This window comes from Bradyrhizobium sp. HKCCYLS3013, from assembly GCF_051167615.1.
In the GTDB taxonomy this organism is placed as follows: Bacteria; Pseudomonadota; Alphaproteobacteria; order Rhizobiales; family Xanthobacteraceae; genus Bradyrhizobium.
Window position 1 is genome coordinate 115344 of sequence record NZ_JBNPTK010000002.1, and the last position, 56346, is coordinate 171689.

Below are 56346 nucleotides of genomic sequence, written 5' to 3' on the forward strand. Positions count from 1 at the left end.
TCGCCGCCATCTTCATCCTGCGCGACGTCAACAAGCGGGGGAACGAGTCCTGATGAGCACCATGACCGTCGACAAGGCCGGCCCGACCCGCACCGTCAAATACGGCTCGATGAGCCGCGACCGCGCCTGGGCGCTGCGCTGGTCGTATTTCTTCCTGACGCTGTTCGCGATCTTCTCGCTGGTGCCGCCGCTCTACATGCTGATCACCTCGCTGAAGGGCAGCGCGGAGATCTCGGCGGCGACCAACCCCTGGTGGGTTTTCCACCCGACGCTGGAGAACTATGTCGGGCTGCTCACCTCGAACCAGTTCCTGCGCTTCTTCTTCAACTCCGCCATGGTCTCGATCATCGTCGTGATCATCACGATGCTGATCAGCATTCCGGCCGCGTTCGCACTGTCGCGGATGAAGTTCTGGGGCTCGGCGACGCTGGCGACCGGCGTGTTCCTGACCTACCTGATCCCGGACAGCCTGCTGTTTATTCCGCTGTTCAAGATGTTCGCGCTGGTCGGCGACGTCACCGGCATCCAGTTGATCAATCGCTGGTACGTGCTGCTTTTCATCTATCCGACGCTCACCGTGCCGTTCTGCACCTGGATCATGATCGGCTATTTCGCCTCGATCCCCAAGGAGCTCGACGAGGCCGCCATCATCGACGGCGCCTCCTGGTTGCAGACCTTGACGCGGATCTTCATCCCCGTCGCCCTGCCCGGCCTGATCGCCGCGACGATCTTCGCCTTCACCGTCTCCTGGGCGCAGTTCCTGTATCCGCTGGTGTTCACGACCTCGACCGACCAGCTGGTGCTGCCGGTCGGCATCGTCACCACCCTGATCAAGGGCGACGTCTTCAACTGGGGACAGATCATGACCGGGGCGCTGCTGGGCGCGGCGCCGCCGCTGATCATCTACGCGTTCCTGATGGACTACTACATTGCCGGGCTCACGGCCGGCGCGACCAAGGGCTGAGGACGGGAGTTGATCTGACATGGCTGAAGTGAGCTTGCGCAAGGTCGTGAAACGCTACGATGACGTCGAGGCCGTCCGTGGCATCGATCTCGACATCGCCGATCACGAGTTCGTCGTGCTGGTCGGCCCGTCCGGCTGCGGCAAGTCGACGACATTGCGGATGATCGCAGGGCTCGAGGACATCTCCGACGGCGACATCACGATCGGCGGCGACGTCGTCAACGACGTGCCGCCGAAGGACCGCGACATCGCCATGGTGTTCCAGAACTACGCGCTCTATCCGCACATGACGGTGGCCGAGAACATGTCGTTCGGGCTGCGGCTGAAGCACTATCCGAAGGCCGAGATCAAGAGCCGCGTGGCGGAGGCCGCGCGCATGCTGGATATCGCCGACCTCATCGACCGCAAGCCCAAGCAGCTCTCCGGCGGCCAGCGCCAGCGCGTCGCGATGGGTCGCGCCATCGTGCGCAATCCCAAGGTGTTCCTGTTCGACGAGCCGCTGTCCAACCTCGATGCCAAGCTGCGCGTGCAGATGCGCATCGAGATCAAGAAGGTGCACCAGAAGGTCCGCACCACGACCGTCTACGTCACCCACGACCAGGTCGAGGCGATGACCCTGGCCGACCGTGTCGTGGTCATGAACAAGGGCCGCATCGAGCAGATCGGCACGCCGAACGAGCTGTACCACAATCCGGCGACGCGCTTCGTCGCCGGCTTCATCGGCTCGCCCGCGATGAACTTCGTGCCGTGCCGGCTCGAGGAGGCCAATGGCCGGCTCCACGTCCGCCTCACCGACCGCATCGCGTTCCCGCTGCCGCCGGCGCGCGCCGCGCGCTATCAATCCGTGTCACGGAATGAGCCGCTGCTGCTCGGCATCCGGCCGGAGCACATCACCGAGACCAAGCCGCATGCGGAGCCTGGGATCGAGCCGTTCGAGGCGCTGCTCGACGTCACCGAGCCGATGGGCATGGAGACGCTGGTCTACTTCACCCTCAACGAGACGCCGGTCTGCGGGCGAGTCAACCCCAATGCCGGCGCGCGGGATGGCAGCCCTCTGCGCATGGCAATGGACCTCAACAACATGCACCTGCTAAACGAGGCGACCGGGCTCGTGATCTGACGAGCACCAGGACGATTCAAGGGCAGGACATGACCACCAGGACGGCAACCAACAAGAACAAGATCCTCGTCACGGAATCCTTCTCGGCCAAGGGACGCGCGCTGCTCGCAGCGCGCGACGACGTCGAGATGATCGAGTTCCCCAACATGATCTCGGCTGCGGATTTCTCCGTGCTGCTCGCCTCCCATGCCCCGGTGCATGGTGTGGCTCTCGGTGCGACGCGCTTCGGCGAGCCGGAGCTCGTCGCTGCCGGCGACATGAAGGTCGTGACCCGGATCGGCGTCGGCTTCGATGCGGTCGACGTGCCGGCGCTGAGCCGCCACAAGGTGCCCTTGATGGTCGCCGGCACCGCGAATTCGCCGTCGGTCGCCGAGCAGGCACTGTTCATGATGCTGACCTTGGCCAAGCGCGCCAACGAGATGCATGCCATGGTCAAGGACGGCACCTGGGGCTCGCGGCTCGGCGTGCTGCCGTTCGATCTCTACGGCAAGACCGTGCTGATCATCGGCTTCGGCCGCATCGGCACCCGCACCGCCAAGCGCTGCCTGGCGATGGAGATGCAGGTCCTTGTCTACGACCCCTACAAGCCCGCGGCCGACATCACCGCCGCCGGCTGCGAGCAGGTCGCCGACCTCGACGCCGCGCTGCCGCGCGCCGATTTCGTCAGCATCCATTGCCCGAAGACGCCCGAGACCATCGGCCTGTTCAATGCCGCGCGTCTGCGGCTGATGAAGCCGACCGCCTACCTCATCAACACCGCGCGCGGCGGCCTGATCGACGAGGCCGCGCTGTACGACGCGCTGGCGTCCGGCCGCCTCGCCGGCGCCGGCCTCGACGTGTTCGAGCAGGAGCCGCCGCCGGTCGGCCACGCGCTGCATATGCTGCCCAACGTGATCATGGCCCCGCACGTCGCCGGCGTCACCCGCGAGGCGGTCGACCGCATGAGCGAGCAGACCGCGCGCAACATCCTCAGTGTGCTCGACGGCGAGCCGATTCGGCAGAACGTGATCAATCAGGACGTGCTCTGAATCGCGGGCTGGCGCCGTCTCGCGCTGATACTTGTGCTCAGTGCTCGAATGATCATGGCCGGGCTCCATCCCGGCCATTCACGTTTGGAGACGAGCCGGCTGAGTCGAGCGCCGTCCTGCGGGGATCTTCATCCACCGCTTTGTCGCCCAAATTTGAACGCAATGTTGCATCTCGCCCAGACTTCGCTACAACTGCAGCTATTGGCGTCGGCGTTTGCGCGCGTCAGTAGGAACAGAGGCGATCATGAGTGTTGCGACGGAGCACGCGCTCGCAACGATAGCGAGCATCCTCGACAAGCCGGAATCTGCGAAGCGTGACGACCGGGCGAGCGCGCCTGTTCCCAACTCTCCAGCCAGAAAGGCCACGGGTACGGTGGTCTCATTCGATCAGGCCGACGGCTACACCAAGATCGGTCCCGGCCCGATCTCTGCGATCCGCTTCCGCTGGACCGCGCGGCGCGGCGAGGACGGCTACTATGTCGATGAGACCGTCGGGCCGACCTCGATCGCCGTCAGTAGCGGCCCGATGACGGCCGAAGCCGCCATCGACATGGTCGACACTCGTGCGCGCGAGGCGGCAGAGCGCTTCGAGGCACTGAAGAACGAGATGACCGGCAAGGGTGCGTTTGCTCCGGTCGAACCCGGCCGGACCTAGCGCTCGGTGGCCGCGCATCGTTGAATGATGCGCGGCATTGCTTGGTGGACCAGGAGGCTCGACCGCTGGCGGCGGCCGTGAGCCGATCCGAACGATGCGACCGCCGCCTGCCCCTCGTCCCGCGACACCGCTTCCTGTAAGAAGACCCTCGTCCCACTCAAGCCGAGGTGTCGCCATCATGGGGTTTTTCGATCGTCCGCTGTCCGTCCTGACCGGGCTCGTCCTCGTCTGCAGCCTTGCCGTGCCGGCGGCCGCGGACCAGGCCTCGCGGCTCGACGAGATCGTGCAGCGCGGTAGCTTGCGGGTCGGCATGACCGGCGACTACAAGCCCTTCACCTATCTCGACAAGGCGACCGGCAAATTCTCCGGCTTCGACGTCGACATGGCCGAGTCGCTCGGCAAGGCGCTCGGCGTCAAGGTCGAGTTCGTGCCGACGAGCTGGCCGCAGCTCATGAAGGATTTCGAGGCCGACAAGTTCGACGTCGCCATGGGCGGCGTGTCGATCACGCTCGACCGCCAGAAGAAGGGCTACTTCTCGACGCCGATCATGCGCGAGGGCAAGACCCCGATCGCCCGTTGCAGCGACACCTCGAAGTACCAGACGCTGTCCGACATCGACAAGCCGGGCACCCGGGTCGTGGTCAATCCGGGCGGCACCAACGAGCGCTTCGCCCGCGCCAACATCAAGGCCGCCGACATCCGCGTCCACACCGACAACGTCACCATCTTCGACGAGATCGCCAAGGGCGACGCCGACCTGATGATGACCGACGCCTCTGAGACGCGCTACCAGCAGAAACTGCATCCTGGTGTCTTGTGCGCCGTCCACCCGGAGAAGCCGTTCGACTTCTCCGAGAAAGCCTACTGGCTGCAGCGCGACATGGCGCTCAAGGCGTTCGTCGACCAGTGGCTGCACATCTCGACCGAGAACGGCAGCTACCAGGCGATCTACAAGGCCTGGTTCGAGTGAGGCCAAGGCTGCGCGACGGTCATTTTCGGACCTCATCATCGGCGCAGGCTCGCGGTGCACCGGCAATCGCGGTACATCGTGAGCCATGCGCGATCCTGCTGCCCTCTACCAAGCCTTCTGCCGTCGAGACCCGGCGCTCGACGGCATCATCTTCGTCGCCGTCAAGACGACCGGCGTCTACTGCCGGCCGGTCTGTCGGGTGCGGACTCCACTGGCGCGGAACGTCCAGTTCTACCGAAGCGCTGCGGCGGCCGAAGGCGCCGGCTATCGCCCCTGCCTGCGCTGCCGCCCCGAGACCGCGCCGTTCTGCCCGGCCTGGAAGGGAACGCAGAGCACCGTGGAGCGGGCGCTGACCCTGATCGAGGCCGGTGCGCTCGACCATGACGGCATCGATGCGCTGGCCGAGCGACTCGGGATTTCCGCGCGTCACCTGGCGCGCCTGTTCGCGGCGCATCTCGACGCATCGCCGATGCAGATCGCGCAATCGCTGCGCATGCAACGCGCCAAGCGGCTGCTCGATGAGACGGACCTGCCAATTGCGTGGATCGCAAGCCGCGCCGGTTTTTCCAGTCAGCGCCGCATGAGCGCGACTTTCGTTGCTCTCTACGGTCGTCCGCCATCGAGGCTGCGTCCACGCAAGCCGAGATCGATGCAGCAACAGCGAGGGATCGAAAATGTCGGACAGAAACTACGGGACTGTCGACGACATCAGGCGCAAGCAGATGAGCGGCCTTGAATTCGTCCAGGGGCTCGCAGACGGGACGCTGCCGCTCAACACGATCGCGCGCACGCTTGGCTATGACGTCGCGGAAGCGTCAAAAGGCCGCGTCGTCGTGACCGCGATTCCCACGGATGCTCACCTCAATCCAGCCGACACCGTGCATGGCGGCCTCTCCGCGGCGCTGCTCGATAGCTGTATGGGCCTCGCCATCTGGTCGATGCTTGACCAGGGCGTGGCTCAGACGACCCTCGAGTTCAAGATCTCGCTGCTGCGAGCGATCAAACCAGACAGGGGAGTGATCCGCGCCGAGGGAACCGTCCTTACCTGCGGTAGGCGCGTCGGCACCGCCGAGGGCCGGATCATCGATGCAGGCGGTCGACTTCTCGCGCATGGCACGACCACCTGCCTGATCTTTGGCGCGTGATGAAGCTCTTGCCCGTGGCCACTTGTGACCCATTGCGGGAGATGGTCAGCGTTCTGGAGGCTTTGCCGCTCGATGATACCAATACGTTCCGAGTGCCTCGACGATGTCGTTGTTCACGATATGGCCGTGATCTCGCCGATCTCGCAGTACTCCCCATTCAAGATAATGAACGATCGCGACAGCCTGGCCGTGATCCAACCAGCTCCAGCGATTGCGAGCATATTCAGCCCAACACTTCTCGCTTTGCGGCTTGGCCCGCTTATTGTGTGATCGGGGGGCAAAGCCGTGAGTGAGTGCGAAGATTGGGTCGGCCATCCGCAACTGGGTGGTCAAATCCGCAATAATATAGGCAGGTATGTAGAAGCAAATCGCTTCATCCGCCAGAAAGCTCAAAGCTGATCCAAGGCCGCTTGGCACCTTGTCCAGCCATTCAGGCGCGAGCGTTGTCCAGTCATCCTTATCGTAGAATGCCGCGATTACCCGCATTGGCTCGTCGCCTAGGGCGCTGTTGACCAACGGAAGGAAGCGACCCTGTCGTCGCCGCGCTGGGAAGGCTTGTCGTATTTCTTCGATTATGGCGTCGGCGGAAACTGTCATGATTTTCTTGCAAGATACTCAGAGCCGCGCCTGATTGACGTTCGACGCGTGAAGCCAAGGTCTCAGCTCTCAACCTAAACCCTAGGCTCACTGTGGACACATGAGACCAAGAGTCACGATTAACGCATTGTTTCTAGGGGCGGCTTGTTTGGGTTTGGACTTCCGGAATTGCTCCGGAGCAGCCATACGACGGACGACTGCGACGTTCGGTGGGACGTCGTAGAGAGCCCATCTGGGCGGCGATCGGGCCGCCATGCAAGAATGCCGCAAATGGTCTGCGCCAAAACGGAATGTTCGCCAGCATTTTCAATGGGAAGACCCCTGTCCAGTCCCCTCGCTAAAAATATTCATCTTCCGTTTTTCAGAAGACTATGATTGACTATCGTCATCCCGCCTCATCGAAGAGGGGCGTTGCGCGCGATCGTCACGACACGCGAGGTGGGGAGGCGATGGCCGCGAGATGCCGAGAGCGTGCTTGCACGCGGACGAACGGCAGCTTGCGGACGTGAAGTCGCAGCGTCCTGATACCCCGACGCTGGTATCAAGCCGCGATGGTGCTCAAGGCGCCGCGTGGTGATGGTGGCCAACAAGCCCGGCGCACCAGGGAGACTGCGTATAAGCGTTAAGACCGTCGCGCAGGGAATGCCGGTTGATCGGCAGCACCTGTGGTACCTGCCGCCTGCATTTTTTTACGCAGGCGGGCCATGGGTGAGGCCCTCACCCGGCATTCCCTGCGCCCTCTTCTATTCGAGAGGGGCACGACTGATGGAATCACTCGGACGTCATGCGTCGCGAGACAGCAAGGTCATGCTCTAGAGTGTTAGGTGCGGATCGCTCGGGCGACACAAACGGTGTCGTCCCGGCCTCGAGCCGGGACCCATACTCACAGGCCGTCGTTTGTGGCAGGTGCGAAGGTGCAGGCCTGCAGAACAGTCCCGCTGGTGGTTATGGGTCCCGGCTCGAGGCCGGGACGACAGTGGAGCGTGTTGTGAAAGCTCGGCTCATAACCGCGCAGCGAACGGAGTTCAAACAGGCCTCAGCCGTTGCGATACGTGTAGCTGTAGCCGTTGATCGCCGGCGCGCCGCCGAGATGGGCGTAGAGCACCTTCGATCCCTCAGGGAAGTAGCCCTTCTTGACGAGGTCGATCATGCCCTGCATCGACTTGCCCTCGTAGACGGGGTCGGTGATCATCGCCTCGGTGCGGGCGGCGAGGCGAATGGCCTCGTTGGTCTCGGCGCTCGGAACGCCATAGGCCGGATAGGCGTAGTCCTTCAGGATCACGATCTCGTCGTCGCGCACCTTGCGGCCAAGCTCGACCAGCTCCGCGGTGTTGTCGACGATCTGCCGCACCTGGCTGCGGGTCTGCTCCGGCGTGCCGGAGGCATCGATGCCGATGACGCGGTCGGCGCGTCCATCCGCGGCAAAGCCGACGATCATGCCGGCCTGGGTCGAGCCGGTGACGACGCAGACGATGATGTAGTCGAACTTGACGCCCATCTCGGCTTCCTGCGCCCTCACCTCTTCCGCGAAGCCGACATAGCCGAGGCCGCCGAACTTGTGCACGGAGGCACCGGCCGGAATGCCGTAGGGCTTGCCGCCGGCATCCTTGACCGACTGGATCGCGTCTTCCCAGCTCTTGCGGATGCCGATGTCGAAGCCGTCCTCCACGATGCGGCTGTCGGCGCCCATCAGGCGCGTCATCAGGATGTTGCCGACGCGGTCATAGACGGCGTCCTCGTGCGGCACCCAGCTCTCCTGGACGACGACGCACTTCATGCCGATCTTGGCCGCGGTCGCCGCCACCATGCGGGTGTGGTTGGACTGCACGCCGCCGATCGAGACCAGGGTGTCGGCATTGGACTCGATCGCGTCCGGCACGATGTATTCGAGCTTGCGCAGCTTGTTGCCGCCCATGGCGAGACCGGAATTGCAGTCGTCGCGCTTGGCGTAGATCTGCACCTTGCCGCCAAGCGCCGCCGTCAGCCGCGGCAGATGCTCGATCGGAGTGGCACCGAAGGTGAGCGGATACTTCTTGAACTTGTCGAGCCGAAGCACGGGTCTCTCCGTGGGTGGATGAATGGGCCGGCCGAAACATACGAAAAAGGCGGAGAAAGGTGCTCTCTTTATTACCCTGTGTTTTCGTGCTTACGTCCGCCGATTTTCGGTATCCGTAAGAGAAACTCCCATCCATGACAGCAAGAATGAAAGAACCTTCCAGCATCGATCTCGACCGCGTCGACCGCCGCATCCTGCAACTGCTGCAGAAGGACGGCCGGATGAGCAATGCCGAGCTTGCCGCCACCGTTCATGTCAGTCCGGCCACCTGCCATCGCCGCACCCAGCGCCTGTTCGAGGAGGGCTACATCAGGAGCGTGCGTGCGCAGATCGCCCCCGAGAAGGTCGAGCGCAGCGCGCTGGTGCTGGTCGGCGTCGTGCTCGACCGCTCGACGCCGGAGAGCTTTCGCACTTTCGAGGCCGCGATCCGCAAGCTGAAATTCGTGCTCGATTGCCATCTCGTCGCCGGCGATTTCGACTTCTTCCTCAAGATCCGCGTTCGCGATATGCAGGATTTCAACCGCATGCATGGTGACCAGTTGATCTCGCTGCCCGGCGTGCGGCAGACCCGCACCTTCTTCGTGATGAAGGAGGTGGTCGACAATGCGCCGCTGGATTTCTGAGCAGAGGGCGCGTTGAACCAGGGCTGCCGCAGCGGCGACTTAATTGCGCGTGAGCTCGCTCACATCAGCAACCGACATCGTGGAGATCCTGATGAAGAGGCTGTTGGCCGTTGCTGCCGTGGTTCTGGCCAGCAGTGCCGCCGAGGCGCAGTACGTCATCGAGTACGGCGGCAAGACGATCCGCATCGATCCCGACCGCGGCACCGTGCAGATCCCCGGCGTCTACGACAATACCGAGCAGAAGAAGTCCAAGCGCACCAAGCGCGATCCGGATCAGGCGGCCAGGCCGCCGGCCGCGGCGGACAAGCCGGCTCCGGCGCCCACCGAGGCGGCGGTCACCCCGGCCCCGCAACCGCCTGCTCCCGCCGTCGCGGTCCCTGCTCCAGTTCCCGCCGAGCCTGCTCCGACGGCAGCCGCACCGGTGAGCCCGCCGGCCGCTCCTGCTCCCGTCCAGGCGGCCGCGCCACCGGCGCCGCTGCCGCCACCTCCGGCGGCCCCAGCCGCCAATGCCACGGCACCTGTTGCGCCGCCGGCCGCTGCGGCTCCTGCTGCTGCTCCGGCTCCCGCCGCCGCGCCGCCGCCACCGCGTCCAGCCCAGACGCCTGCCGTGACCACCGCAGCCGCTCCGCCCGCTGCGGCGCAGACCGCCGGTCGCGATCCCAACTCGCCGGTCGGCATCTGGCTGACGGAGGAGAAGGAGGGCCAGATCCGCATCGAGCCCTGCGGCGCCAATCTCTGCGGCTACGCCGTGGATGCGAAGACCAAGCAGAACGGCGAGCAGATCCTGATCAACATGCGGCCGAGCGACAAGGCCCAGGAGAAGAAGTGGACCGGCCGCATCTTCGATCCGAACAGCGGCAGCACCTACGATTCGACCATCGCGCTGAAGGGAGCGGACAATCTGCGCGTGCAGGGCTGCGCCTTCGGCGGCATGTTCTGCGGCGGCCAGACCTGGACGCGGGTGAACTGAGCCCGGCGCGCGACGCGCCTCCAAAAGCAAAGCGCGCGGCCCTGCGACCGCGCGCTCTTGGTCTTGCTAGTCCCGCATCAGCCGACCGGCGTCGCATATTCCTCGTCGGTGACGTGCTCCATCCACGTCACGTGCTCACCGTTGAGCGATTCATGCATCGCGACGTGGACCATGCCGGTGGTCGGCGCGGCGCCATGCCAGTGCTTCTCGCCCGGCGGAATCCACACGACGTCGCCGGCCTTGATCTCGCGCACCGGCCCGCCCTTGGCCTGCACCCGACCGACGCCCTGAATCACGTAGAGCGTCTGTCCGAGCGGATGGGTGTGCCAGGCGGTGCGCGCGCCGGGCTCGAACGCCACGCGCGCCGAGGCGACGCGGGCGGGCGCCTGCGGCGTGATGATCGGGTCCTGCCACACCGTACCGGTGAAACTTTCGGCCGCCGCGCGGCGCGTGGGGCGCGAGCCCGCGAGATAAACATCCACCATGGTTCTGCCTTTCCTGAGTCCTTGCAGTCGATCGATCGCTGCGTCGGCCGCGACCTACTTCTTCGACGCCGCGTAGCGCGCCTTGGTCTCGGCATTCATCGGATAGAGGCCCGGCAGCACCGCGCCCTTGTTCACCTCGTCGACGATCCAGGCTTCCATGCGCTCCTGCTCCGGGCCTTCGGCGAGCACGTGATCGAGCATCGCCTGCGGGATCAGCACCGCGCCATCTTGGTCGGCGACGATGACGTCGTTCGGAAACACCGCAACGCCGCCGCAGCCGATCGCCTCGCCCCAGCCGACGAAGGTGAGCCCCGCGACCGACGGCGGCGCGGCGTAGCCATCGCACCACACCGGCAGGCCGGTGCCCATCACGCCTTCGAGGTCGCGCACGACACCATCGGTGATCAGCGCGGTGACGCCGCGCTTGACCATGCGGGCGCACAGGATGTCGCCGAAGATGCCGGCGTCCTTGACGCCCATCGCATCGACCACGGCGATGCAGCCTTCGGGCATCGCCTCGATCGCGGTGCGGGTCGAGATCGGCGACGACCAGGATTCCGGCGTCGCCAGATCCTCGCGCGCCGGCACGAAGCGCAGCGTGAAGGCGGGACCGACCAGCCGCTTCTGTCCCGGGCGCAGCGGCTTGGCGCCGCGCAGCCAGACATTGCGCAACCCCTTCTTCAGCAGGACCGTCGTGATGGTCGCCGTAGTGACCTGGGAGAGGGTAGCGATGGCTTCGGGAGTGAGGGACATTGTGAGACTGGCGCTCCAAACAGGCTGGCGGAAAAAGCAGGCGCATCTTGCGAGCGACGAAGGCCGCGTCAAGGGCATGCTCAGTGCGCCCAGCGCATGCGGGGCCTGCAGCGGCCCGATAAGGTCTTCTTATCGCGGGGCATCCGATTAATTTATTGAATTTTCGAGACTTTTTGTCTCCAGCGCAATTCCACTGGCGATCGAAAGCGGCTAGATGAGGAACAGCAACACGGATCTTCTCGGACAGATGGCCGACTCTTTTCCACCTCCTCGCCTGCTGCCCAGCGGCGACAGCGCGGTCACCGTCGAGTTCAGCCGGACCATCGACGAGACCGCCAATCGCCGCGTGCTTGCGCTCGACCATGCGCTGACTGCCGCCGCCATCGCGGGCATCACCGAGACGGTGCCGACCTATCGCTCGCTGCTGGTGCACTATGATGCAGGTGTGATCGACCACGACACGCTTGGGGCAAAGCTGTTGGCGCTGTCGGCCGGGTCGCTTGCGCCGGACAGCGAGATCCGGCGCTGGCGGGTTCCAGTCTGCTACGGCGGCGAGAATGGCATCGACCTGGAGGACGTCGCCAAGGCGCTGAACCTGACGCCGGACGAGGTCGTCGCCCGCCATGTCGCCGGCATCTATCGCGTCGCGATGATCGGCTTCACGCCGGGCTGGTCCTATTTGTCCGGTCTCGATCCGACGCTGCAGATGTCGCGCCGGCAGAACCCGCGCTTGGCGACACCGGCAGGCATCATCGCGATCGGCGGCATCCAGACCGGCATCCAGTGCCTTGCCGGCCCCTGCGGCTGGCACCTGCTCGGGCGCACCGCGATGCGGACGTTTCAACTGCACCGCGACCCGACCTTCCTGCTCGAGCCCGGCGACGAGGTCAGCTTCTACGCCGTCGACGTGAAGACCTTCGCGGAGCAGGAGCGCGCCGCGGAGGGCGGCGAGCTCATCGCAGAGCGGATCGCCGCATGAGCACGCTCGTCGTCTCACAGATCGGTCCGGCAAGCTCGGTCCAGGATGGTGGGCGTTTCGGCGCTCAGCGCTACGGACTGACGCCATCCGGCGCGATGGACAAGCTGGCGCTGGCCGCAGCCAACAGCCTCGTCGGCAATGTGCCGATGGCGGCTGCGATCGAGATCGGCCCGTTCGGCGCGACGTTCGCGGCGAAGGGCGGCGCGGTGCGCGTGGCGCTCGCCGGCGCGCAGCGGCCGGCGGACGTCGCCAAGCGGCCGATCGAGATCAACACGTCGGTGACACTGAACGACGAAGAGCAGCTCACGCTCGGCTTTGCGCGCGGCGGCTCGTTCACTTATCTGGCCATCGAAGGCGGCATCGCCGGCGAGCCGATGTTCAACAGTCTCTCGGTGAATGCGCGCGCCGGGCTCGGCAGCCCCTACCCGCGGCCGCTCCAGGCCGGCGACAGGTTCGAGGTCACCCCCGCCAGCGACGCGCCGGAACTGCGGATTGATGTGCCGAGAATGAGCGGCGTGATCCGCGTCGTGATGGGGCCGCAGGACGATGAGTTCAGCGACGAGATGAAAGCGCTGTTCCTCGGCAGCGACTGGATGGTGTCAGCAACCAGCGACCGCATGGGCTATCGCCTCGAAGGACCGCCGATCCGCCATCTCCATGGCCACAACATCGTCTCCGACGGCACCGTCGACGGCAGCATCCAGGTGCCTGGCAACGGTTCGCCGATCGTGCTGATGTCCGATCGCGGCACCAGCGGCGGCTATCCGAAGATCGCGACCGTCATCACGGCGGATTTCGGCCGCCTGGCGCAGACGCCCGCCGGCACGCCATTCCGCTTCAAGGCCGTGAGCATCGCCGAGGCGCAGGCCGAGCTGCGCCGCTACAAGGATCTGCTGCGCAGCCTGCCCGGCCGCGTCACCGAGCTCGCCAACAGCGATTTCAATGTCGATGCGCTGTTCACGGCCAATGTCGCCGGTCATGCGGTCAGCGCAACCGACGCCACCACCTGGCCCGGAGCGACTCCCGATTGATTTGAGCACATCTCACGCTGTTTCGGACCCATCAACGAGCGGACCCTGACATGACCAGCACCGTCGACCTGAACTGCGACCTCGGAGAGAGCTTTGGCCCGTGGGAAATGGGCAACGATGCCGCCATGATCGAGCTGGCGACGTCGGTGAACGTCGCCTGCGGTTTTCATGCCGGCGATGCCGACATCATGCGCCGCACGGTCGAGATGGCGAAGGCCAAAGGCGTCAGCGTCGGTGCGCATCCCGGCTATCGCGATCTGCATGGTTTCGGCCGGCGTCCGGTACCCGGATTGAAATCATCGGAGATCGAAAACCTCGTCGCCTATCAGATCGGCGCGCTGCAGGCGATCGCCACCGCGGCCGGCCACAAGGTCACGCATGTGAAGGCCCACGGCGCGCTGTCCAACGTCGCCTGCGAGGACGACATGACGGCAAACGCGATCGCCAAGGCGATCAAGGCCGTCGATCCCAGCCTGATCTTCGTCGTGCTCGCCAACTCAAAGCTGGTGACCGCGGGCGAGAAGGCCAATCTGTCGATGGCGCACGAGGTGTTCGCCGATCGCGCCTATGGCGACGACGGACTCCTGGTGTCGCGCAGCAAGCCCGGCGCCGTGCTGCACGATCCCAAGGTCATCGCCGATCGCGTCGTGCGCATGGTTCAGGACGGCGCGGTGATCTCGGTGACGGGCAAGGTGATGAAGATGCGCACCGACACCGTCTGCATTCACGGCGATACCGCTGGCGCGGTCGAGATTGCGCGGGAGGTCCGCAAGGCGCTCGACGCGGCCGGCATCACGGTCGCGCCGTTCAAGAGGTGAGGAGGATCAGAACGGGTGCGTGAAGGATGTGCCCAGGGTGATCGCGGCAATCAGCGCCATCGCGCTGTAGAACGCAACCAACGCGACAGTTGCGCCGCGCTCGCGAATGGCGCGGGCCTGGGGCATCTGTCGCAGGGGCGTCGATATCGTCCGCATGGCCGGTCTCCTGAAGTTCCGGCCATGAGAAAAGCGTTCTCGCGGGCCGGTGCAAGGCAACCGGCGAAATAACGACAAGCCCCCTGCTTCGGGTCCCGCTGGAACCAAAAAATTCTCGGCCGGGCTCGCGGCCGAGAATATTCTCCGCAGGGTTCCCGCTCAGTAGACGTCGAGCTGGAACCGGCCCTTCTTCTTGAGGTCGGCCACGAAGCTGACGGCCTCGTCGGTCGAGCGGGCCCCGAACTGGGCGACGATGTCGACGAGGGCGCGCTCGACGTCCTTGGCCATGCGCTTGGCGTCGCCGCAGATGTAGAGATGGGCGCCGTCGGCGAGCCAGGTCCAGACCTCGCGCCCGACCTCGCGCATGCGGTCCTGGACGTAGAACTTCTTGTCGCCGTCGCGCGACCACGCCAGCGACAACCGCGTCAGGAGGCCGGCCGTCTTCATGGCGTTCAGTTCGTCGGCGTAGAAGAAGTCGCAGTCGCTGCGCTGATGTCCGAAGAACAGCCAGTTCTTGCCGGGCGCGCCGGTCGCCCTGCGGTCGTACAGGAACGCGCGGAACGGCGCGACGCCGGTGCCGGGACCGACCATGATGATCGGCGTCTTCGGATCAGCGGGCAGCGCGAATCCGTGCGCCTTCTGCACATAGACGCGCAGCTTGTCGCCGGGATTGATCCGCTCGGCCAGGAACGTCGAGGCAAGTCCCAGCCGCTTGCGCTTGCCGATGACGTAGCGGACGCAGTCGACCGTCAGCGACAACCTGCCGGGCGTGGCATTGTGCGACGACGAGATGGAGTAGAGCCGCGGCTGCAGCGGCTCCAGCGCCTCGACGAAGGCCTCCGGATGCGGCCGGACGCCGGAGAACTTCTGCAGCACCGCCATCACGTCGAGCGTCGCCGCGTCGCCATCGGGATCCTCGCCCTGCGCCAGCTGCCGCGCCTTCTCGCGGGTTGCGCCGCCGGTGATGAAGGAGATCAGCTCGAACAGCGAATCCGGCGCCGGCGCCAGCGAGACGTCCTCCAACAGGCACTGCCGCAGCGGCTTGCCGTTCACCTCGGTCATGTGCGAGGCGCCGAGCAGCGCGATGATCTGATCGACGAGGCCGAGATCGTTCTTGGCGAAGATGCCGAAGGAATCGCCGACGACGTAGTCGAGCCCGCTCTCCCCGAGATCGAACTCGATGTGCCAGGTCTCCTTCTCCGAGCCCGGCTTGTTGAGCAGGCGCCGCGACAGGAACGTCGCCTCGACCGGGTTGTCGCGCGAGCGGCCGGGCTCGCTGACGACGACGGAAACGGTGGCTGGCGCAGCCGCAGCCGGCTTGGCCGCCGCCGGAGCCTTGTCGATCTCCTCGTAGAGAGCCTTGAGCATCCGCGCGGTTTCCTTGCCGCCGGGGACGCACAGATTCAGCCGCGCCTCGCTGCGATCGGCAATCGCATCCGAATAGTCGCTGCAATTGTAACCGCATTGGCCGCAGTCCTGCTGCGCCATGGCCGCCATCATGCGCCGGCGCAGCGGACGGCCCTCGGCGAGCTTCATGCGCTCGGCGATCGGCATGGTCTGGTCGTGCCATGGCGCCTCGCCGTCGTCACCGTCGCCCGCGGGCGCAAGCACGGCGCCGTTCTGCGCCGGCGACAACGCTGTCGCGCCGTCGAAGCCGAGCGCTCCGGCCAGAAAGCCGTTGAGCCATGAGCGTTGCGCCTCGGAGAATGGCGCCGTCGAAGGAATGATCTCGATCTTGGGCATGGGCGTGATCTGGTTCATGCAGACACCTCCGACGAGGTCTGGGCTTCGGCGAGATTGCGCAGCGCCTCGCCGTCGTGACGGCGTGCGAACGACAGGAAGGTCTCCTCGGGAGAGGCGCGATGGGCGAGATAGGCCTTGAGCAGCTTCTCAACGGTTACAGGCGCATCCGCCGCCTTGAGGTCGCGATAGACCTCGCGGCCGATGTCGGCCTGCGGGCCGAACCCGCCGCCGGCGAACAGGTGATAGCCCTCGACCGTGTCGTCGCCATCACCGACCGGCACCTTTGCCGCGATCATGCCGATGTCGCTGATGTAGTGCTGGGCACAGGAATGATGACAGCCGGTGAGATGGATGTTCAACGGGGTGTCGACGTCCACCCTGCTCTCGCACCAGTCGCCGATCTCGGCCGCATGCTTCTTGGTGTTGGATGCCGCGAACTTGCAGCCGGCGTTGCCGGTGCAGGCGATCAGTCCGGCGCGGATGTGCGAGGCCTTTGTCGACAGCCCGATCTGCTCGATCGCCGCACAGGCCAGCGCGACCTTGTCGTCGGGAACGCCCGAGAGCAGCAGGTTCTGCCACACCGTGAGCCGGATCTCGCCGTCGCCGAGATCGGCTGCGATCTTGGCGAGCGCGCGCATCTGGTCCGTCGTCAGCTTGCCCAACGGCAGCACCACGCCGATCCAGTTCACCCCCTGCTGCTTCTGCTGGTGGACGCCGATATGGGCCATGCGATCGGCGTCGGGCCGCGGCGCGAGCGCCTCGTCGGGGACGCGCGCCAGCTTGCGGCCGAGCCTTGTTTCAACGGCTTCCATGAACTTGTCGTGACCCATGCTGTCGAGCACATATTTGAGCCGCGCCTTGAGGCGATTGGTGCGGTCGCCGGTCTCGATGAACAGCCGCACGATGGCGTCGGCCACCTCGGTCGCCCGCTCCGGCTCGACGATGATCCCTGTCGGCTTGGCGAAATCCTTGTGTCCGGTGATGCCGCCGAGGCCGAGCTTGAACCACACGCCCGGCGCAACGCCAAAGCCGTCCTTCACCTCGACCGCCGAGAACGCGATGTCGTTGGTGTCCTCCAGTGCCGCGATCCGTCCGGCGCCGTCGAAGGCGACATTGAACTTGCGCGGCAGGCCGTACAGCGAGCGGTCGTTGAGGATGTGGAAATGCCATTCGCGGGCGAAAGGCCGCGTATCCAGCAATTCCTGCGGATCGATGCCGGCCGTTGGCGTCCCCGTCACATTGCGGATGTTGTCGGCGCCGGAGCCGCGCGCCGTCAGACCGAGATCCGAGAGTCCTTCCAGCAGCATGACCGCGTGCCTTGGGGGAATTTCGCGCAGTTGCAGGTTGGCCCGCGTGGTGACGTGGCTGTAGGGGCCGCAAAGCTGGTCGGCGAGATCGGCAAGGCCCGTCAGTTGCCAGTGCTTCAGGATGCCGTTGGGAATGCGCAGACGGCACATGTAGGAGTCCTGCGCCGGCGCGACGTGAAACAAGCCGAAATAGCGCCAGCGGAAATTGTCGGCCGTGGATGGCGCGGCATCATTGCGCGCCTGCTCCTTCAGCCGCTCGTAGGCATCGAAGGGATGGAGCTCGCGCTTGACCTTCTCCTGGTCGACGAGCTTCCGTCCCGACGCGATCACCTTGTCCTGCGCCTTGACGTGGATGGCGTCAGGACCGGTCGGCTCGTTTGCTATCGGCGCGCCACCCTGGCCGCGCCCCGCCAGCGTGACCTTGAGGCCCGCAGCCAACCCTTCAAGGTAGCGCTTCTGCTCGTCGTTGAAGTCGACTGACAACGATTCGATTTTCATGATGGCGGACGAAGCTCCAGCGGCCACGGTGGTTGGCGTTCGGGAATGGGATGAGGATCGCACCGTCCGACAGGCCGACATGGCCTGCTTCCGATGAAAGATCCGACCAGCTTCGTTGCTGCGGAAATCCGACACGGATTGCAGTCAGCGGCATCTGCGGCGGCTGACTGCACTGCAATATTCAAGTTGCGTGCCAGCCTGAAAAATCAGGAAAAGCGTGTAAAATCAGAATGCTGATCGAATCAATGAAGGCAAGTTAACCGACTCAAGCCTCGAAATACGGGCACGCCGCCCAAAAATTGGTCGACGGCACACGGTGCCCAGACCGTGATCGGTGCGTGAATCAGGCCGTCCAGCGGCCGATCTTGAAGGCCTCGAGATGGCCGATCACGTCGTCCGCCGCGAAAGGCGGACCGGCGAATGCGCCGATGGCGGCATCCGTGCCGACCGCGGCCGTGCCCATGGCCGCGTCGTAGATGTCCGGCCGGAACACGCCCATGGCAGTGCCCAGGGCTTCAGTACTTAGGGGAGTCTGGCCCCACCGCACCATCTGGGCATAGAGCCATGCCGCCTGGATCTTCTCGGGCCGTCCCGCGTCTTCGCGGCCCACCAGCAGATAGCGCGAGCTTTCGCGGAAGGTGCCGTCCGGCGAGATCTTGAGGCGGCCGTCCAGCGTACGCTGGAGCACCTCCGCATCGACGCCGATCCGCTCCGGCTGAGCCAGGATGCGCGCGGATTCTGCGTGGTTCTGTTCGATGAAATTGGCGGCCTTGGCGCAGGCGCGAACCAGGCCGGCGAGAGCGCCGGGATTCTTGTCAGCCCAGCTCTGCCTGACCGCCAGCACCTTTTCGGCCGCGCGCACCAGCACGTCAGACACGAAGTGGAGAATATGGCCGATGCCGAGATCGACTGCGATCGAGTTCCACGGTGCTCCGACGCAGAACGCGTCGACGTGACCGTTGGCGATGCTCTCCACCATGTAGGGCGGCGGCAGCACCACGAGGCGGACGTCCTCATCGGGGTCGACGCCACCTGCGGCCATCCAGAACCGCAACTGATAGTTGTGGGTCGAGAACGGAAACGTCATGCCGAACGTCAGCGGCTCGCGCCCGGCCTTGCGCCGTTCCGCGACGACGCGCGCCAGCGCCAGCGCCGTCGCCATCGGGTCGAAACGATCCCCATCGAGATTGGCCATGATCGCCGCATGCAGCGCCGGCGTCACGGTGATCGCGTTGCCGTTCACCCCGAGATTGAAAGGAGCCACGATCGGCACCTTGACGTGACCGATGCCCAGGCTCGACGCGATGGCGACGGGAGCCAGCAGATGCGCCGCGTCGAACAGGCCGATGTTGAGCTTGTCGCGCACGTTCGACCACGACACCTCTCGGACCAGCGTGACGTCGAGACCTTCGGCCGCGGTGAAGCCGTTGTCGACGGCGACGATCAGCGCGGCGGCATCGACCAGCGGGATGAAGCCAATGCGAAGCGGGCCGGTCATTTCAACAACTCCGAGGCGGTCAGGATCGACTGCGCGATCTCGCCGATCTTCTTCTTTTCGCGCATGGCCGTGGAGCGCAACAGCACATAGGCTTCCTCTTCGGTGAAGCCCTTCATCTTCATCAGAATGCCCTTGGCGCGGTCGATCACCTTGCGGTCCTCCAGCGCGGACTTGGTGCGCTCGAGCTCGTCCTGAAGCTTGGAGAACGCATTGAAGCGCGAGATGCAGAGGTCGAGGATCGGCTTGATCCGCTCCTTCTTCAGCCCATCGACGATGTAGGCGGAGACGCCCGCCTCGACCGAGGCCTGGATCGAGGCCGCGTCGCTCTGGTCCACAAACATCGCGATCGGCCGGCGGACGGCGCGGCTGACCTGGAACATCTGCTCCAGCACGTCGCGGCTGGGGTTCTCCAGGTCGATGACGATGACGTCCGGGTCCAGGGCATAGATGCGCGCCAGGAGACCCTGCATCTCGCTGACATGCACCACGCCGGTAAAACCCGCCTCCCGCAAGCCCTCCTCCAGGATGGCCGCGCGGATCGGGCTTTCGTCGACGATCACGATTTTAGGCGATTGCTCGGCGCTCATCGATCACCAGGTTGTCCGGGCCCTCACCCATAGCATGGACGTGGCCGCCTCAAAGCCTTGTCTTTCTGGACAATTCGGACTAGCTGACGCCTATCTCATCAGGCAGTTCCAAGATGCAGCAGGGTTCGGCGCCCAAGATCAGCTTTGTTTCGCTCGGTTGTCCCAAGGCCTTGGTCGATTCCGAGCGCATCATCACGCGCCTGCGCGCCGAGGGCTACGAGCTCGCCCGGAAGCATGACGGCGCCGACGTCGTCATCGTCAACACCTGCGGGTTCCTGGACAGCGCCAAGCAGGAATCGCTGTCGGCGATCGGCGCGGCCATGGCCGAGAACGGCAAGGTCATCGTCACCGGCTGCATGGGCGCCGAGCCGGAGCAGATCGAGCAGGCCTATCCCGGCGTGCTGTCGATCACCGGCCCGCAGCAGTATGAGAGCGTGCTGGACGCCGTCCATCGCGCGTCGCCGCCGGCGCACAACCCGCATCTCGACCTGGTTCCTCCGCAGGGCATCAAGCTCACGCCCCGGCACTACGCCTATCTGAAGATCTCCGAAGGCTGCAACAACCGCTGCACCTTCTGCATCATCCCGAAGCTTCGCGGCGATCTGGTGTCGCGGTCCGCGGCCGACGTGCTGCGCGAGGCCGAGCGGCTGGTCGCAGCCGGGGTCAAGGAGCTCCTGGTCATTTCGCAGGACACCTCGGCCTATGGGCTGGACCTGAAATATGCCGAAAGCGCCTGGAAGGACCGCAACGTCCGGGCTCGCTTCCTCGATCTGGCGCGCGAACTCGGCGAGCTCGGCGCCTGGGTGCGCATGCACTACGTGTACCCCTACCCGCATGTCGACGAGGTGATCGGCCTCATGGCGGACGGTAAGATATTGCCATATCTCGACATCCCGTTCCAGCATGCCAGCCCCAACGTCCTGAAGGCGATGCGCCGGCCGGCGGCGCAGGACAAGACGCTGGACCGGATCAAGGCCTGGCGGACGACCTGCCCGGATCTTGCGCTGCGCTCGACCTTCATCGTCGGCTTCCCCGGCGAGACGGACGCCGACTTCGCCTACCTGCTGGACTGGCTGGATGAGGCCGAGATCGATCGGCTCGGCTGCTTCAAATACGAGCCGGTGGCCGGCGCGACCTCCAACGCCCTGCCCGACCAGGTCCCGGACGAGGTCAAGCAGGAGCGCTGGGACGCGCTCATGGCCCGCCAGCAGAAGATCTCGGCGCGCAGGCTCAAGCGCAAGGTCGGAACGCGTCAGCAGGTGATCATCGACGAGGTCGGGCCGAGCGTCGCCAAGGGCCGCACCAAGGCCGATGCCCCGGACATCGATGGCGCCGTTTATCTGTCCAGCCGGCGGCCGCTGCGTGTCGGCGAGATCGTCACGGTCAAGATCGAGCGTGCCGACGAATACGACCTGCACGGCACGGTCGCTGGGTTCTAGCGCGGGTCAACGGCAATTCAGGGAAGCCGGCCGATCGCAATCGTCCGGTCGGGTCCTACGCTTTCCAATGATGCAAAGCCGGCGTGTCTGCCGAGTTCATCAAGATTGCCGTAGCGCGCGATCCAATCGGGATAGGCGTAGCAGAGGATGATGTCGGCGTGGCTGCGAAGCCACCGACACAGTGTGGCAGCCCTGTCGGCGCCCGCTTCGAGCAACCGTCCGGGCATGATCAAAACGACGCTCCGATCAGCGGCCGTCTCAAGAGGTGCGGGGCAAGCGAACATGTCGCAACTCGGCCAGTGCGAAACCGCTCGTCCGAACATCGCTCGCGCATGGACGAGCTTTCGTGAATCTCGCTCGATGCCGAGCGGCTGCAGATCAGGCGTCCCTTCGCAACTCGCGGCCAACAGCGCCCCATTGCCGCATCCGAGATCGATGATGTTGTAGCGCGCCCCGGCCGTGACCGTTCTTACGGCCGCGGCGATGGGAGCGTGAGCCTCTCGCATTCCGCAGACGGACGCGAAGCCGTTGTCGGCCGCAAGCCAATCCGGCGCGGGCCGTTCGCCGGACATCAGCGCTCGCCACGTTGACAGGTCCAACGACGGCCTCCTCAGTGCACCGCCGCCGCCTCGCGGGTCTTGAGCAACTGCCGGCCTCGCGCGATCAACGCGTCGATCCAGGCATAGAGGCCGGCAACGAACGCCTCTCCGTCCCGGTCGACGCGGATGTACCGCCGGATCTCGTCGACCCCCTCCTCAATGCGGGCGAGATTGCGCCGCAGCAGGCGAAACAGCAATTGGCGCCGCTCTTCATCCGGCTCGGTCTCGATCAGCACGATGTCGAGCGCCGTGATGTAGGCAAACGAATATTCCGCGTGCAGCACCGCGGTCATCGGGCGCAAACGATCCTTGATGACGGGGCTGACATACAACTCGTCCGCCGGATTCAACACCAGCCGATCCGCGGATTCCAGATTGATGCCGAGCGCGCGAAGCTTGTTGTGTCCCATCTCGTGCACGAACGCCTGGGCCAGGCCGATCGGATCGAAGATGGTGGCGAACAGCGTGCCCAGCCGGTCGTCGGTCGAGCCGCTGTAGGATCCATAGCCCTCGCGATAGTCGCTCTCCGCAACATCGGGACGCGCCAACGGATGGAAGGAATCGATGAGCATGCGCATCTGTTCGAAGGCGACCGGCCAGCGCCGCACGTAGTCGACGGCAGCATCGATGTTGGGGTGCTCCAGCGGACCGTTGCTGAATACGGGCGCCCCCGGCGCGGTCGGCTGCACGTAGCGAACCGACACGGCGCCATCGAAGATGCGCGGCGAATGGCCGGCGACCCGGTGCACGAACGGCTCCGGCCGGTGAGCGTTCGTGGTCGTGCTGGCGAGATGACAGGCCAGCAAGGCGTCATACAGATCATCCTGTGGTGCCGCGGCCCGCGACCAGTCGATCATTGTCTCCTCCCGCGACGGTTGTTGATTCAGAATTGAAGCTGAGCGGACGACGCGCCGGAGCCGTCCCTGGCGATCGGGCGCAGCCAGCCGCCGGGGAAATCGCGCCGGCATTCGTCGTCGATGACGAGGGCTTCGGTGCTGGTGACCAGCGTCAGCGCGCAGTCCTCGTCTTCCAGGATGCACCCGCGGGCGACCAGGCCGGCGTAGCTCTGCTCCACCTCTGGCCAGGAGGTCTCCTGGTCGACCAGCCGCCCGAGGGTCGCGTCGATGCGCACCGGCTCTCGGAAGGCGTCCAGCACGGCGATCTCGATCGGATCGAGCATGCGCCATGTCTCGGTTGCGATCCGGCGCGTGTCCTTGAGGATCGACAACGGACCCAATCCGACCACCGCCAGTATCGGCATTGCGGTGCCGTCCACATGTGCAGACCGCCAAAGCTTGATCGCCGCGCCGAGCGGCGCGAGATCATCATCCGACGCGGTGTTGGCCGCCGTGCCATCGAAGAAATAAGCGAGCCGCGTCAGCACATCTTCCGGCTGGCCATAGACCGCCTGATAGGCCAGCGCGGGAGCGACATTTTCAAACCCGAACTCGGCCGCGTGGTTGAAGTACGGGCTGAAGCGGTCGAGCCTGATCCGGCAATGTCCGGTCGGCGGCTGCAGATGCTCCAGCAGCGCAAACCATCGCGCTATCTTGGCGTAGGCCGCAGGCCGCTCGCCGGGGAAGCCGCACAGCACGTTCCAGATCGGCCGGAGTCCGATCTCGGCACAGCTTCGGAGCACGCGGACGTTCTGCAGCCCGGTCACGCCCTTTTCCATCAGGCGCAGGACATCGTTGTCGAGATGCTCGATGCCCGGCTGAACCCAGGTCACCCCGCCGCGCGCGAGCGTACGCAGCTGCTCGGGGCGCATGTTCGACTTGATCTCGTAGAGGATCCGGTAAGGCGACGGCGCGGTGTTGGCGAGGTGGCCGAACACGGCGTCGACATGCTTCAAGTTCAGAATGTTGTCGGTCGCCTCGAAGCGCTTGACGCTCCAGCGCGCGGATAGTGTTGCGAGCTCGGCCAGCACGCGCTCGGCCGACTTGGTGCGAAACGCCATCGTCGCGCCGTTCAGGCCGCAGAATGTGCAGTGGTGCTTCATGCCCCACCAGCAGCCGCGCGAGCTCTCGAACGGCAGCGCGGGGAGCAGATCATCGCAGAACGACGCCTGCCTCAGCTCCGCGAAATAGTCGGTGAAGTCGGGGACGGGAAGCTCGTCAAGATTCTGCAGCGGAGTCTCCGCGATCCTCCCATTCGTGCCCACGCGGCCCAGCACGTCGGTGCTTTCACTGTAAGGCAAGGTGCCTGCAAGGAAGCGCTCGACGAAATCCGGAAAGGTCCGGTCGGACTCGCCGCGAAACACATAGTCGATTTGCGGGAAGCGTTCGAGCAGCGCCTCGCCCATCGGCCCCTCGCAGTTGGCGCCGCCGAAGCATATGATCGTGTCCGGCGCGAGCTGCCTGATGCGATGCGCGATGCCGAGAGACGCGCAATTCTGCTGGAACGTCGACGAGAAGCCGACGATGCGGGCGCCGTCTGCGATCAGCAGACGAGCCGACCGGTCGACGAACCTCTCCGCCGCATCGCGCGCCGCGACGACCGCGGGCCAATGCTTGCCGCAATAGGCTTCCATTCGCTCCCGGTGCCGGGCTTCCGCGACAGGATCAGGAGCGTTTTCGAAGGTCGCGGCGAACACCCATTCACCGATCAGCAGGCTGGTCTGAACCTGCTCCGCGATGAACTGGAAGGTGTCGGCGCCGATCAACTCGGCAAACGCAAAACCGAGATAGTACTGCCGTGCGTCGATCCCGCGGTCCTCGAGGGCCGCCTGGAGCGTGCTGATCCCCAGCGCGGGCCGCGTCAAGGCCAGGAACGGCGCTGCAACCAGCGCAACGGATATGGTCATGGCAATGGCTCTCAGAACTTGGGCTGTCAGAACTTGGCGGACAGGTCGGACGACGGCGGAGGCACCGAATGAAATACACCCACTGCCTCGAAGATGTGCTCGAGCAGCGTCAACGTTGGCAGCTTCCGCGGCAAATGGCTGTCGAGCAATTGCAGCAGCTTGGGATTTGAGAACAGACGGTCGCACGCCGTGCAGATGCCGTCGAAATCGCTGGCCGCGAGCGGTCGTTCGGTCTCCGCCGTGATTTCGCAGAGCAGAGCGATCGGACCTTCGAAGGCGATCCACTTCCACACCGGGTCCATGTAGGCGCGGGACATCGCCTCGGACATCGGCGTCTCGTTCAGATCACCGACGCTCATCGCGGCATGAAACGGCAGCACGCCGCAGCAGGGCAGAACGTTCCCGCTCGGGGCCACGGAGAAATGCCTCAGCACCGAGGGACATGGTCCGCGATAGACCTGTGGCGAATGCCGCCTTGCGTCGAGGTCGGACGCGCTGACATCGTCGACGGCGCGTCCCGTGGAGTTGATCGCCGTCTCGTACACCGACAGCTGCGGATCCGAGTCAGGGTCGACACCGAGAAGATCGAAGATCCGGGACCGGTCGATCACGCTGCCCGGCGATGTCACGACGGCAATCAGCACGTCCAATCCGAGCGAACGGGCAGCCCGGTAGGCATGCGCGATATTGCGCCCGTCCAAGAATTCGGCATGCATGTCGTCGAAAGAGATGATGATCCGTTCGAGACCTGCTTCAACCAGTGGAGTCAGGATCCGCTCGGCCTTCGCTTCGGATGTCGCCCAATAGGCGCTGGTGGTCGCGGACGTGGAGAGGCCGAACGACCTGGCGCGGGATGCCGCAGCGCGCATCAATTCGGGCTGGAGGAATGGATCGCCGCCGACCAGATTGATCCGCGTCATGTCGTGAGCGACGGCTGCATCATCGATCGCTGCGATCATCAGGTCCTGCGGCAGCACGTCGAGCTGAGTCATATCCGACGAAAAGCAGCAATGGCTGCACTTCAGCGGACAGCGGTAACTGATATTGAAGACAAGCTCAGTCGGTTTCGTCACCCGGTCACGCGAATGCATGTCCAGCTGCTCCCAGGGGCAGGAACTGACTTTGACGGAGGTCGGAGCTGCAGCACGTTTCCGGCCGGGCAATGCAGACATTGTCCGGCCGGCTTGAGATCGCGGTCAGACGTCGACGTGAATGACCGAAGCAGGCGCGGCGGTCGCCTTCTGGCCCGACAGGCGATCCTTGATCAGATCGGCCGTGTTCGAATCGATCTCGATGCCGACTTGGGCGAGATATCCCTGCGGATCCTTCTGGAGCTCGTCCGCGGCATTGGCCTGGCTCTTCAGCTGGGCCGCCGCAGCCTTCACTTTCGCAAGGTCCGCAGTGATTTGAATCTTCTTGTCCATGTAAGACATCTTGGAGTCTCCCGATAATCGCTCTTGGCAATGAAGGTGGTCAATCAACGCAAAGCGGAGCATATAACACTTTTGCGGCAGTAGATACATCACAACTCGCGGAGATTGTATTTTCACTCGGGCTAGGGAAGTAGGACCGCCTACCCTGTCGTCAGCGTTCCCCCACGAAAGCTCTTCGACCCCGTCCAGCGTTCGCGCGATGGTGCCCGATACGGGAAGCGCAAGCCGCTCGCGCCTTCAACGGGCCAGGTCGCGCCATGATAGATAATTTCGCGGCGTGCGCTGCTGTAGGAGGTCGATGCCGTGATCCGGCAGACCGGCGCGTGCAGCTCGGCGATGCCGTGCATCATCGACCACTCGGCCGGCCATGTCAGGACATCGAGCAGCCACTCCGTCGTCTGCCCGCAATGCGCTCGGCCGAATGCGAGCATGTTCGCCGCGAGCGCGGCGCTTGCCGGGCAATCGAGCCGGCAAGGCCAGTGCGGGATGATGCAGAGATCAATTGACCGCCAGAGCATGTTCGTCGCCGGCCGCGACGGCAGCTCGATCCGCCGATGTCCCGACGCTTCGGTTCTCTCGAACAGCGCGCTCGCCCAGACCGGATCCAGCGGCCGGCGCTCGCGGCGGCGCAGCGCCTCGGCGCAACAATGGGGACACCCTGCCCAGTCCCGCAATGTGCGTGCCGGATCGCGCTGCCAGTCGGCTTCGAACTCATCCGTGTCGCGAGCACGGACGACAGCGATGGTGACTTCGAGCGGCAGTCTTGCCCGCGTCTGCGACGACGGCAATTTCGGGACCGCCTCGACCGCCAGTCGGACTGGTATGAGCGCGAGCCCTGCGCGTTCGACCTGCAGCGCCATCTCGTCGAGAGCTTCGGGGTTGACGGTGCTGATCGATGCCCGGCTCAAACCGGCCGCGACCGCCCGCCAACGCAACACTTTCCATTCCGTCCTGATCAGCTCGAAGCGCGGCTCCCACACCTTTCTCGCAGCCTCCGAGACCCAGCCGATGCGAACGAATGGCGGGCGGATCGGAGGGAGGATCGCGGCATGCTCGGACATTTGATCGGCCAAATTCTCTTTCGCAAACGTCCTGGATCTCAAACCGCCACAGGCGGCGATCCACTCAAATCGTCCATGATCTCCGTCAGCAACGGGACCCGGCCGTCCATCATCGACTTGATGAGCCTGTGCTCGATCTCGGCGCGACGAGGATCGCAGGACAACGGCGTTTCGCCTGCAGCGAGCAGGTCTTCCTCGATCTGGACAAACAGCGCGGTCCAGAGCGCGCATTGCGCACTGCGGTTGCGCCAATCGCCGTCGATCGAGGTTCCCGGGCATTGGCCCTTGCACATCGCGAAGAAGCGGCAGTCGCGGCAGCCGCCGGCCGGCTGCGGGGTGAACCACAGGGCAATGCTGCGCTCATAGCCGGCAGCCTCGGTCTTGATGAAGTCGATCCCGCGCTTGTTGGTGCGGCCGCAATTGCTGCGCTCGCCAAATCCCTCGATGCCGTGCACCGCGCCGGTCGTATACGGATCACAACCGTGCCAGACACAGCCGGTCTGGTCGTCCAGCCCACGAAGAAGCGCCCGCATCTCGTCGAAGATGTCGAAGCGCATCGAGGTGAGGTGCTCGCGCTCGAATCGATAGAAGTGCAGAAACGCCGCGATGGTTTCGGGATCGGTCATCGCCCAATGCGCCTGCACGGCGGGCGAGTCGACCTCGAGTGCATGCAGCCTGACATTTCGCACCCCCCTCGCCTGCATCTCCAGCAGCCAGCTGTCCATCGAGGGCCAGTGCTGCGGCAGGCCATTGCCCCGATGCATCGTGATGATCAGGCTCGGACGCAGGCCCCGCTCGCACAGTCCGGCGATCGCGCGATCGACGCTCTTGGTGAGGTCCCGCGTCCTGTCGAGGGACCCGGCCCAGCGGACATCATTCAAAGCGTCAGGGCCGTCGATGGAAATGCCGACATGAACCGCATAGGTCGCGAACAGCTCCATGTGGCGGTCTGTGATGAGCGTGCCATTGGTCTGGATCCGGTTGCGGCCAAAGCGCGCCAGTCCGAATGCCCACAGCCTCTCGAGATCCGGCAGCGGCAGCAGCAGCGGCTCGCCGCCGAACAACGTGAACGGCTCATCGTCCTCTGCGAGGGCGGCCAGCATCGCATCGATGTCATAGCGCGGGCGCAGGCTGCCGCTGTCCCGGAGCGGGTTCTGGTAGCAATACTGGCACATGATGTTGCAGGTCACGCCCAGCGGACGAAGCTCGACACCCATCACGATCTCCTCGACGGGAGTCATTCCTGACCGGTCTGACCGGGGCATCTCCCGCAGGCAGCGGAGAGGATACGATACAACCCCTGATTTTAAAAGATCAAAGGTGCGTGGATATGGCCGAACGCCCCTCGATTGTCTTGCTGCACCGCAGCAGGTCGCCCAAGCGCCTTTGCGGCCCCGGGCGAGCCGTCCTCAGTGCGAGGAGCCCGTGGTACGAACCGACCAGAGCTTCAGCAGGCGAAGCGCCTCGTCCTGCTTCAGTTCGAGATATTTGTTCTTGAGCTTGGTCAGCTCGTCGGGGGGCGTTGCGCCTGAAACGAACCGGCTATCGAGGATCGCGGCAACCGTGACCCAGCTCAGTCCAGCGGCCTTGCACGGCACGAGAATGCCGTCGCTGCGCAGGCTCTGCATCAGCGGCCGCACCAGCTCGATGCTGCATTTCGCGAGCTCCGCGATAGCCGCGATCGTCTCGCCGTAACGCCGCTGACGGGCAAATTCCAGCAGCGCGGCTTCGGTCAGTTTGCCGCCCTGCTTCAGCTGGCCGACTGCCACCTTGGAACTGCCCGCGTCGCGATTGCGCGACATCTCGCGCTCGGCGTCGAGCGTGGCCGATGAAATGGCGCTGCGAATTTCCTCGTAGAGATGCGGCGGCGCCGACGCGAGCAGGCGCACCCTCACCGCCTCCGTCGCGCGCTGCAACAGGGTCCTGCGCAAGGCTGCCGGCAGATCGGCGCGGATGCCGGCCGCGACCGTGAGCTCCGCGTTTCCCGCCGCTTGCGCCACGATGGCGGCAAATCCGGCGGGTGACACCCGCGCCCCGGGGTTCTTCATGAGTTGCCGGCTCACGCTCGGATAGCGTCGCGCGAGCAGCGCGTCGGTCACGATCTCCTGCAGCCACCAGCGCCCGGCGATCGCCATCAGGTGCTTCTCGCTGCGCGTCTGCGCGATCTCGATCAGATCCTCGCTGCTCAGCCGCGGCGATTCTGAAAGCACCGGCCCCGCGACGGCGATGTCGTCATGATGGGCCAGCCGCCGGATCACGCCGGCCGGCGCCTGCGGGATCGGGGCAAGCTGGGCGCTGAGTTCGGCGAGTGCGATCCGGGCCCCGACGTCGGCCAGCGCACGCAGCTCGATGGTATTGACGAGACGCTCGAAGACGTCGGCAAACAGCGCGTGCTGCTCGATATCCAGGCTGCCGGCAGAGGCGACGAACAGGGAGGCGACCCGCTCGGCCACGCCGGAGCAGCGGTCGGCTGAGCCGGTGGCTATGGCCGCCTGCACTTCTTCGGCGATCGTGAGATGGGGGTTCGACATCGCTCGTCCTGAGCGCTTGCATTTTCAAGCTGCCCCGGGAGGGTAAACACAGCCGCTAAATGTTTGGTAAAGTTGTCACTAAAGCGCGAGACCCGAGATGGGATCGAGCGGGCTTCGCACCGGCCGGCGCTTCCCTCGCCGCTTCCTGGAACGGCGGCCCTTGTTGCAGTCTGCAGGCCGGCATCTTGACACCGGTTGCGATTTGCCTGTATGGCCGCCGCATGATCTTCAACCGGACCAACCGCCGCGCCGCCGTTTGCCGTCGTCACCGCCGTGACGATGCCGGGGCGCGCCATGTCCGAAGACGTTGCTGATCAGCTAGCTCATCAGCTCCAGGTTTTCGAGAAGGCCGCTCCCGCAAAGGAGCGGCCTTCTCCCTTTTTGGCCCCCGTTTCCCCCTGAGCATAGGAGATTGCACATGCTGACCGCCTCCCATCCCTACGACGCTCTGATGGAGATCACGGCGCGCCCGCGTACTGTCTTCGTTCAGGGCAAGGGTTCCTGGTTATGGGACGACGGCGGCAAGCGCTACCTCGACTTCGTCCAGGGCTGGGCCGTGAACTCGCTCGGCCACGCGCCGCCGGAGCTGGCCAGCGCGCTCGCCCACCAGGCGGCACGCCTGATCACGCCGAGCCCGGCCTATTTCAACGACACCAGCCTCCAATTCGCTAAGGCGCTGGTCGACCGCTCGTGCTTCGACCAGGTGTTCTTCACCAATTCGGGCGCCGAAGCCAATGAAGGCGCCATCAAGCTCGCCCGCAAATACGGCGCTCTGCGCAAGAACGGCGCATACGAGATCATCACCTTCGAGGGCGGCTTCCACGGCCGCACGCTGGCGACGATGTCGGCTTCGGGCAAGAAGGCGTTCGAGCCGCTGTTCGAGCCCAAGGTCCCGGGCTTTCCAAAGGCACGGCTGAACGACATCGCCTCGGTCGAGGCCCTGATCTCCGACAAGACGGTGGCGATCATGCTGGAGCCGATCCAGGGCGAGGCCGGCGTGTGGCCCGCGACCGACGAGTTCCTGCAGCAGTTGCGGGCGCTGACCACCAGGCACGGGCTGCTGCTGATCGTCGACGAGATCCAGACCGGCATGGGCCGCACCGGAAAACTGTTCGGCTATGAGCATTCCGACGTCCTCCCGGACATCATGACCCTGGGCAAGGGCATCGGCGGCGGCGTTCCGCTCGCCGCCCTGCTGGCGACCGACGAGGCGTCTTGCTTCGAGCATGGCGATCAGGGCGGCACCTTCAACGGCAATCCGCTGATGTGTGCGGCGGGACTCGCCGTGCTCGATGTGATCGAGAAGCCGGAGTTTCTGAAGGCTGTCGCGGACAACGGGATCTATCTGGAGAGCGAGTTGCAGCGCATCTCGGCAAGGCACGGCCTGGGCGAAGTGCGCGGCCGTGGTCTGCTGCTTGCGCTCGACGTGATCAGGCCGATCGCGCCGGCGATCGTTGCGCACGCCTTCGAGCTCGGCCTGCTGCTGAACGCGCCGCGTCCGGATGCGCTACGCTTCATGCCGGCCCTCAATGTGACTCGCGATGAGATCGCGGCGATGATCGACACGCTGGACGGTATCCTGACCAAGGTCGGCGCCGCGCGCTGCGTCGCCTGATCGAATGCCGTTCAAGACGCAGGCTCCGTGCCACGTGCGAAGCCTGCGTGCCGGCTGCCTACAGATGAGGCACAAACACCGAGGTCGGGCTCGCCGCCATTTGACTTGGATCAAGGACAGCCGTCCCCCCGAACAACGATCCTGATCGCGCCAAACACCTGCGATCCGATGACTTACGTTATATCTGTCCTGATATAGCGTTGTACGGGATGTGATCAGCTCGGAGGAGAGAGGCTTGCCGGGACCAAGCTGATGATCATCCGCCGACAACGAGGTCGGCACGATAGAAGGAGATGCAAGAATGGCGAGAGACAATCTGGCTCGGGCGTTGCCGGTCGACGACAGCGGCAGCCACATCGCCCTGGCCGCGACCGAAGAGGTGCTGATCCACGTTCGCTTCTTCCCGAACTCGGACATCAACTCGATCGGCGAGAAGCCCGCCAGCCTGACCGCCAATGAATGGTATGAGCGCCTGCTCGACATGGCGCGTCCGCATTATCAGACCTTCGCCGGCGGCCGCGGCTTCTTCCGCATCCCCCGCCCCTGTTTCGAGGCGATCCTCAAGGGCATTGCCTGACGTCGGCTTTCGGGCTGGGTGTGGCAGTGAGCGTCCTCTCTGCCCTGCCCCTGTCGACCGCGGTGCGCCGGGTGCGCCGCGGTCGCTGGCGTTTTGACCGTCCGGTGTTTTGATCGCTGGGTCTTTGGAGGACAGCATTGAGCGATGCGGCTTTCACCGAACTGAAGCGGGCGTTCAGCTCGCTGCTGGCAGCGTGCAGGGCATCGCAGAACTGCGCTGAGACGCTCGCCGACCGCGCTTTCGATCTGTTCGAAGCCAATATCGACGCCCAGACGGCGCATCTGCCCGCCCTCGCCTGCGCCAAGGGCTGCCCCTCCTGTTGCGCATTGCGCGTGACCGCGACGGCACCGGAGATCTTCCTGCTCGCGCGCTATGTCCGGCAGATCGACCAGCGCATGCCGGCTAAGGCGCTCGGCTCGCTGTCGCGCCGGATCAAGCTCGCCAACCGCGCGACGCACGGATTGAGCGACACCGCGCGGATGAAGTTGCGTCAGCCCTGCCCATTCCTCGTACGCGGCGGCTGCATCGTCCATCCCGCGCGTCCGCTCGCCTGCCGCGGGCATGCCTCGTTCGACCGGCGCGCCTGCGCACAGGCCATGGCCGGCCGCGAGGTCGACGTGCCGGTCTCGGCACCACACCTCGCGCTGCGCGCGCTGGTGCAGGATTCGCTCAGGGCGGCGCTCGTCGCTGCGGGGCTCGCCTCTGGCCTGTATGAGCTCAACCAGGGTCTCGTTCTGGCGCTCGACGACCCCGAGCGCGAGCGCGCTTGGCGGGACGGGCAAGACAGCCTCGCGCCGGCGCGGATCGAGGCGTCGACGGCAGCGCAGGCCGATGCGGTGCTCTGGAGTCGCGCGGCAGCCGGCGACGCTTCGATCCGGGGCGAGGTGTAGCGACAGGGCTCGGTCGCGCGGCTGTTAAGGCCGGCTGTTAAGGCTTGAGGATCGAGGCCCCGGTCGTGGCGCGGCTTTCGAGGTCGGCATGCGCCCGACCCGCATCCTTCAGCGCATAGGCGTGATTGATCGGCACGTGCAGCTTGCCGCTGATCACCGCCGAGAACAGCGTATCGGCGCCCTCCAGCAGTTCGGACCGCTTGCCGATATAGTCGTTGAGCTTCGGCCGGGTCGCGAACAGAGAGCCATGACTGTTGAGTTCGGCGATCGAGAACGGCGGCACCGGACCCGAGGCGTTGCCAAAGCTGACGAACAGGCCGCGCTGCTTCAGGCAGGACAACGAGCCGGGGAAGGTCGACTTGCCGACGCCGTCATAGACCACGTCGCACAACTCGCCGCGGCTGATCTGCTTGACCCGCGCGACGAAGTCCTCCTCGTTGTAGAGGATGACGTGGTCGCAGCCATTGGCCAGCGCGAGATCCGCCTTCGCCTTGGAGCCGACGGTGCCGATGACGTGCGCGCCGAGCGCGCGCGCCCACTGGCAGGCCAGCAGGCCGATGCCGCCGGCGGCGGCGTGGATCAGCACGCGATGGTGCGGCTCGACCTTGAAGGTCTTGTGCAGCAGATACCAGACCGTCAGCCCCTTGAGCATCAGCACCGCGCCCTGCTCATAGGTGATATGGTCGGGCAGCTTGACCAGGCGCTGCCAGGCGATGTTGCGCTCGGTGGCATAGCCGCCGAGGTTCTCATAATACGCGACGCGGTCGCCGGGATGGAAATGCGTGACGCCGGGCCCCACGGCGATCACCTCGCCTGCCGCCTCGTTACCGGCGATGAACGGCAGGCCGGGCGCCTTGTACAGACCGGTGCGATAATACACGTCGATGAAATTCAGGCCGATCGCGTGCTGGCGGATGCGGACCTCGCCGGGGCCGGGCGCGGCGAGATCGACCGGCTCATAGACCAGCGCCTCGGGGCCTCCCACCTTGTGCACGCGCACCGCCTTGACCATCCCGCCATCTCCCCTTCGGACTCTCCATCGCCGCGTCCGGGAATCCGGCGAAAGAACCTTCGACACTTACCTGATTCCCATCGGACATCCGGCTCCGTTGAAGGAGCCGACCTCCGGCCGCGCACCCGGCGCTGCCGGCGGCAAAAGCGAAGGCGATCACGGCGGCCTTGTCAACTCGGCACCGGTCAGGCGTTGCGCTTCCTGCGGTTGCGCGACGCCATCACGTTGAAGGCCTCGACCGCCAGCGCAAAGACGATCGCGAAGTAGATGTAGCCGCGCGGGATGTGGAACTTGAAGCCGTCGGCGACCAGCGCGACGCCGATCAGCACCAGGAAGGCGAGCGCCAGCATCTTGGTGGTCGGATGGTTCGCCACGAAACGCGCCACCGGTCCCGAGGACACGTACATGATGACCATGGCGATGATGACGGCGGCGATCATGATCTCGAGATCCTGGGCCATGCCGATCGCGGTAATGATCGAGTCCAGCGAGAACACGAGATCGATGACGATGATCTGCAGGATCACCCAGAAGAACTTGTTGGCGCCGCCGCCCTGCGACCCCTCCTCCTCCTCGCGCGCCTCGACCTCGGCATGGATCTCGTGCGTGGCCTTGGCGATCAGGAACAGGCCGCCGGCGATCAGGATGATGTCGCGCCAGGAGAAGCCCACGCCGCCGATCGTGAACACCGGCTGCGTCAGCCCGATCAGCCAGACCAGCACGCTGAGCAGCAGGATGCGGAAGATCAGGGCCAAAGCCAGCCCGATCTGGCGCGCGCGTGTCGCCTGCGGCTGCGGGATGCGCGAGGTGATCACCGACAGGAAGATGACGTTGTCGATGCCGAGAACGATCTCGAGGGCGGTCAGGGTGAGCAGCGCGGCCCACGCTTCGGGACTGGTCAGAAGGTCGATCATGCTTTCAAGGATCTCAACACGCGGATCGCGGCGTCGCTCGCGACGATGTAGAGGGCGATCGCGCACAACAGCGTCGTCACGATCGGGCCCACGGCGAAGTTGTTGCCCAGGACGTCGATGACCAGGACGCCCCAGAGCGCGACCAGCGGCAGCGTCAGCCAGCGCAGCCGTTCGACGCGCACCGGGTGGATGACATGGAATGGGACGAAGGTCAGCGCGATCAGGACCGCGAGACCGAGGGTCGCCAACGATGGCGAGGGATGCAGCAGGAACAGATAGAATGCCGCAATGTTCCAGAGTCCCGGAAATCCGCGAAAATGATTGTCGTTACTCTTCATGCGGCGATCGGCGAAATACAGCGCGCCGGTGACGGCGATGCCGACGCCGATGACCGGCGCGGCGAGCGGCAGCAGCATGCCGCTGGCGGTGATGGCGTAGGCCGGCACGAACACATAGGTCGTGAAATCCACCACCAGATCGAGCACGTCGCCCGACCAGTCCGGCTGCACATGGACGACGTCGAGCCGGCGCGCCAGAGGCCCGTCGATGCCGTCGATGACGAGCGCGGCGCCGAGCCACCAGAACATCGCAGTCCAATGCTCGCGCACGGCCTCGAGCATCGCCAGCAGCGCGACGCCCGCACCGAGCGCTGTGAAGACGTGCACCGAGAACGCCGCGACGCGATGCGCCGGCGTTGCGGCGACCCTGCTCTCTGGTCTCAACTGATCCATGCGGCGCCAGTGCTATCAGGAATCGGAGCCGATTGCATATCCGCCGTTGCGGCGATGCGCCGCGCAGGCTCACGCAATACCCTTGAAAAAGCCCTGCCGGAACGTCAAATGTTCCCGGATGAGCAACACAGACGCCAGCTTTGATGTCATCGTCGTCGGCGGCGGACCCGCCGGGCTCGCCGCCGCCATTGCCCTATCGCAGACCGGGGCGCGGACGGCGCTCGTGGCCCGCCAGGCGCCGTATGCCGACAACCGCACCACCGCCCTGCTCGGCGGCTCGGTCGACTTTCTCGACGAGATCGGCGTCTGGTCGGCGTGCCGTGACCGCGCCGCCGGTCTCAAGGCGATGCGGCTTGTCGACGATACCGGCCGGCTGATCCGAGCGCCGGAGGTCCGCTTCGTCGCCGACGAGATCGGTCTCGAAATGTTCGGCTACAACATCGCCAATGCCGTCCTGGTCGACGCGCTGGAACAACGCGCCGGCGAGATCGACGGCCTGGTGCGGATCGCCGAGGATGCGGACAGCGTGCGCAGCGATGCCGATGCGGTGACCGTCACCAGCGCATCGGGCCGCGTGCTGACAGCGCGGCTCGTGGTCGGCGCCGACGGCCGGCATTCACTGTGCCGCGAGGCCGCCGGCATCGGCGTGAGCCGGCGCACGCTGCAGCAGTCGGCGCTGACCTTCAACATCACCCATGCACGGCCGCATCACAACGTGTCGACGGAATTCCACACGCCGCAGGGACCCTGCGTGTTCGTGCCGCTGCCGGGCGACCGCTGCAGCGTTGTCTGGGTCGCGGCCCCGAAGGAGGCCGACCGGCTGTTCGCGCTCGACGACGACGCCCTGTCCGCCGCCGCCGAGCGGCAGTCGCACTCGATCTTCGGCCGGGTGCGCGTCGAGCCGGGCCGCCATGTGTTTCCGCTCGCGATCGAGCGGCCCTTGAGCTACGCGCAAAACCGGATCGCCCTGGTCGGCGAGGCCGCGCATGTGGTGCCGCCGATCGGTGCGCAGGGACTGAACCTCGGCCTGCGCGACGGCATCGACATCGCAGATGTCGTGCGCAAGGCCAATGCGGCCGGCGAGGATATCGGTGCGCCGCAGGTGCTCGCGCGCTATGGTGCGGCGCGCCGCGCCGATATCCTGAGCCGCACCTTCGCCATCGACGTCGCCAACCGCTCGCTGCTCAGCGATCTTCTGCCGATGCAGTCGCTGCGCGCCGTCGGCATGCACCTCATGAGCGGCATCGGTCCGCTGCGACGGCTCGCGATGCGCGAGGGCCTGGCGCCGTCATGGAGAGCCACGCGCAGGGCCGGTTGAGCACCGTCAGGGAAACGCCAGCCGGCCAGTCTGGATCAGCCACATCACGCTGGTCAGGGTGATCACCGAGGCGAAGGTGCCGATCAGCACCGCCGATGAGGCCGGCTCGATCCAGCTGTCATGCTGACGCGCGATCACGAACACATTGAGCGCCGGCGGCAGCGCCGCCATCAGCACCGCGGTCGCCGCCCAGGGCTGCGCGAACGGCCCGAACAGCAGCATCAGCCCGAACGACAGCAGCGGGTGAACGACGAGCTTCACCACGGCCAGGACCGGCACCTCCCAGGGCAGCCGCTCGAACGGGCGCAGCGCCACGGTCACGCCGAGCGCGAACAGCGCCGTCGGCGCAGCGGCGTTCTGCAGGAACTGCAGGGTGCGGTCGAGAACGGTCGGCGGATGCAACTGGAACGCGGCCGCCAGGATGCCGCCGGCGGTGGCCATGATCAGCGGGTTCTGCAGGATCTGGCGCAGCACGGTGCGCATCGCGTGCACCACCGAGGCATGATCGCGCTCGGTCAGCTCGACGAGCAGCGGCACGATCGAGAACAGGAAGATGCTGTCGCAGCAGAAGATCAGCGCGGTCGGCGCCGCCGCCTTGGTCCCGAGCACGGCCAGCGCCAGCCCAGGCCCCATATAGCCGATATTGCCGTAGCCACCCGCGAGCCCGGCCATGGTCGCCTCGCGGAGCGACAGCCGCCCGATGGCCTTGCCGAGCACGAGCGCCAGGGCGAAGGTGAGCATGGTGGCGAGCGTCGTTGCAACCAGGAAGGGAGGGTTGCTCAGCTCGGTGAACGGCGTCCGCGCGATGAGGTTGAACATCAAGGCGGGCAGCGAGACGTAGAGCAGGAAGAAGTTCATCCAGGCGAGCCCGGCTTCGGGCAGCCTCCTCCACTTACCGCAGGCGAAGCCTATGAAAACGACGCCGAAATAAGGCAGGGCCAGATTGAGAATGTCGAACATGGGCTCGGAAGATGGCCCCCTGAGGGAGCCTGGGAAGGGCCTGGAATGCGGGGGCGTCGCGGCTTGACGCGACTCGGATTGGTCTAGATTAAATCCGCCCGCGGGGCACTAGCATCGCTCCCCGTCCTGGTCTATTCGACTGGGATGATCAAAGCACGAACTGCCAAGTTTCAGATCGGCCAGATCGTCCGGCATCGGGTGTTCTCGTTCCGGGGCGTGATTTTCGACATCGATCCGGAGTTCAACAACACCGAGGAATGGTGGCTGTCGATTCCCGAGGAGGTCCGTCCGCATAAGGACCAGCCATTCTATCACCTGCTGGCCGAGAACGCGGAATCCGAATACGTCGCCTATGTTTCCGAGCAGAACCTGGTTCCCGACGAGTCCGGCGAGCCGATCCGCCATTCCCAGGTTGCGGAGATCTTCATCAAGGACAAATCGGGCGGCTATCGTCCGCGCAATCCGCTGATGAACTGACCTGCTCGACCAGAGAGCTTCGCCTGAGCGCCGTCGGCGCAAGCCCCTCATCGTTCGGTCCCGGCTCGCAAGTTCCCCCTCGCATCAGCTCGCAGAATGAAAAAGGCGCCCCGAATGGAGCGCCTTTTGATGATGCGGGACGGGCCCGGCCAGCGTTACTGCTTCGCCTGCGGCTGGCCTGGCTGGGTCTGCTCGAGCTTCTTGCGCTGCTCCTCGGCGCGCTTCTGCAGCTCTTCCTGCAGCTTCTTCTGGGTCTCTTCGAACTGCTTCGGGTCGGTCGGCGGACCATCATAGGCCTTGGCGAAGCTGCTGTTGCCTTCCTGCAGCGGCAGCGGCAGCGTCAGCGCGGTGCCGTTCGAGTTGATCGCCTGGACGTAGAGGGTCTGGCCCTTCTTGAGGCTGTTCACGAATTCGGGCGTCGCTTCGTAGTCCGACATGCAGCCGTTCTGGAAGCAGATGACGTACTTTCCTTCCATGAACTGGTTGTTGTCGATGACGATGCGGGTTCCGGGCTGGAGCTGCATGCCGAGCGGCAAGGTCACACGCAGGATCTTCTTCGGCTCGCCTTCGGGCTCGATGATGACGGCTGCAACCACAGGCTGACCGGATTCGATGCGGCCGTCCTTGCCGATGAAGCAGACCTGCTTGGCGTTGGCATCCTGCCCCTTCAGGCAGAACTTGGTCCACGGCGCGTAGATCAGCTGCGGCATCTCCTGCTGAGCCTGGGCCTGAGGCTGGCCGCCGGCGGGAGGAATGGCAGGGGCCTGGGCCGCCGGCGCGGGAGCCTTGGGAGCGGCAGCCGGAGCCTTCGCCTTCGGCGCTTGAGCCTGCGCAACCGAAGGAGCGAAGGAAACGGCCAGCGCGGTGACCGCGAGCAGCGCGACAAGCCGCCCACGCGGCCCAACCGACGAGGCCAAGTCACGGAAATTCATTGCGGAAAACCCTTTCTGAACGGCAGCGCCCGAGACCGCCAAAGGCGCCACACCAAGCCGTTGAAGCGGCTGTCTCCTCAGGAAATGAGGCGGTTAAGTGACAGGCGTTGCCGCCCTAACTCAATCGCCCGCCTTCTTAACGCGGTACGCGGAAGAATCAATGCCGCGAGACCATGTCGAAGCCGCGGTCTAGCGCTGGCGAGCCTGTGGTAAAAGCCCCTTGTGACCTGTTCCGAATCAAATGCTTGCGCCCCGATCCTGATGCTGCAGCGCATGTTCAGCGCGGCCGCGGGATGGGTCGCCGTGGTCCTGGCATTGTTGCCCGCGGTCTACACCCCCACGGCGAACGCGGCAGAGACTGCGGCGATCGCCATGCACGGTCTCCCGGCCTTGCCGGCCGACTTCGACCACATGCCCTATGCGAATCCCGACGCGCCCAAGGGCGGCCGTCTGGTCTGGGGACTGCTCGGCACCTTCGATAGCCTGAATCCGTTCATCGTCCGCGGCCTCGCGGTGCAGCAAATCCGCAGCTATGTGGTCGAGAGCCTGCTCACCCGCGGCAACGACGAGCCGTTCACGCTGTATGGCCTGCTCGCGAAATCCGTCGAGACCGACGAGAACAGGACCCATGTCACCTTCCGGCTCGACCCGCGTGCCCGCTTCTCCGACGGCAGCCCCGTGCTCGCCGAGGACGTGGCGTTCTCCTTTGCGCTGCTGCGCGATCACGGCCGCCCCAACCACCGGCAGTTCTACGGCAAGGTGGCCAGGGCCGACGTGCTCGACCCGCTGACCATCCGGTTCGATTTCGGTGGAACGGAAGACCGCGAGCTGCCGCTGATCCTCGGCCTGATGCCGATTCTGGCGAAGCACGCGACGGACGTGCCGAGCTTCGAGGACACGACGATGAGCGCGCCGCTCGGGTCAGGCCCATATCGGGTCACCGCGGTGCAGCCGGGATCCAGTGTCACCCTCACCCGCAATCCGGACTATTGGGGACGCGACCTGCCGGTCAACCGCGGATTGTGGAACTTCGACGAGGTCAGGCTCGACTACTACCGCGAGTCCAACGGACAGTTCGAAGCCTTCAAGCGCGGGCTGTACGACTTCCGCGTCGAGACCGAGCCGCTGCGCTGGCACGACGGCTATGACTTCCCGGCCGCACGCAATGGCGAGGTCATCCGCGACAGCTTCACCTCGGGGATGCCGCAGCCCTCGCAGTTCCTGGTGTTCAACACGCGGCGGCCGGTGTTCGCCGACGTGAAGGTGCGCCGTGCGCTGACGTTGCTGTTCGATTTCGAATGGATCAACCGCAACTACTTCTTCGGGCTGTACCGCCGCAGCGGCGGCTATTTCGCCGGCTCGGAGCTGTCCGCCTATGGACGTCCGGCCGACGCGACCGAGCTTGAGCTGTTGAAGCCCTACGCCACGCAGATCCCCGCCGACATCATGGACGGCAGCTACCGGTTGCCGATCACCGACGGATCCGGCCGCGACCGCGCAACGCTGAAGGCGGCGCTCGATCTGCTTAACGAGGCCGGATATGGCCTCGACGGGACGGTATTGCGGCATCGGACCACGCGGGCCCCCCTCGCCTTCGAGATCCTGGTCACGACGCGCGATCAGGAGCGCATCGCACTGGCTTACGCCGGCAGTCTCAAGCGGGCCGGCATCAATGCCTCGATCAGGGTGGTCGATCCCGTGCAGTTCGACCAGCGCCGCCTGAGCTTCGAGTTCGACATGATCCAGAACCGCTGGGACCAGTCGCTGTCCCCCGGCAACGAGCAGGCGTTCTACTGGGGCAGCGAGGCCGCCGACCGCACCGGAACCCGCAACTACATGGGGGCCAGGGACCCGGCGATCGACGCCATGATCGCGGCGCTGTTGCGCGCCCGCGACAGGCCGGAATTTATCTCGACGGTTCGCGCATTGGACCGTACTCTTATGGCGGGGTTCTACGCTATTCCAGTGCTCAATGCCGCCGAGGAATGGATCGCGCGGTGGAATCGTATAGAACGGCCAAAGAGGACGGCTTTGACGGGAGCGCTCCCGGAGAGCTGGTGGCAGCGGCCGGAGCCGGCACGGAAGTGACCAATCGGGGCAATTGGTCGTGGCCGGGTCCGTGAAAGTACGGGGCAACAGGTGAATCAGGCCAATACGTCGCCGACGCTCGACGCGTTGTTTCAACGCATCCTGGCGCGCAAGCCGGATGCGGTCGCGCTGGTCGATCCCATCAACAAGCAGCGCGTCACCGGGCGGCCGCCGATGCGCCTGACCTATGCCGAAGCCGATCGCGTGATCTCGGCGCTGGCGGCGCATTTCATCGACGCCGGCCTGCCCGCCCATTCGGTGATCGCGGTCCAGCTGCCCAACACGATCGAGTTCGTGCTGACGGTGTTGGCCGCGCATCGCGCCGGCCTCGTCGTCGCCGTGTTCCCACTGCTGTGGCGTCAGTCGGAGCTCGTGGCGGCGCTGAACCGCACCAGCGCGCGCGCCATCGTCACGATGTCGAAGATCGACGGCGTGATTCACTCCGATCTCGCGATGAATGCGGCGGCGGAGGCGTTCTCGATCCGCCACGTCTGCGGCTTCGGCTCCGACCTGCCCGAGGGGATGTATTCGCTCGACCAGTCGATCGCGAAGCCTTCGCGCTCGACGCGTGGGCTGATGCCGGACGGCCGCAAGGCCGCGATCGTCTCGTTCGACGTGACCGCCGACGGCTTCCGCGCCGTCCCGCGCACCCATTTGAGCCTGATCGCCGGGGGGCTCGCCGTCTCGCTCGAGAGCGATCTGCCGCAGGGCGTGAACATGATGTCGGCCTTCCTGCCGTCGTCATTCGCCGGCCTTGCCGCTTCGGTCGTGACATGGCTGTTGTCCGGCGGCACCCTTGCGCTGCATCACCCGTTCGACGCCGACGTGCTGGAACAGCAGCTCGCGGAGCTCGCCTGCGATACGCTGATCGCGCCGGCCCAACTCGCCTTGCGTCTCGACGAGGGCGACCTCGCCTCGCGGCTGCCGAACCTGCGTTACGTGCTCGGCATGTGGCGCGCGCCCGAGCAGGTGGCGTCGAGCGCATCTTGGAAGACGCGCGACATCGAGATGACCGACGTCTATCTGTTCGGCGAAGCCGGACTGTTCGCCGTTCGCCGCACCGCGGCCAATGGCAGTCCCGGGCCGGTCAAACCAGGCCGCCAGGGCGCGCCGCGCGAACAGCCGGGCTCATCGATCGCCGGCGAGATCCTGGTGACGCCGAAGGGCACGCTCGGGCTGCGGGGGCCGATGGTCGTGCTCGCCGCCTACGCTCCTCCGCCGCCGCCGAGCGACTCGCTGATGCCGGCAGCGCCGCGCGACTACGTCGACACCGAGTATGCCGTGCGCCTCGACCGTGCCCAGGACACGATCTCGATCACGGCGCCGCCGGCCGGCGTGATGGCCGTTGGCGGCTACCGCTTCCTTGCGCAGGACCTGCACGAATGGTCGCGGCGGCTCGGCCAGGGCGCGCTGCTGACCGCTCTGCCCGACCGTCTCAGCGGTCACCGCCTCGCGGGCCGCGCGATGGACAATGCGCGCGCGCGGGAAGCGCTCGCTGAGCTCGGGCTCAATCCGCTGATGGTCGAGGCCTTCCGCGACCGTGCCAGTTCGGGCGGCTGAAGCTGCCGTCCGTGCGAATGCGGAGCGCGCGTGTTTGGAACAGTGTTGACGCCGCGTTAACGGGAGCGACCTAGGATCGCGACAGTATCGTCAGCGTATCCTGAGTTCCCTGGATGTCCCCACAAGGCCCGCTTCTCATCGTCTCCTCGTCCACGCGGCCTTCGCTGAGTGCGGCCCTCGCGGTGGCGCAAATTCTCCCCTCCGTCGAGACGCGCTGGGCTGATGCGATCAGCACGATGTCCCGGGTTCAGCCGGCCGCGGTCGTCGCCGTCGTCGAGGATGCTGATGCAACCGAGCTGGCGGCGGTCTCGCGTCATGTCGGTGCGCGCAAGCCCTACGTGCCGCTGATCGCCATCGCGCCCGGTGGCGCTGTCCTGCCCGACCACGCCATTCCCTTGCATGGCAGCGACAATCACGAGCGGCTGCTGGCGCGGCTGCGCGCGGCGCTGCGTGTCCGCACGCTGCACACCACCGTGCTGCGCCGTCTCGATGAGAAGAAGGCACCCGACGCCACCCTGCCGGAAACAGATCCGCTGGATGACGCGACCGTGCTGCTGCTCGGCCGCGGCAGCTCCCTGCCCGGCCTGTCGGTCGCGCTCGGCGAACGCATGGCGGTCGTCGGCGCGCTGAGCATCGAAGCCGCCGCCAAGCATCTGTCGAGCCGCGACATCGACGGCATCGTGCTCGGCGAAGGGTTTTCGCCGCGCGTGGTCGACGCGTTCCTCGCGGTGCTCGCCGAGGACACCCGCTTCCGCAACCTTGCCGTTGTCGTCACTGCCAACCAGCCGGCGCCGCTGCAGGAACTCGCCAATCTCGAGATCATCGCCGGCGCTCCCGCGCACATCGCGGCCAGCGCGCTGCCGTTGATCCGCCTGCACGCCTTCGAAGCCCGCCTCAACCGCACGCTGCGCGCCATCGAAGCCGGCGGCATGCTCGATCCGCAGACCGGCCTGCTCACCCGCAACGCCTTCGCGCGCGACTTCGCCACCGCGGTCAGCCAGACGCAGAAGAGCGGCGGCAGCCTCGCGGTAGCTCGGTTCGCCTTCGACCCTGTCAACCCGCGCGCGCAATATGACGGCGCCCGCATCATCAGCCGCCTGATGCGGCGGATGGATTTCGGCACCCACGAGGACAACGGCTCCGTCGTGGTCGTCTTCGCCGAGACCGACCTCCGCTCCGCCCATGCCATCGCCCGCCGCCTCTCCAGCGTGATGCGCCACACCTCGCACGGCAAGCGCGACACCCGCACCGAGCCGTCGATCACCGTCGCCGCGCTGCAGCCGACTGACACCGCGCGCACCCTGCTGGCCCGGGTCTATGGCGAGGCGCAGCGCGCGGCGTCGTAATAAACTACATGTTTTGCGTCATCACTGCGCTGGTTCGAACCAAGAGTCGTGCTGCGTAGGGTGGGCAAAGGGGCATGCACGGTCTCGCTACATGCGATCTATTAGATGGCGCCGTGCCCACCGTCTCACCGCTTAGTATGCCGGCCGACGGTGGGCACGCTGCCGCCTGACGGCGGCCGCTTTGCCCACCCTACGAGATCTCGTGTTCCACGCCGGACGTTCGTTCCTTCGGCCACGATCTCATCCAAACACGTGCATGTTGAGATCGCGTATTTGCCCCACTCGTGTGGTGCGATCCAAGCTCGACTCGGGGGCATCTCAGCAAGCGGAGCATGCGTCATGCACAACCGGAAATCACGCGACGAGACTGACTGGGTCAGCGTCGTCGCGATCGTCTCGGTCTTCCTGATCGCCAGCCTTGCCTTGCACTTCGGCTGGCAGCTTCGCTGATGTAGAGCCAGCGGCTGCCCTACGCCGCCTTCTTCTTCTCCGCGAGCTCGGCCAGCTCCTTGAGGATATCCGTCGTCCCCGCCAGCCGCTCCTCCGGGGTCTCCCAGACCTGCAGGAACACGACCTTCATGTCGGGCCGCACCTTGGCGGCCTGGCCGTGGCGCTTGATGAAGGACACCAGGCGGTCGGGATAGGCAAAACTGTTGTCGCGGAAGGCGATGACGGCGCCCTTCGGACCGGCATCCACCTTCTCGACATTGGCCCGGCGGCAGTAGTTCTTGATCGCGGCGACCTTGAACAGATAGCGCGTCTCGTCCGGCAGCTTGCCGAAGCGGTCGCGCAGCTCGGCGGCAAAGTTGTCGATCTCGTCGTCGGTCTCGAGATCGGCGAGCCTTCGGTACAGCGACAGCCGCACCGAGAGGTCGGAGACGTAGTCCTCGGGGATCAGTACGGGCATGCCGATGGTGATCTGCGGCGACCAGCGGTCGACGGTCGGCTCGGTGATCCCCGCCTTGAGGTTCTCGATCGCCTCCTCCAGCATCGACTGATAGAGCTCGAAGCCGACCTCCCTGATGTGGCCGGACTGCTCGTCGCCCAGGAGATTGCCGGCGCCGCGGATGTCGAGGTCGTGGCTGGCGAGCTGGAAGCCGGCGCCCAGCGTCTCCAGCGACTGCAACACTCCCAGGCGCTTCTCGGCTTGCGGGCTGATCTTGTGCGTCGACGGCAGGGTGAACAGCGCATAGGCGCGCAGCTTGGAGCGGCCGACGCGGCCGCGCAACTGATAGAGCTGGGCAAGGCCGAACATGTCGGCGCGGTGCACGATCAGGGTGTTGGCGCGGGGAATGTCGAGGCCGGATTCGACGATCGTGGTCGACAAGAGGATGTCGAACTTGCCGTCGTAGAACGCCGACATGATGTCCTCGATCACGGTCGGCGCCATCTGGCCGTGGGCGACCGCGACCTTCATCTCCGGCACGGTCTTGTCGAGGAACTCCTTGACCTCGGCCAGATCGTCGATGCGCGGTACCACGTAGAACGCCTGGCCGCCTCGATAGCGCTCGCGTAAGAGCGCCTCGCGGATCATCACCGGATCATGCGGCGCCACGAAGGTGCGCACGGCCAGCCGATCGACCGGTGGCGAGGCGATGATCGACAGCTCGCGCACGCCGGTGAGTGCGAGCTGCAGGGTGCGCGGGATCGGCGTCGCCGACAGCGTCAGCACATGCACCTCGGCGCGCAGCTGCTTCAACCGCTCCTTGTGGCCGACGCCGAAATGCTGCTCCTCGTCGACGATGACGAGGCCGAGGTCGCGGAACTTGATCGACTTGCCGAGCAGCGCATGGGTGCCGACGACGATGTCGACCGAGCCGTCGGCGAGCCCCTTCTTGACCTGGTTGAGCTCCTTGGTCGAGACGAGCCGCGACGCCTGCGCGACATTGACCGGAAAGCCCTTGAAGCGCTCGGTGAAGGTTTTCGCGTGCTGGCGCGCCAGCAGCGTGGTTGGCACCACCACGGCGACCTGCTTGCCGTCGAGCGCGACCGCGAACGCCGCGCGCAGCGCCACCTCGGTCTTGCCGAAACCGACGTCGCCGCAGACCAGCCGATCCATCGGCCGTCCGGCTTCGAGATCGCCGAGCGTCGCCTGGATCGCGGCGAGCTGGTCCTCGGTTTCGTCATAGGGGAAGCGGGCGCAGAACTCGTCGTAGAGGCCGGCCTGCACCGGCAGCTTCGGCGCCTCGTGCAGCATGCGCTCGGCGGCGATCTTGATCAGCTCGCCCGCCATCTCGCGGATGCGGTTCTTCAGCTTGGCCTTGCGGGTCTGCCAGCCGGAACCGCCGAGCTTGTCGAGCTCGACATTGGTCTGGTCGGAGCCGTAGCGCGACAACAGCTCGATGTTCTCGACCGGCAGATACAGCTTGGTCTCGCCCGCATAGCGCAGCTCGAGACAGTCATGCGGCGCGCCGGCGACTTCGAGCGTCTGCAGGCCGACGAAACGGCCGATGCCGTGATCGACATGGACAACGATGTCGCCGACCGCGAGGCTCGTCACCTCGGAGATGAAGTTGTCGAGCTTGCGGCTCGCCTTGCGCGGCCGCACCAGGCGGTCGCCGAGAATGTCCTGCTCGGAGATGACCGCGATCTGATCGGTCTCGAAGCCGGTCTCGAGGCCGAGCACCGCGAGCATGGTCTCGTTGCGCGGCGTCGCCTGCACCATGCGCCAGGTGTTGACGCTGGTGACGTGGATCAGCTTGTGATCCTTCAACATGCTGGCCATGCGGTCGCGCGAGCCTTCGCTCCACAGCGCGATGACCACCTTCTTGCGTACCGACTGCAGCGCCTGCACATGCGCCACCACGGCCTCGAACACGTTGACCGCGGCGTCGTTGCGCTCCGGCGCGAAGTTGCGGCCCTGCCGTGCGCCGATGTCGACGACGTTTGCCGCTTCGGGCAAGGCGAAGGGCGTGATCCGCGCCAGCGGCACGGTGGCGATCCGTTCGGCCCATTCGGACGACGTCAGATACAGGCGGTCGACCGTCAGCGGCTTGTAGATCGCGCCGCCGCCGGGATGCTCCATGGCCTCGCGACGCGCGTCGTAATAATCGATGATCTGCTTGAAGCGCTCGCGCGCGGCGTCCTCGCCCTGCGGCTCGATCACGACCGGCGTGTTCGGCAGGTAGTCGAACAGCGTCTCCATCTTGTCGTGGAACAGCGGCAGCCAGTGCTCCATGCCGGGATAGCGCCGGCCCTCGCTGACGGCCTCGTACAGCGCATCGTCGCGCTCGGGCGCGCCGAACTCGGCGACATAGCCCATGCGGAAGCGGCGGATGGTGTCGGTGACCAGTTGGAATTCGGAGACGGGCACCAGATCGAGCGAGCGCATGTCGAGCAGGGTTCGCTGCGTCTCGGCGTCGAAGGTGCGGATCGATTCCAGGCTGTCGCCGAAGAAGTCGAAGCGCACCGGCTGGTCGAGGCCCGCCGGGAACAGGTCGAGGATGCCGCCGCGCACGGCATATTCGCCGCTCTCGCGCACGGTCGACGAGCGGTGGTAGCCGTTGTGCTCCAACCAGGCGACGACAGAGTCCATCGGCACGACATGGCCGGGCGCGACCGACAGTGCCTGCCCGGCCATGGTGTCGCGCGACGGCACGCGCTGGACGATGGCATTCACGGTGGTCAGCACGATCAGCGGCTTGTCGCTGCCGGCGAGGCGCGACAGCCGCGCCAATGTCGTGACGCGCTGGGCCAGGATGCCGCCATGCGGCGAGACGCGGTCATAGGGCTGGCAGTCCCAGGCGGGGAACTGCATGACAGGAAGATCGGGCGCGAAGAAGTCGAGCGCCCGCGCCAGCTGCTGCATGCGTGCGCCGTCGCGGCAGACCACGGCGAGGCTCACCGCCGGCGGCTTCGGCTTGGCGGCAATGGCACGCGCGAGGTCGGAGACGACGAGGCCTTCGGCGCCCTCGGCGACGTTGGCGAGCGTCAGCGCGCGCCCCGGCGCGAGATGCTCGGCAGGCGACTTGACCGGGCTCTTCATCAGTCGGCGTCCACCGCGCGGAACGCCTTGATGCGAGCGAACAGCGCCGGGGTCTGCTCCGGCGGCAGCGGCCGGGCGCCGGTGACCGCGGCATAAAAGTCCGGGTCGGGGACTTCGAGCAGTTGCTCGAGCTCGGCCAGCTCGCTCTCGCTGAGGCTGCCGATCTCGGCGTCGGCAAAGCGGCCGAGGATCAGATCCATCTCGCGGGTGCCGCGATGCCAGCAGCGGAACAGGAGCCGCTTGCGGCGGTCGTCAAGGCCTTGGCTCGATCGGGTCGTTCCAGTCATCGCGACATCCTGCAGTACAACGCCAAAAGCCCGGACGGTGCCGGGCGCGGTTGATATAGCGGTGCGCGGCGCCCCTGTCAGCCCTCGGGACTGCAGAACCGGCATGCCCGGCACCCGAAAACTGAGAAAAAGACGTGGACGTCTCGGCATTCGCGGCTATTCCGGCTCCCAAACGGCTTTAAGTGTTCGCTCCATGCGCCCCAGCATCCTCAATCCCCTGTTTGCGCCGGTCACCGCCCTCTCCGGGGTCGGGCCGAAGCAGGACAAGCTGCTGCGCTACCTGCTCGGCTGCAGCGAGACGCCGCGGCTGGTCGACCTGCTGCTGCATCTGCCGGCCAGCGTGATCGACCGCCGTAACCGGCCGAAGGTCCGCGACGTCGAGGTCGGCACGATCGTGACGCTGGAGGTCACGGTCGACCGCCACCGTCCCTCGCGCAACGCGCGCGCGCCATACCTCGTTTACGCCAGCGACGAGACCGGCGACGTCGTGCTGACGTTCTTCCGCCCCAAGGGCGACTACATCGAGAAGATCCTGCCGGTCGGCGCCAAGCGCTACGTCTCCGGCACGGTGCAGATGTACGACGGCGTGCCGCAGATCGTGCATCCCGACCGCATCCTCGATGAGGCGGGGTTTGCAAAACTGTCAGGAATCGACCCGGTCTATCCGCTGACCGAAGGCCTCGCGCTGGGCTCGCTGCGGCGGGCGATCGCCGCCGCGCTGACCAAGCTGCCGGACCTGCCGGAATGGATCAGCCCGGAGGTGCTCAGCCGCTGCAACTTCCCGTCCTTGAGGGAGGCGCTGACGCGGGTGCACGTCCCGCAGGAATTGACCGACATCCTGCCGGAGAACCCGTTCTGGTCGCGCCTCGCCTTCGACGAGCTGCTCGCCGGGCAATTGGCGCTGGCGCTGGTGCGGGCGCAGCTGCGCCGGCCCGCCGGCAACCGCCATGCCGGCGACGGCCGCCTGCGCCGCAGGATCATCGACGCCCTGCCTTATGCGCTGACGAACTCGCAGGCCGAGGCGATGGCCGCGATTGCCGCCGATCTCGAAAAGCCGGTGCGGATGCTGCGGCTGCTGCAGGGCGACGTCGGCTCCGGCAAGACGGTGGTGGCGCTGCTGGCCGCAGCCGCCGTCGCCGAGGCCGGCAAGCAGGCGGCGCTGATGGCGCCGACCGAGATCCTGGCGCGCCAGCATGCCAAGACCATCGCCCCGCTCGCCGCGCGCGCCGGCATGAACGTGGTCATCCTCACCGGACGCGAGAAGGGCAAGGAGCGCCGCGACATCCTCGCCCGGCTCGAAGCCGGCGAGATCGACATCCTCATCGGCACCCACGCGCTGATCCAGGACGACGTGGTCTTCCAGTCGCTGGCGCTCGCCATCGTCGACGAGCAGCATCGCTTCGGCGTACGCGAGCGGCTGGCGCTGACCTCGAAGGGCGAGGCCGTCGACGTGCTCGTGCTGTCGGCGACGCCGATCCCGCGCACCCTGGTGCTGACCTATTTCGGCGACATGGACATTTCCGAGCTGCGCGAGAAGCCGGCCGGCCGCCAGCCGATCGACACCCGCGCGGTGGCCGATACCAGGCTCGGCGAGGTCATCGACGCCGTCGGCCGCGCGCTCGATGCCGGCAAGCTGGTGTACTGGATCTGCCCGCTGGTCGAGGAATCCGAGGCCGAGGGCATCGATCATCTCACCAACGCGACGGATCGCTTCGAGAGCCTGCGCGAGCGCTTCGGCGACAAGGTCGGCCTCGTCCACGGCAAGATGAAGGGCAGCGAGAAGGACGAGGTCATGGGCCGCTTCGCGGCGCATGAGCTGCGCCTGCTGGTCGCCACCACGGTGGTCGAGGTCGGCGTCGACGTGCCGGCCGCCAGCATCATGGTGATCGAGAATGCCGAGCGCTTCGGCCTCGCACAATTGCACCAGCTGCGCGGCCGCATCGGCCGCGGCTCCGAGGCCTCGACCTGCATCCTGCTCTATCACGAGCCGCTCGGGCCGATGTCGAAGGCGCGGCTCGCGGTGATCCGCGAGACCACCGACGGCTTCCGCATCGCCGAGGAGGATCTCAAGCTGCGCGGCGAAGGCGACGTGCTCGGCATCCGCCAGAGCGGCCTGCCCGGCTATCGCATCGCGCGGCCCGAGGTGCACGCCCAGTTGATCACCCAGGCGCGCGACGAGGCGCTGCGCATCCTGAAAGAGGATCCCAAGCTGAAGGGCCCGCGCAGCGACGCGCTGCGCTGCCTGCTCTACCTCTACGAGCGCGACGAAGCCATTCCGCTGCTGACGGCGGGGTGACTGCGCAGGGTGGGCAAAGGTGCGCCGGAGACGACGAGCGGGACAGAACTCTGTGCCGCGCCGCGCCCCACCGTACCGACACGCTGGCGCTGATGGTGGGCACGCGCCGCCTGCGGCGTCGCGCTTTGCCCACCCTACGTTTTCATGCCTGCGTCTTCGCCTTGCAGCTCTCGGCGAAGGCCACCAGTTGCGCCGCCTCTGCCCCCTCCCCCTGCACGTCCGCCGCGATGTGCTCGAACAGCCGCGCGAAACCTTCGTAGATCAGCGCCGCCGGATGATCCTCTCCCAGGAAGCCCGCGATCTCGCGCATTTCGGCAACCCAGCGATAGGCCTTCGGCAGCATGTCCGGCAGCGCATTGCCGAGCCGCGCCTGCACGTGCGGCTGGCTCAGAGCCAGCTCATCGCGCAGCGCGTCCGCTGCGCCGGCGCGGGTGGCGGCCAGCACCATCGCGGCGCCGAGCCCGGTCAGCCCCTTGTTGATGCCGGCATAGGACATCTTCAGCGCCGAAGCCGCGCCGATGGGTCCTTCGATCCGTCGCAGATCGAGCCCGAGTTGGCCCAGCACGGAGACATCGGCGGACGCCTCGCCGCTCACATAGAAGGCCGGTCCCTTCGTGCCGGGCTTCGGCGGCAGGCCGATGATGGCGGCATCCACCAGGCGCGCGCCCGACGACAGCACGATGTCCTCGATCGTCCGGATGGTCTCGACGTTGACGGCATTGCAGTCGACGATGATGGGCTTCCTCGAATTCCGGTTGATGACCGTCGCGAGCTGCTCCGCCAGCGCCACGGCCTCGCCCGGCGGCACGATCGACAGGATGATGTCCGCATTGGCGATCTCGGCATCGCTGGCGCCGATCATGCCGGATGCGGCCGCTCTCGCCCGCGTCGCCGCGCTGCGCCCCTCGAGCGACGTCAGGACGTTGCAGCCGTGCTCCACGAGACGAGCAGCGATCGCGCCGCCCATTGCGCCCGGTGCGATGACGGCAATGCTGGGGGGCATGAGGACGGCTCCGGTTCCAACGATGGTCTCGAAGACTATGCGCACCCCGTGACAAAATTGAAGGCACGAAAACGAAGGGCAGCCCTTCCGGGCTGCCCTCGCCTTGGCCGCAACTTCAACGCTCCCCTCAGAGCCCCCGAGAACGCTGGCCGCCGCGGCAGACCTCAGAACGCGATCTTCAATCCTCCGCTGCCGAAGAAATCGTCGCCACCCGTGCGTCCGATGGTGCGCGACACGGTCGCCGTCAGCGCCACATTGCTCCAGAACGGCGCCACGACGCCGGCGCTCACCCGGCCGTAGACGTCGTGCGAGGTGCCGTTCGGAACGGTCCAGTTGTTGACGATGACGGGCGCCGACGTCGCGCTGTACTGAATCAGGCGGCCGTTGCCGATGATGTCGTCATCGAGCGTCAGGTTCAGGTACGGATTGATGACGTTGCCCTGCACCTGGAACGGGGTGCGCAGCTGCACGCCGACGCTGCCGATCAGGGTCTCGGCGGTCTGCGAGCCGACCGCGAGCGTGAGCGCAGGATCGCCGGTCTCGGTGAAGCCGTCGACACGGGCGCGGGCATAGGTCAGCCCGCCGATCGGGCCGAGCTTTGCCGTGCCGGCATCGAACAGGTAACCGGCCTTGCCGGCCGCGACGAAGGTCGTGCCGCCGGGATTGGAGGTGATGGTGTCGACGACGCCCGGCCGCGTGTTGCGATAGTCCTGATGGCCGATCGTCGCGAGCGCTTCCGCAAACAGGTTGCTGCTGGCCCAGGCGCCGTAGAGGCCGAACTGATAGGAGTTGGCATCGGTGGTGCCGGCGCTGTTGAACAGCCTCGCCTTCGGGTTGGAGTAGTCGAAGGCGGTGCCGATCATGGCGTTCGCCGACAGCCGGTACTCGACGCCAATCGTGCCGCCGATGCTGTCGAGATTGAAGCCGTTCGAGGCGGCGCTGCCCTGGCGGTCGCTGACGCCGCCATTGCCCTGCATGTAGAACGACCATGGACTGACCGGCGCGAGCGGCGGCGCCTTGGTGTAGGACGGGCGGCCCATTGCCCCATAGGCGTTCATCGTCGATGGAGCAAAGCCCGCGGTCTCGCGGAACATGTCGAGCTTGCCGAACAGGGTCGAGGCGAAGCCCATCGCCGTGATCGACCCCACCTCGCCTTGCGGCGCGAAGGTCAGCGGCGCGTTGAGGCGGTTGACGATGTATTGGCCAAGCACCTCGAAGCCGTGTGACGTCAGGTGCACGCCATCGACATAGAACAGGTATTGGTTCTGCAGCGCAGGATTGCCGATGCAGGCGATCGGACAGGCGCCGACATTGGTGAAGCCATAGCGCGACGGATTGGCCTGGATCAGCGTCCCCACCAGTCCGGTGTCGACATACTCGACACGTACGCCCGAACGCGCGACGCCGGCGAGCGACTGCTGCATCAGGCTGTTGTAGGTCGTGCTGTAGGCCTTGCCGGCTGGCGCATTGGCGTTGCCGACGGCCTCCGGCAAGGTGCTGACATCGCCGGCCGTGAACACGATGCTGCGCGCGCCGTCCCCGACCAGCGCGTTGATGCCGGCCATGGCCTGCTGAGCCGTGACGGCCGCGGCCGTCGGCGCTCCAGCGAGCGAGCCACCGGCGCGGTAGTACGCCCGCGCATCGTTGCCGCCGACCGAGATCTCGACCAGGTCGGTCGACGAGATCCTGCCGGAGAAGCCCGTCAATCCGCTCCATTCCTGAAAGAAGCCGGGAATGCCGGGCGCCACCACGTTGGTGTTGCCGGCCATGGCGCCGCCGATCGCGTAGTTGAGCTGGGGAATGCCGAGCAGCGCCGAGGTCGTGTCGACGAAATTGGTGCCGCCGCTGAAGCGGCCGGTGGGATAGAGCGGCAGCTTGCCGGCCCCGCCGGTGAAAGTCCAGAGATTGCCCGTATCGGCGTAGCTGTCGCCAAATGCCTGAATGCGCGTATAGGTGGTCTGGGCTGCCGCCGGCCCGGTCAGTTGCAGCGACGCTACGGACAGCGCGACCGCGCACAACAACGTCGTTCTACTCACAGGCCTCATACGCGCTTCCCCTACGCCCTACTTTTGTTTGCCCGATGTTTCCATGGTGACCATTCGAAACACCACCGCCCGCTGGTTGTAGGAACGACGACATCCGTGGCTGTGCCTTCCTCGCATCATCATGCAGTGCAAAGTGCCGCGATGCGCACGTTTGACCGCTGGGCGGACCGGACCGCCGCCGACCGTGCTCGCGAAGGCTGCTGACAGAATCTGGCAGGGAGCTCGGCTAGTCGTGTGGCTGACGCGCCGCAGCCGGCGCCGCCACCGGAGAAAAGACGATGCCCGAGTTCAATTTCCTAATCCTCTACGTCGACAACCCGCCGAGCAGCGCGGCCTTCTATGCGGATCTGCTTGGCCGGCCCGTGATCGAACAATCGCCGACGTTCGCCATGCTGCCGCTGCGCGAGGGCGTCATGCTGGGCCTGTGGTCGCGGCACACGGTCGAGCCGCCAGCGGCCGGCGCAGCAGGCTTCGGCGAGGTCGCGTTCGCGGTCGGCGATGCCGGCGAGGTCCAAAGGCTGCACGACGACTGGAAGGCGCGCGGACTTTCGATCGCGCAGGCGCCGACGCGGATGGATTTCGGAACGACGTTCGTCGCGCTCGATCCGGATGGACATCGCCTGCGCGTGTTCGTTCCGCAGGATGCGGCCTAGCTCTTCCGCAGTGGCTGGCCTTTCGCGCCAGTCGGCCCTTCAGCCTAGTCCGCCTTGGCCGGCTCGGGCTCGCGGTGCGGCGATGGCTGCGCGGGTGCGTTGGCGAGGCGCGCGGCGTTGGCCATGTTGGCCAGCGCCGCGACTTTTTTCTGCTGGTCCGATCCCGGCTGCACCACGCCGCAGGACATGATCAGCGTCGCCGCGTCCTCGGCGCTCATGTCCACCTCGATGATCTTGCTCCGCGGCAGATAGAAGAAAAAGCCGGTGGTGGGGTTCGGCGCGCACGGCAAGAACACCGAGATCTGCTCGTCGTCACCGGGCAGCCGGCCCGAAATCTCCGCGCTCGGCGGCTGCGAGATCAGCACGATCGACCACATGCCGGGCGACGGAAACTCGACCAGGCCGACACGGCGCAGGCTCGAACCCTTGCCCGAGAACAGCGTCTCGAAAACCTGCTTGAGGCCGCGATAGATCGCCCGCACCGCCGGGATGCGGCCGAGCAGCCGCTCGCCGAGGTCGACCAGGGTGCGGCCGATGAGGTTGGCCGTCAGGAAGCCGAGCAGCGTCAGTCCGATCACGGCCACGATCAGGCCGGAGCCGGGCACGCCGAACGGCAGATAGGTTTCCGGACGATAGACCAGCGGCACGAACGGCCGGACCAGCCCGTCCACCCAGGTCACGAACCACCAGGTGATGTAGAGCGTGATGGCAACGGGTCCGGCGACGACGAGGCCGGTCAGGAAATAGTTGCGAAACCTGAACATCAGCCCATGGTGGGGCGTCTCGGCCGGAGCATCGGCCAAGGGATCGGTCTCAGGCGGCAGGTCGTCGCGGGAACTCATGCGAACTTCCGGGTCGGATCAAATCTCAGCTAGGGGTCTTAGCAGATTTTTGAAGGGCAAAGGCCCTCTTTCCGACACAGGCGCGCTTTGCCGCTGACCTGTGGCCCGGCAGTCGGGCCCCAAGTCAGCGCGCAAGGCGTCGATTTCGATCCCTGCGGCGGCGAGGAGCCACTCAAAAGGGCAAACCCGCCGCGCCTAGGCGCTACGCAGCGGCAGGGCCAGACCGACCGCCACGAAGATGCCGCCGCAGACCTGGTTGAAGCGCCGCCCGACCCGGGCGAGCCACGGACGAACCCGGGCTGCGGCGCTGGCAATGGCGTATTCGGTGACGAACTCCGTCACCGTATAGGTGACGGCCACGACGGCGAACTGCACCGCCAGGCTGCGATCGGGATCGATGAATTGTGGCAGCAGAGCGCTGAAGAACAGCAGGCATTTCGGGTTGGTGGCCGCGGTCAGGAAGCCCTGGCGGAACAGCGCCTGCGGGCGGGCCGCCAGGGTCTGGCCGGCCAGATCGACGCCCACCGGCGGCGCGAACCAGAGCTTGATCCCGAGCCAGGCGAGATAGAGTCCGCCGACCCACTTCAGGACCACGAGCCAGGTGATCGACGCTTGCACCAGCGCGCCGATGCCGAACATGCACAGCGCGATGACGAGGATGAAGCCGATCAGGCCGCCCGCGATCGTGAACAATGTCCTGCGACCGCCATGCAGCGCCCCGTGCGTCAAGGCGAGCAGGCCGTTGGGTCCGGGCGTCAGGGAGATTCCGATGCTCGTGAGCAGGAACAGCAGCCAAGTGTCGAGTGCCATCGGAATCCCTGTCAATCAGTTGCGCCACAGCACAGGCAAACTCGGCCGTCGTCCCGGCAGGTGGTTTGGGCCTCGCTGGAGCTGCCAGCCACGAAGTGAGGTGGTTATGGATCCCGGCGTTCGCCTGGATGACAGCGAATGTGCAGAGGCCGCGTC

52 protein-coding genes (1 of these 52 cut by a window edge) are annotated in these 56346 nt (G+C 65.9%); 24 read left to right on the forward strand and 28 right to left on the reverse strand.

Annotation, left to right across the window (positions count from 1 at the left end):
* From ACQR1F_RS04585 to ACQR1F_RS04620, 8 genes are all read left to right on the forward strand, one after another.
* Window positions 1-53 carry the final stretch of a carbohydrate ABC transporter permease gene (locus ACQR1F_RS04585; protein ID WP_434912596.1) on the forward strand. Its footprint begins 883 nt before the window's first position, so only the last 53 of its 936 coding nucleotides appear in the window; the start codon falls outside the window, past its left edge; it ends in the stop codon at window positions 51-53.
* Complete coding sequence (locus ACQR1F_RS04590) at window positions 53-964, forward strand: carbohydrate ABC transporter permease (RefSeq protein WP_316178769.1); 912 nt, start codon at window positions 53-55, stop codon at window positions 962-964. The genes ACQR1F_RS04585 and ACQR1F_RS04590 overlap by 1 nt, the downstream gene beginning before the upstream one ends.
* Before the next feature lie 19 nt (window positions 965-983).
* Window positions 984-2084, forward strand: a complete 1101-nt coding sequence (locus ACQR1F_RS04595; protein WP_434912597.1) for an ABC transporter ATP-binding protein — start codon at window positions 984-986, stop codon at window positions 2082-2084.
* Window positions 2085-2113: 29 nt separating this feature from the next.
* Window positions 2114-3112: a hydroxyacid dehydrogenase gene (locus ACQR1F_RS04600; RefSeq protein WP_434886114.1), complete on the forward strand. Its 999-nt coding sequence runs from the start codon at window positions 2114-2116 to the stop codon at window positions 3110-3112.
* 244 nt (window positions 3113-3356) lie between these two features.
* Complete coding sequence (locus tag ACQR1F_RS04605; protein ID WP_316178771.1) at window positions 3357-3767, forward strand: hypothetical protein; 411 nt, start codon at window positions 3357-3359, stop codon at window positions 3765-3767.
* 178 nt (window positions 3768-3945) lie between these two features.
* Window positions 3946-4737, forward strand: a complete 792-nt coding sequence (locus ACQR1F_RS04610; RefSeq protein ID WP_434912598.1) for a transporter substrate-binding domain-containing protein — start codon at window positions 3946-3948, stop codon at window positions 4735-4737.
* 85 nt (window positions 4738-4822) lie between these two features.
* Window positions 4823-5473, forward strand: coding sequence for a bifunctional transcriptional activator/DNA repair enzyme AdaA (locus ACQR1F_RS04615; RefSeq protein WP_434883061.1), 651 nt, complete (start codon window positions 4823-4825; stop codon window positions 5471-5473).
* Window positions 5460-5882, forward strand: a complete 423-nt coding sequence (locus ACQR1F_RS04620) for a PaaI family thioesterase (protein WP_434912599.1) — start codon at window positions 5460-5462, stop codon at window positions 5880-5882. Before ACQR1F_RS04615 ends, ACQR1F_RS04620 begins: the two co-directional genes overlap by 14 nt.
* Before the next feature lie 45 nt (window positions 5883-5927).
* On the opposite strand, the gene ACQR1F_RS04625 is transcribed toward ACQR1F_RS04620, so the two are convergent.
* A complete protein-coding gene (locus ACQR1F_RS04625; RefSeq protein ID WP_434883063.1) occupies window positions 5928-6479 on the reverse strand; it encodes a DUF6714 family protein in 552 nt (183 codons plus the stop codon).
* Window positions 6480-7515: 1036 nt separating this feature from the next.
* A complete protein-coding gene (locus ACQR1F_RS04630) occupies window positions 7516-8535 on the reverse strand; it encodes a 1-aminocyclopropane-1-carboxylate deaminase (protein ID WP_434912600.1) in 1020 nt (339 codons plus the stop codon).
* A 146-nt stretch (window positions 8536-8681) separates the two neighbouring features.
* Here ACQR1F_RS04630 and ACQR1F_RS04635 point away from each other — a divergent pair, with 146 nt between their 5' ends.
* Together ACQR1F_RS04635 and ACQR1F_RS04640 are read left to right on the forward strand one after the other, a co-directional pair.
* Window positions 8682-9158 (forward strand): Lrp/AsnC family transcriptional regulator, encoded by a 477-nt coding sequence (locus ACQR1F_RS04635; RefSeq protein ID WP_316215797.1) that lies wholly within the window; start codon window positions 8682-8684, stop codon window positions 9156-9158.
* Window positions 9159-9249: 91 nt separating this feature from the next.
* Window positions 9250-10128: a DUF2147 domain-containing protein gene (locus tag ACQR1F_RS04640; protein ID WP_315799996.1), complete on the forward strand. Its 879-nt coding sequence runs from the start codon at window positions 9250-9252 to the stop codon at window positions 10126-10128.
* Between the two features lie 77 nt (window positions 10129-10205).
* On the opposite strand, the gene ACQR1F_RS04645 is transcribed toward ACQR1F_RS04640, so the two are convergent.
* Window positions 10206-10613, reverse strand: coding sequence for a (R)-mandelonitrile lyase (locus tag ACQR1F_RS04645; RefSeq protein WP_008965351.1), 408 nt, complete (start codon window positions 10611-10613; stop codon window positions 10206-10208).
* A gap of 54 nt (window positions 10614-10667) precedes the next feature.
* Complete coding sequence (locus ACQR1F_RS04650; RefSeq protein WP_006613956.1) at window positions 10668-11366, reverse strand: ribonuclease activity regulator RraA; 699 nt, start codon at window positions 11364-11366, stop codon at window positions 10668-10670.
* A 247-nt stretch (window positions 11367-11613) separates the two neighbouring features.
* Here ACQR1F_RS04650 and pxpB point away from each other — a divergent pair, with 247 nt between their 5' ends.
* The 3 genes from pxpB to ACQR1F_RS04665 are packed head-to-tail and all read left to right on the forward strand — an operon-like array spanning window position 11614 to window position 14194.
* On the forward strand, window positions 11614-12345 hold the full coding sequence (gene pxpB / locus ACQR1F_RS04655; protein ID WP_316178775.1) for a 5-oxoprolinase subunit PxpB: 732 nt from the start codon (window positions 11614-11616) through the stop codon (window positions 12343-12345).
* Complete coding sequence (locus ACQR1F_RS04660; RefSeq protein ID WP_315799999.1) at window positions 12342-13376, forward strand: biotin-dependent carboxyltransferase family protein; 1035 nt, start codon at window positions 12342-12344, stop codon at window positions 13374-13376. The genes pxpB and ACQR1F_RS04660 overlap by 4 nt, the downstream gene beginning before the upstream one ends.
* A gap of 50 nt (window positions 13377-13426) precedes the next feature.
* Window positions 13427-14194 (forward strand): LamB/YcsF family protein, encoded by a 768-nt coding sequence (locus ACQR1F_RS04665; protein ID WP_315800000.1) that lies wholly within the window; start codon window positions 13427-13429, stop codon window positions 14192-14194.
* Between the two features lie 6 nt (window positions 14195-14200).
* On the opposite strand, the gene ACQR1F_RS04670 is transcribed toward ACQR1F_RS04665, so the two are convergent.
* From ACQR1F_RS04670 to ACQR1F_RS04690, 5 genes are all read right to left on the reverse strand, one after another.
* Window positions 14201-14350 carry a hypothetical protein gene (locus tag ACQR1F_RS04670; protein ID WP_315711980.1) on the reverse strand — a complete coding sequence of 50 codons (150 nt, stop codon included), beginning with the start codon at window positions 14348-14350 and terminating at the stop codon, window positions 14201-14203.
* Between the two features lie 159 nt (window positions 14351-14509).
* Complete coding sequence (locus ACQR1F_RS04675) at window positions 14510-16111, reverse strand: sulfite reductase subunit alpha (protein WP_434912601.1); 1602 nt, start codon at window positions 16109-16111, stop codon at window positions 14510-14512.
* Window positions 16108-17898 carry a NirA family protein gene (locus tag ACQR1F_RS04680; RefSeq protein WP_434839548.1) on the reverse strand — a complete coding sequence of 597 codons (1791 nt, stop codon included), beginning with the start codon at window positions 17896-17898 and terminating at the stop codon, window positions 16108-16110. Before ACQR1F_RS04680 ends, ACQR1F_RS04675 begins: the two co-directional genes overlap by 4 nt.
* Window positions 17899-18241: 343 nt before the next feature.
* Window positions 18242-19396 carry a CmpA/NrtA family ABC transporter substrate-binding protein gene (locus tag ACQR1F_RS04685; RefSeq protein ID WP_434839547.1) on the reverse strand — a complete coding sequence of 385 codons (1155 nt, stop codon included), beginning with the start codon at window positions 19394-19396 and terminating at the stop codon, window positions 18242-18244.
* On the reverse strand, window positions 19393-19983 hold the full coding sequence (locus ACQR1F_RS04690; protein ID WP_315800004.1) for an ANTAR domain-containing response regulator: 591 nt from the start codon (window positions 19981-19983) through the stop codon (window positions 19393-19395). Before ACQR1F_RS04690 ends, ACQR1F_RS04685 begins: the two co-directional genes overlap by 4 nt.
* 113 nt (window positions 19984-20096) lie before the next feature.
* Between ACQR1F_RS04690 and rimO the strand changes: the two genes are divergently transcribed.
* On the forward strand, window positions 20097-21422 hold the full coding sequence (gene rimO / locus ACQR1F_RS04695; RefSeq protein ID WP_315800005.1) for a 30S ribosomal protein S12 methylthiotransferase RimO: 1326 nt from the start codon (window positions 20097-20099) through the stop codon (window positions 21420-21422).
* A gap of 17 nt (window positions 21423-21439) precedes the next feature.
* On the opposite strand, the gene ACQR1F_RS04700 is transcribed toward rimO, so the two are convergent.
* From ACQR1F_RS04700 to ACQR1F_RS04735, 8 genes are all read right to left on the reverse strand, one after another.
* Window positions 21440-22021 (reverse strand): hypothetical protein, encoded by a 582-nt coding sequence (locus ACQR1F_RS04700; protein WP_316236500.1) that lies wholly within the window; start codon window positions 22019-22021, stop codon window positions 21440-21442.
* Window positions 22022-22032: 11 nt separating this feature from the next.
* Window positions 22033-22878 carry an aKG-HExxH-type peptide beta-hydroxylase gene (locus ACQR1F_RS04705; protein ID WP_434912602.1) on the reverse strand — a complete coding sequence of 282 codons (846 nt, stop codon included), beginning with the start codon at window positions 22876-22878 and terminating at the stop codon, window positions 22033-22035.
* A gap of 26 nt (window positions 22879-22904) precedes the next feature.
* Window positions 22905-24824, reverse strand: a complete 1920-nt coding sequence (locus ACQR1F_RS04710; RefSeq protein ID WP_434907605.1) for a RiPP maturation radical SAM C-methyltransferase — start codon at window positions 24822-24824, stop codon at window positions 22905-22907.
* Window positions 24825-24850: 26 nt separating this feature from the next.
* On the reverse strand, window positions 24851-25996 hold the full coding sequence (locus tag ACQR1F_RS04715) for a radical SAM/SPASM domain-containing protein (protein ID WP_434912603.1): 1146 nt from the start codon (window positions 25994-25996) through the stop codon (window positions 24851-24853).
* Between the two features lie 24 nt (window positions 25997-26020).
* Window positions 26021-26257: a hypothetical protein gene (locus tag ACQR1F_RS04720; protein ID WP_315800010.1), complete on the reverse strand. Its 237-nt coding sequence runs from the start codon at window positions 26255-26257 to the stop codon at window positions 26021-26023.
* A 140-nt stretch (window positions 26258-26397) separates the two neighbouring features.
* Window positions 26398-27318 carry a hypothetical protein gene (locus tag ACQR1F_RS04725; protein WP_316215788.1) on the reverse strand — a complete coding sequence of 307 codons (921 nt, stop codon included), beginning with the start codon at window positions 27316-27318 and terminating at the stop codon, window positions 26398-26400.
* A gap of 38 nt (window positions 27319-27356) precedes the next feature.
* Window positions 27357-28535 (reverse strand): radical SAM protein, encoded by a 1179-nt coding sequence (locus ACQR1F_RS04730; RefSeq protein WP_434912604.1) that lies wholly within the window; start codon window positions 28533-28535, stop codon window positions 27357-27359.
* 192 nt (window positions 28536-28727) lie between these two features.
* Entirely contained in the window at window positions 28728-29849 is a 1122-nt protein-coding gene (locus ACQR1F_RS04735) for a DUF2336 domain-containing protein (RefSeq protein ID WP_434839540.1), read from the reverse strand.
* A gap of 418 nt (window positions 29850-30267) precedes the next feature.
* Between ACQR1F_RS04735 and ACQR1F_RS04740 the strand changes: the two genes are divergently transcribed.
* From ACQR1F_RS04740 to ACQR1F_RS04750, 3 genes are all read left to right on the forward strand, one after another.
* Window positions 30268-31464 (forward strand): acetylornithine transaminase, encoded by a 1197-nt coding sequence (locus ACQR1F_RS04740; protein WP_434898705.1) that lies wholly within the window; start codon window positions 30268-30270, stop codon window positions 31462-31464.
* Between the two features lie 301 nt (window positions 31465-31765).
* A complete protein-coding gene (locus ACQR1F_RS04745) occupies window positions 31766-32041 on the forward strand; it encodes a hypothetical protein (protein ID WP_315800015.1) in 276 nt (91 codons plus the stop codon).
* 137 nt (window positions 32042-32178) lie between these two features.
* A complete protein-coding gene (locus ACQR1F_RS04750; RefSeq protein ID WP_434912605.1) occupies window positions 32179-32931 on the forward strand; it encodes a YkgJ family cysteine cluster protein in 753 nt (250 codons plus the stop codon).
* Between the two features lie 37 nt (window positions 32932-32968).
* Here ACQR1F_RS04750 and ACQR1F_RS04755 read toward each other — a convergent pair whose 3' ends face one another.
* From ACQR1F_RS04755 to pcsA, 3 genes are all read right to left on the reverse strand, one after another.
* Window positions 32969-33943, reverse strand: a complete 975-nt coding sequence (locus ACQR1F_RS04755) for a quinone oxidoreductase family protein (RefSeq protein ID WP_315800017.1) — start codon at window positions 33941-33943, stop codon at window positions 32969-32971.
* Window positions 33944-34128: 185 nt separating this feature from the next.
* Entirely contained in the window at window positions 34129-34857 is a 729-nt protein-coding gene (locus ACQR1F_RS04760) for a TerC family protein (protein WP_315800018.1), read from the reverse strand.
* Window positions 34854-35588 (reverse strand): phosphatidylcholine synthase, encoded by a 735-nt coding sequence (gene pcsA / locus ACQR1F_RS04765; protein ID WP_434912606.1) that lies wholly within the window; start codon window positions 35586-35588, stop codon window positions 34854-34856. The genes ACQR1F_RS04760 and pcsA overlap by 4 nt, the downstream gene beginning before the upstream one ends.
* A 118-nt stretch (window positions 35589-35706) precedes the next feature.
* On the opposite strand from pcsA, the gene ACQR1F_RS04770 reads away from it, so the two are divergent.
* A complete protein-coding gene (locus ACQR1F_RS04770; RefSeq protein ID WP_315800020.1) occupies window positions 35707-36906 on the forward strand; it encodes a UbiH/UbiF family hydroxylase in 1200 nt (399 codons plus the stop codon).
* A 6-nt stretch (window positions 36907-36912) separates the two neighbouring features.
* Here ACQR1F_RS04770 and ACQR1F_RS04775 read toward each other — a convergent pair whose 3' ends face one another.
* Entirely contained in the window at window positions 36913-37866 is a 954-nt protein-coding gene (locus ACQR1F_RS04775) for an AEC family transporter (RefSeq protein WP_434898703.1), read from the reverse strand.
* Between the two features lie 144 nt (window positions 37867-38010).
* On the opposite strand from ACQR1F_RS04775, the gene hspQ reads away from it, so the two are divergent.
* Entirely contained in the window at window positions 38011-38343 is a 333-nt protein-coding gene (gene hspQ / locus ACQR1F_RS04780; RefSeq protein WP_315711998.1) for a heat shock protein HspQ, read from the forward strand.
* 155 nt (window positions 38344-38498) lie between these two features.
* Here hspQ and ACQR1F_RS04785 read toward each other — a convergent pair whose 3' ends face one another.
* Window positions 38499-39275, reverse strand: a complete 777-nt coding sequence (locus ACQR1F_RS04785; RefSeq protein ID WP_315800022.1) for an invasion associated locus B family protein — start codon at window positions 39273-39275, stop codon at window positions 38499-38501.
* 261 nt (window positions 39276-39536) lie between these two features.
* On the opposite strand from ACQR1F_RS04785, the gene ACQR1F_RS04790 reads away from it, so the two are divergent.
* From ACQR1F_RS04790 to ACQR1F_RS04800, 3 genes are all read left to right on the forward strand, one after another.
* Complete coding sequence (locus tag ACQR1F_RS04790; protein WP_434912607.1) at window positions 39537-41363, forward strand: extracellular solute-binding protein; 1827 nt, start codon at window positions 39537-39539, stop codon at window positions 41361-41363.
* A 51-nt stretch (window positions 41364-41414) separates the two neighbouring features.
* Window positions 41415-42923, forward strand: coding sequence for an AMP-binding protein (locus ACQR1F_RS04795; protein ID WP_434912608.1), 1509 nt, complete (start codon window positions 41415-41417; stop codon window positions 42921-42923).
* A gap of 113 nt (window positions 42924-43036) precedes the next feature.
* Window positions 43037-44269, forward strand: coding sequence for a GGDEF domain-containing protein (locus ACQR1F_RS04800; protein WP_315800025.1), 1233 nt, complete (start codon window positions 43037-43039; stop codon window positions 44267-44269).
* 469 nt (window positions 44270-44738) lie between these two features.
* Here the strand turns inward: ACQR1F_RS04800 and mfd are convergent, their stop codons facing one another.
* A complete protein-coding gene (gene mfd / locus ACQR1F_RS04805) occupies window positions 44739-48254 on the reverse strand; it encodes a transcription-repair coupling factor (protein ID WP_434912609.1) in 3516 nt (1171 codons plus the stop codon).
* Entirely contained in the window at window positions 48254-48541 is a 288-nt protein-coding gene (locus ACQR1F_RS04810) for a succinate dehydrogenase assembly factor 2 (protein ID WP_315800027.1), read from the reverse strand. The genes mfd and ACQR1F_RS04810 overlap by 1 nt, the downstream gene beginning before the upstream one ends.
* A gap of 193 nt (window positions 48542-48734) precedes the next feature.
* Here ACQR1F_RS04810 and recG point away from each other — a divergent pair, with 193 nt between their 5' ends.
* Window positions 48735-50837, forward strand: a complete 2103-nt coding sequence (recG, locus tag ACQR1F_RS04815) for an ATP-dependent DNA helicase RecG (RefSeq protein WP_434912610.1) — start codon at window positions 48735-48737, stop codon at window positions 50835-50837.
* A gap of 142 nt (window positions 50838-50979) precedes the next feature.
* Here the strand turns inward: recG and ACQR1F_RS04820 are convergent, their stop codons facing one another.
* On the reverse strand, window positions 50980-51840 hold the full coding sequence (locus tag ACQR1F_RS04820; RefSeq protein WP_434848003.1) for a DUF1932 domain-containing protein: 861 nt from the start codon (window positions 51838-51840) through the stop codon (window positions 50980-50982).
* 164 nt (window positions 51841-52004) lie between these two features.
* A complete protein-coding gene (locus ACQR1F_RS04825; protein ID WP_434912611.1) occupies window positions 52005-53885 on the reverse strand; it encodes an autotransporter domain-containing protein in 1881 nt (626 codons plus the stop codon).
* A gap of 278 nt (window positions 53886-54163) precedes the next feature.
* On the opposite strand from ACQR1F_RS04825, the gene ACQR1F_RS04830 reads away from it, so the two are divergent.
* Window positions 54164-54538 carry a VOC family protein gene (locus ACQR1F_RS04830; RefSeq protein ID WP_315800031.1) on the forward strand — a complete coding sequence of 125 codons (375 nt, stop codon included), beginning with the start codon at window positions 54164-54166 and terminating at the stop codon, window positions 54536-54538.
* A gap of 44 nt (window positions 54539-54582) precedes the next feature.
* Here the strand turns inward: ACQR1F_RS04830 and ACQR1F_RS04835 are convergent, their stop codons facing one another.
* Both ACQR1F_RS04835 and ACQR1F_RS04840 read right to left on the reverse strand, forming a co-directional pair.
* Entirely contained in the window at window positions 54583-55380 is a 798-nt protein-coding gene (locus ACQR1F_RS04835) for a DUF502 domain-containing protein (RefSeq protein WP_316236516.1), read from the reverse strand.
* A 195-nt stretch (window positions 55381-55575) separates the two neighbouring features.
* Window positions 55576-56190 (reverse strand): LysE family translocator, encoded by a 615-nt coding sequence (locus ACQR1F_RS04840; protein ID WP_434848005.1) that lies wholly within the window; start codon window positions 56188-56190, stop codon window positions 55576-55578.
* Window positions 56191-56346 lie beyond the last annotated feature (156 nt).

Bases quoted from the DNA above. Each gene is read 5' to 3' on its own strand.
- ACQR1F_RS04820 (WP_434848003.1), bottom strand. From the start codon at position 51,840: ATGCCCCCCAGCATTGCCGTCATCGCACCGGGCGCAATGGGCGGCGCG.
- ACQR1F_RS04615 (WP_434883061.1), top strand. From the start codon at position 4,823: ATGCGCGATCCTGCTGCCCTCTACCAAGCCTTCTGCCGTCGAGACCCG.
- ACQR1F_RS04610 (WP_434912598.1), top strand. From the start codon at position 3,946: ATGGGGTTTTTCGATCGTCCGCTGTCCGTCCTGACCGGGCTCGTCCTC.
- ACQR1F_RS04835 (WP_316236516.1), bottom strand. From the start codon at position 55,380: ATGAGTTCCCGCGACGACCTGCCGCCTGAGACCGATCCCTTGGCCGAT.
- ACQR1F_RS04660 (WP_315799999.1), top strand. From the start codon at position 12,342: ATGAGCACGCTCGTCGTCTCACAGATCGGTCCGGCAAGCTCGGTCCAG.
- ACQR1F_RS04665 (WP_315800000.1), top strand. From the start codon at position 13,427: ATGACCAGCACCGTCGACCTGAACTGCGACCTCGGAGAGAGCTTTGGC.
- ACQR1F_RS04600 (WP_434886114.1), top strand. From the start codon at position 2,114: ATGACCACCAGGACGGCAACCAACAAGAACAAGATCCTCGTCACGGAA.
- ACQR1F_RS04760 (WP_315800018.1), bottom strand. From the start codon at position 34,857: ATGATCGACCTTCTGACCAGTCCCGAAGCGTGGGCCGCGCTGCTCACC.
- pxpB (WP_316178775.1), top strand. From the start codon at position 11,614: ATGGCCGACTCTTTTCCACCTCCTCGCCTGCTGCCCAGCGGCGACAGC.
- ACQR1F_RS04650 (WP_006613956.1), bottom strand. From the start codon at position 11,366: ATGTCCCTCACTCCCGAAGCCATCGCTACCCTCTCCCAGGTCACTACG.
- ACQR1F_RS04840 (WP_434848005.1), bottom strand. From the start codon at position 56,190: ATGGCACTCGACACTTGGCTGCTGTTCCTGCTCACGAGCATCGGAATC.
- ACQR1F_RS04715 (WP_434912603.1), bottom strand. From the start codon at position 25,996: ATGTCTGCATTGCCCGGCCGGAAACGTGCTGCAGCTCCGACCTCCGTC.
- ACQR1F_RS04680 (WP_434839548.1), bottom strand. From the start codon at position 17,898: ATGAAAATCGAATCGTTGTCAGTCGACTTCAACGACGAGCAGAAGCGC.
- ACQR1F_RS04640 (WP_315799996.1), top strand. From the start codon at position 9,250: ATGAAGAGGCTGTTGGCCGTTGCTGCCGTGGTTCTGGCCAGCAGTGCC.
- ACQR1F_RS04710 (WP_434907605.1), bottom strand. From the start codon at position 24,824: ATGACCATATCCGTTGCGCTGGTTGCAGCGCCGTTCCTGGCCTTGACG.
- rimO (WP_315800005.1), top strand. From the start codon at position 20,097: ATGCAGCAGGGTTCGGCGCCCAAGATCAGCTTTGTTTCGCTCGGTTGT.
- ACQR1F_RS04775 (WP_434898703.1), bottom strand. From the start codon at position 37,866: ATGTTCGACATTCTCAATCTGGCCCTGCCTTATTTCGGCGTCGTTTTC.
- pcsA (WP_434912606.1), bottom strand. From the start codon at position 35,588: ATGGATCAGTTGAGACCAGAGAGCAGGGTCGCCGCAACGCCGGCGCAT.
- ACQR1F_RS04740 (WP_434898705.1), top strand. From the start codon at position 30,268: ATGCTGACCGCCTCCCATCCCTACGACGCTCTGATGGAGATCACGGCG.
- ACQR1F_RS04625 (WP_434883063.1), bottom strand. From the start codon at position 6,479: ATGACAGTTTCCGCCGACGCCATAATCGAAGAAATACGACAAGCCTTC.
- ACQR1F_RS04745 (WP_315800015.1), top strand. From the start codon at position 31,766: ATGGCGAGAGACAATCTGGCTCGGGCGTTGCCGGTCGACGACAGCGGC.
- mfd (WP_434912609.1), bottom strand. From the start codon at position 48,254: ATGAAGAGCCCGGTCAAGTCGCCTGCCGAGCATCTCGCGCCGGGGCGC.
- ACQR1F_RS04755 (WP_315800017.1), bottom strand. From the start codon at position 33,943: ATGGTCAAGGCGGTGCGCGTGCACAAGGTGGGAGGCCCCGAGGCGCTG.
- ACQR1F_RS04620 (WP_434912599.1), top strand. From the start codon at position 5,460: ATGAGCGGCCTTGAATTCGTCCAGGGGCTCGCAGACGGGACGCTGCCG.
- ACQR1F_RS04590 (WP_316178769.1), top strand. From the start codon at position 53: ATGAGCACCATGACCGTCGACAAGGCCGGCCCGACCCGCACCGTCAAA.
- ACQR1F_RS04785 (WP_315800022.1), bottom strand. From the start codon at position 39,275: ATGAATTTCCGTGACTTGGCCTCGTCGGTTGGGCCGCGTGGGCGGCTT.
- ACQR1F_RS04605 (WP_316178771.1), top strand. From the start codon at position 3,357: ATGAGTGTTGCGACGGAGCACGCGCTCGCAACGATAGCGAGCATCCTC.
- ACQR1F_RS04635 (WP_316215797.1), top strand. From the start codon at position 8,682: ATGAAAGAACCTTCCAGCATCGATCTCGACCGCGTCGACCGCCGCATC.
- recG (WP_434912610.1), top strand. From the start codon at position 48,735: ATGCGCCCCAGCATCCTCAATCCCCTGTTTGCGCCGGTCACCGCCCTC.
- ACQR1F_RS04830 (WP_315800031.1), top strand. From the start codon at position 54,164: ATGCCCGAGTTCAATTTCCTAATCCTCTACGTCGACAACCCGCCGAGC.
- ACQR1F_RS04800 (WP_315800025.1), top strand. From the start codon at position 43,037: ATGTCCCCACAAGGCCCGCTTCTCATCGTCTCCTCGTCCACGCGGCCT.
- ACQR1F_RS04705 (WP_434912602.1), bottom strand. From the start codon at position 22,878: ATGATCGACTGGTCGCGGGCCGCGGCACCACAGGATGATCTGTATGAC.
- ACQR1F_RS04595 (WP_434912597.1), top strand. From the start codon at position 984: ATGGCTGAAGTGAGCTTGCGCAAGGTCGTGAAACGCTACGATGACGTC.
- hspQ (WP_315711998.1), top strand. From the start codon at position 38,011: ATGATCAAAGCACGAACTGCCAAGTTTCAGATCGGCCAGATCGTCCGG.
- ACQR1F_RS04790 (WP_434912607.1), top strand. From the start codon at position 39,537: ATGCTGCAGCGCATGTTCAGCGCGGCCGCGGGATGGGTCGCCGTGGTC.
- ACQR1F_RS04685 (WP_434839547.1), bottom strand. From the start codon at position 19,396: ATGACCGGCCCGCTTCGCATTGGCTTCATCCCGCTGGTCGATGCCGCC.
- ACQR1F_RS04670 (WP_315711980.1), bottom strand. From the start codon at position 14,350: ATGCGGACGATATCGACGCCCCTGCGACAGATGCCCCAGGCCCGCGCC.
- ACQR1F_RS04690 (WP_315800004.1), bottom strand. From the start codon at position 19,983: ATGAGCGCCGAGCAATCGCCTAAAATCGTGATCGTCGACGAAAGCCCG.
- ACQR1F_RS04645 (WP_008965351.1), bottom strand. From the start codon at position 10,613: ATGGTGGATGTTTATCTCGCGGGCTCGCGCCCCACGCGCCGCGCGGCG.
- ACQR1F_RS04675 (WP_434912601.1), bottom strand. From the start codon at position 16,111: ATGAACCAGATCACGCCCATGCCCAAGATCGAGATCATTCCTTCGACG.
- ACQR1F_RS04725 (WP_316215788.1), bottom strand. From the start codon at position 27,318: ATGTCCGAGCATGCCGCGATCCTCCCTCCGATCCGCCCGCCATTCGTT.
- ACQR1F_RS04730 (WP_434912604.1), bottom strand. From the start codon at position 28,535: ATGGGTGTCGAGCTTCGTCCGCTGGGCGTGACCTGCAACATCATGTGC.
- ACQR1F_RS04735 (WP_434839540.1), bottom strand. From the start codon at position 29,849: ATGTCGAACCCCCATCTCACGATCGCCGAAGAAGTGCAGGCGGCCATA.
- ACQR1F_RS04825 (WP_434912611.1), bottom strand. From the start codon at position 53,885: ATGAGGCCTGTGAGTAGAACGACGTTGTTGTGCGCGGTCGCGCTGTCC.
- ACQR1F_RS04770 (WP_315800020.1), top strand. From the start codon at position 35,707: ATGAGCAACACAGACGCCAGCTTTGATGTCATCGTCGTCGGCGGCGGA.
- ACQR1F_RS04810 (WP_315800027.1), bottom strand. From the start codon at position 48,541: ATGACTGGAACGACCCGATCGAGCCAAGGCCTTGACGACCGCCGCAAG.
- ACQR1F_RS04720 (WP_315800010.1), bottom strand. From the start codon at position 26,257: ATGTCTTACATGGACAAGAAGATTCAAATCACTGCGGACCTTGCGAAA.